Annotated in this window: 49 protein-coding genes and 1 pseudogene (1 of these 50 only partly in view); 34 read left to right on the top strand and 16 right to left on the bottom strand. The window is 62.2% G+C overall.

Annotation, left to right across the window (positions count from 1 at the left end):
* Positions 1-166, top strand: partial view of a hypothetical protein gene (locus JGZ97_RS06175; protein WP_207061739.1) — the final stretch only. 443 nt of this gene lie to the left of the window's left edge; 166 of the gene's 609 nt are visible here — the last part of the coding sequence; the start codon falls outside the window, past its left edge; the stop codon is at positions 164-166.
* Between the two features lie 110 nt (positions 167-276).
* Here the strand turns inward: JGZ97_RS06175 and dapD are convergent, their stop codons facing one another.
* The 5 genes and pseudogenes from dapD to map all read right to left on the bottom strand — a co-directional run.
* The gene (dapD, locus tag JGZ97_RS06180; RefSeq protein ID WP_207061740.1) at positions 277-1,314 is read right to left on the bottom strand and encodes a 2,3,4,5-tetrahydropyridine-2,6-dicarboxylate N-succinyltransferase; all 1,038 of its coding nucleotides are present in this window, start codon (positions 1,312-1,314) and stop codon (positions 277-279) included.
* Positions 1,315-1,342: 28 nt separating this feature from the next.
* The gene (locus JGZ97_RS06185) at positions 1,343-1,693 is read right to left on the bottom strand and encodes an ArsC family reductase (protein ID WP_207061741.1); all 351 of its coding nucleotides are present in this window, start codon (positions 1,691-1,693) and stop codon (positions 1,343-1,345) included.
* A gap of 15 nt (positions 1,694-1,708) precedes the next feature.
* Positions 1,709-2,914: a succinyldiaminopimelate transaminase gene (gene dapC / locus JGZ97_RS06190; RefSeq protein WP_207061742.1), complete on the bottom strand. Its 1,206-nt coding sequence runs from the start codon at positions 2,912-2,914 to the stop codon at positions 1,709-1,711.
* Between the two features lie 107 nt (positions 2,915-3,021).
* Positions 3,022-5,721, bottom strand: coding sequence for a [protein-PII] uridylyltransferase (locus JGZ97_RS06195; protein WP_207061743.1), 2,700 nt, complete (start codon positions 5,719-5,721; stop codon positions 3,022-3,024).
* 32 nt (positions 5,722-5,753) lie between these two features.
* Positions 5,754-6,536, bottom strand: a pseudogene (gene map / locus JGZ97_RS06200) (type I methionyl aminopeptidase); the annotation flags it as partial.
* 302 nt (positions 6,537-6,838) lie between these two features.
* On the opposite strand from map, the gene rpsB reads away from it, so the two are divergent.
* The 26 genes from rpsB (at position 6,839) to rpoS (ending at position 34,695) form a co-directional block, all read left to right on the top strand.
* Complete coding sequence (rpsB, locus tag JGZ97_RS06205; protein WP_207061745.1) at positions 6,839-7,582, top strand: 30S ribosomal protein S2; 744 nt, start codon at positions 6,839-6,841, stop codon at positions 7,580-7,582.
* A 95-nt stretch (positions 7,583-7,677) separates the two neighbouring features.
* Positions 7,678-8,538, top strand: a complete 861-nt coding sequence (gene tsf / locus JGZ97_RS06210) for a translation elongation factor Ts (RefSeq protein WP_207061746.1) — start codon at positions 7,678-7,680, stop codon at positions 8,536-8,538.
* Positions 8,539-8,628: 90 nt separating this feature from the next.
* Positions 8,629-9,381, top strand: a complete 753-nt coding sequence (gene pyrH, locus JGZ97_RS06215) for a UMP kinase (RefSeq protein WP_370584018.1) — start codon at positions 8,629-8,631, stop codon at positions 9,379-9,381.
* Positions 9,374-9,931: a ribosome recycling factor gene (gene frr, locus JGZ97_RS06220; protein WP_207061747.1), complete on the top strand. Its 558-nt coding sequence runs from the start codon at positions 9,374-9,376 to the stop codon at positions 9,929-9,931. Before pyrH ends, frr begins: the two co-directional genes overlap by 8 nt.
* 21 nt (positions 9,932-9,952) lie before the next feature.
* Positions 9,953-10,705 carry a polyprenyl diphosphate synthase gene (gene uppS / locus JGZ97_RS06225; protein ID WP_207061748.1) on the top strand — a complete coding sequence of 251 codons (753 nt, stop codon included), beginning with the start codon at positions 9,953-9,955 and terminating at the stop codon, positions 10,703-10,705.
* Positions 10,698-11,525: a phosphatidate cytidylyltransferase gene (locus JGZ97_RS06230; protein ID WP_207061749.1), complete on the top strand. Its 828-nt coding sequence runs from the start codon at positions 10,698-10,700 to the stop codon at positions 11,523-11,525. Before uppS ends, JGZ97_RS06230 begins: the two co-directional genes overlap by 8 nt.
* A gap of 19 nt (positions 11,526-11,544) precedes the next feature.
* Positions 11,545-12,897 carry a sigma E protease regulator RseP gene (gene rseP, locus JGZ97_RS06235; protein WP_207061750.1) on the top strand — a complete coding sequence of 451 codons (1,353 nt, stop codon included), beginning with the start codon at positions 11,545-11,547 and terminating at the stop codon, positions 12,895-12,897.
* 57 nt (positions 12,898-12,954) lie between these two features.
* Positions 12,955-15,264: an outer membrane protein assembly factor BamA gene (gene bamA, locus JGZ97_RS06240; RefSeq protein ID WP_207061751.1), complete on the top strand. Its 2,310-nt coding sequence runs from the start codon at positions 12,955-12,957 to the stop codon at positions 15,262-15,264.
* 37 nt (positions 15,265-15,301) lie between these two features.
* Positions 15,302-15,796 (top strand): OmpH family outer membrane protein, encoded by a 495-nt coding sequence (locus JGZ97_RS06245; protein WP_207061752.1) that lies wholly within the window; start codon positions 15,302-15,304, stop codon positions 15,794-15,796.
* Between the two features lie 3 nt (positions 15,797-15,799).
* Entirely contained in the window at positions 15,800-16,834 is a 1,035-nt protein-coding gene (lpxD, locus tag JGZ97_RS06250; protein WP_207061753.1) for a UDP-3-O-(3-hydroxymyristoyl)glucosamine N-acyltransferase, read from the top strand.
* Positions 16,835-16,840: 6 nt separating this feature from the next.
* Positions 16,841-17,278, top strand: coding sequence for a 3-hydroxyacyl-ACP dehydratase FabZ (gene fabZ / locus JGZ97_RS06255; protein WP_207061754.1), 438 nt, complete (start codon positions 16,841-16,843; stop codon positions 17,276-17,278).
* 2 nt (positions 17,279-17,280) lie between these two features.
* Entirely contained in the window at positions 17,281-18,051 is a 771-nt protein-coding gene (lpxA, locus tag JGZ97_RS06260; protein WP_207061755.1) for an acyl-ACP--UDP-N-acetylglucosamine O-acyltransferase, read from the top strand.
* A gap of 4 nt (positions 18,052-18,055) precedes the next feature.
* Positions 18,056-19,195, top strand: a complete 1,140-nt coding sequence (gene lpxB / locus JGZ97_RS06265) for a lipid-A-disaccharide synthase (protein ID WP_207061756.1) — start codon at positions 18,056-18,058, stop codon at positions 19,193-19,195.
* Positions 19,195-19,800 carry a ribonuclease HII gene (rnhB, locus tag JGZ97_RS06270; protein WP_207061757.1) on the top strand — a complete coding sequence of 202 codons (606 nt, stop codon included), beginning with the start codon at positions 19,195-19,197 and terminating at the stop codon, positions 19,798-19,800. The genes lpxB and rnhB overlap by 1 nt, the downstream gene beginning before the upstream one ends.
* A gap of 99 nt (positions 19,801-19,899) precedes the next feature.
* The gene (gene dnaE, locus JGZ97_RS06275) at positions 19,900-23,397 is read left to right on the top strand and encodes a DNA polymerase III subunit alpha (RefSeq protein WP_207061758.1); all 3,498 of its coding nucleotides are present in this window, start codon (positions 19,900-19,902) and stop codon (positions 23,395-23,397) included.
* Positions 23,398-23,506: 109 nt separating this feature from the next.
* A complete protein-coding gene (gene accA, locus JGZ97_RS06280) occupies positions 23,507-24,457 on the top strand; it encodes an acetyl-CoA carboxylase carboxyl transferase subunit alpha (RefSeq protein ID WP_207061759.1) in 951 nt (316 codons plus the stop codon).
* 39 nt (positions 24,458-24,496) lie between these two features.
* Complete coding sequence (tilS, locus tag JGZ97_RS06285) at positions 24,497-25,819, top strand: tRNA lysidine(34) synthetase TilS (protein WP_207061760.1); 1,323 nt, start codon at positions 24,497-24,499, stop codon at positions 25,817-25,819.
* 106 nt (positions 25,820-25,925) lie between these two features.
* Complete coding sequence (locus JGZ97_RS06290; protein ID WP_207061761.1) at positions 25,926-27,551, top strand: CTP synthase; 1,626 nt, start codon at positions 25,926-25,928, stop codon at positions 27,549-27,551.
* Positions 27,552-27,659: 108 nt separating this feature from the next.
* The gene (gene eno, locus JGZ97_RS06295) at positions 27,660-28,955 is read left to right on the top strand and encodes a phosphopyruvate hydratase (RefSeq protein WP_207061762.1); all 1,296 of its coding nucleotides are present in this window, start codon (positions 27,660-27,662) and stop codon (positions 28,953-28,955) included.
* Positions 28,956-29,019: 64 nt separating this feature from the next.
* Positions 29,020-29,298 carry a cell division protein FtsB gene (gene ftsB, locus JGZ97_RS06300; RefSeq protein ID WP_207061763.1) on the top strand — a complete coding sequence of 93 codons (279 nt, stop codon included), beginning with the start codon at positions 29,020-29,022 and terminating at the stop codon, positions 29,296-29,298.
* 5 nt (positions 29,299-29,303) lie between these two features.
* A complete protein-coding gene (truD, locus tag JGZ97_RS06305; protein WP_207061764.1) occupies positions 29,304-30,344 on the top strand; it encodes a tRNA pseudouridine(13) synthase TruD in 1,041 nt (346 codons plus the stop codon).
* 7 nt (positions 30,345-30,351) lie between these two features.
* Entirely contained in the window at positions 30,352-31,101 is a 750-nt protein-coding gene (gene surE / locus JGZ97_RS06310) for a 5'/3'-nucleotidase SurE (RefSeq protein ID WP_207061765.1), read from the top strand.
* 14 nt (positions 31,102-31,115) lie between these two features.
* On the top strand, positions 31,116-31,772 hold the full coding sequence (locus JGZ97_RS06315) for a protein-L-isoaspartate(D-aspartate) O-methyltransferase (protein WP_370584021.1): 657 nt from the start codon (positions 31,116-31,118) through the stop codon (positions 31,770-31,772).
* Between the two features lie 15 nt (positions 31,773-31,787).
* The gene (locus tag JGZ97_RS06320) at positions 31,788-32,717 is read left to right on the top strand and encodes a DUF368 domain-containing protein (protein WP_207061766.1); all 930 of its coding nucleotides are present in this window, start codon (positions 31,788-31,790) and stop codon (positions 32,715-32,717) included.
* Between the two features lie 221 nt (positions 32,718-32,938).
* Entirely contained in the window at positions 32,939-33,616 is a 678-nt protein-coding gene (locus tag JGZ97_RS06325; RefSeq protein WP_370584019.1) for a peptidoglycan DD-metalloendopeptidase family protein, read from the top strand.
* Between the two features lie 179 nt (positions 33,617-33,795).
* Positions 33,796-34,695 (top strand): RNA polymerase sigma factor RpoS, encoded by a 900-nt coding sequence (gene rpoS / locus JGZ97_RS06330; RefSeq protein WP_255537717.1) that lies wholly within the window; start codon positions 33,796-33,798, stop codon positions 34,693-34,695.
* Between the two features lie 57 nt (positions 34,696-34,752).
* Here rpoS and fdxA read toward each other — a convergent pair whose 3' ends face one another.
* Together fdxA and mutS are read right to left on the bottom strand one after the other, a co-directional pair.
* Positions 34,753-35,076, bottom strand: a complete 324-nt coding sequence (gene fdxA / locus JGZ97_RS06335) for a ferredoxin FdxA (RefSeq protein WP_207061769.1) — start codon at positions 35,074-35,076, stop codon at positions 34,753-34,755.
* Between the two features lie 76 nt (positions 35,077-35,152).
* Positions 35,153-37,687: a DNA mismatch repair protein MutS gene (gene mutS, locus JGZ97_RS06340; protein WP_370584020.1), complete on the bottom strand. Its 2,535-nt coding sequence runs from the start codon at positions 37,685-37,687 to the stop codon at positions 35,153-35,155.
* A gap of 262 nt (positions 37,688-37,949) precedes the next feature.
* Between mutS and JGZ97_RS06345 the strand changes: the two genes are divergently transcribed.
* From JGZ97_RS06345 to JGZ97_RS06365, 5 genes are all read left to right on the top strand, one after another.
* The gene (locus JGZ97_RS06345) at positions 37,950-39,269 is read left to right on the top strand and encodes a site-specific integrase (protein WP_207061771.1); all 1,320 of its coding nucleotides are present in this window, start codon (positions 37,950-37,952) and stop codon (positions 39,267-39,269) included.
* Positions 39,270-39,280: 11 nt separating this feature from the next.
* Entirely contained in the window at positions 39,281-39,856 is a 576-nt protein-coding gene (locus JGZ97_RS06350) for a hypothetical protein (protein WP_207061772.1), read from the top strand.
* 108 nt (positions 39,857-39,964) lie between these two features.
* A complete protein-coding gene (locus tag JGZ97_RS06355; RefSeq protein ID WP_207061773.1) occupies positions 39,965-40,162 on the top strand; it encodes a helix-turn-helix domain-containing protein in 198 nt (65 codons plus the stop codon).
* Positions 40,163-40,505: 343 nt separating this feature from the next.
* Complete coding sequence (locus JGZ97_RS06360) at positions 40,506-43,121, top strand: helicase RepA family protein (RefSeq protein WP_207061774.1); 2,616 nt, start codon at positions 40,506-40,508, stop codon at positions 43,119-43,121.
* 1,298 nt (positions 43,122-44,419) lie between these two features.
* Positions 44,420-44,665, top strand: a complete 246-nt coding sequence (locus JGZ97_RS06365) for a hypothetical protein (protein WP_207061775.1) — start codon at positions 44,420-44,422, stop codon at positions 44,663-44,665.
* A 3-nt stretch (positions 44,666-44,668) separates the two neighbouring features.
* Here JGZ97_RS06365 and JGZ97_RS06370 read toward each other — a convergent pair whose 3' ends face one another.
* The 8 genes from JGZ97_RS06370 to JGZ97_RS06405 form a co-directional block, all read right to left on the bottom strand.
* On the bottom strand, positions 44,669-45,205 hold the full coding sequence (locus JGZ97_RS06370; RefSeq protein WP_207061776.1) for a hypothetical protein: 537 nt from the start codon (positions 45,203-45,205) through the stop codon (positions 44,669-44,671).
* A 129-nt stretch (positions 45,206-45,334) separates the two neighbouring features.
* Positions 45,335-45,691 carry a hypothetical protein gene (locus JGZ97_RS06375; protein ID WP_207061777.1) on the bottom strand — a complete coding sequence of 119 codons (357 nt, stop codon included), beginning with the start codon at positions 45,689-45,691 and terminating at the stop codon, positions 45,335-45,337.
* Between the two features lie 47 nt (positions 45,692-45,738).
* A complete protein-coding gene (locus tag JGZ97_RS06380) occupies positions 45,739-48,915 on the bottom strand; it encodes a type I restriction endonuclease subunit R (protein WP_207061778.1) in 3,177 nt (1,058 codons plus the stop codon).
* A gap of 9 nt (positions 48,916-48,924) precedes the next feature.
* Complete coding sequence (locus JGZ97_RS06385) at positions 48,925-49,557, bottom strand: hypothetical protein (protein WP_207061779.1); 633 nt, start codon at positions 49,555-49,557, stop codon at positions 48,925-48,927.
* A gap of 22 nt (positions 49,558-49,579) precedes the next feature.
* Entirely contained in the window at positions 49,580-50,422 is an 843-nt protein-coding gene (locus JGZ97_RS06390; protein ID WP_207061780.1) for a hypothetical protein, read from the bottom strand.
* A 108-nt stretch (positions 50,423-50,530) separates the two neighbouring features.
* Complete coding sequence (locus JGZ97_RS06395; RefSeq protein WP_207061781.1) at positions 50,531-51,457, bottom strand: GIY-YIG nuclease family protein; 927 nt, start codon at positions 51,455-51,457, stop codon at positions 50,531-50,533.
* Positions 51,454-52,851, bottom strand: a complete 1,398-nt coding sequence (locus JGZ97_RS06400; RefSeq protein ID WP_207061782.1) for a restriction endonuclease subunit S — start codon at positions 52,849-52,851, stop codon at positions 51,454-51,456. Before JGZ97_RS06400 ends, JGZ97_RS06395 begins: the two co-directional genes overlap by 4 nt.
* Positions 52,851-54,869 carry a class I SAM-dependent DNA methyltransferase gene (locus JGZ97_RS06405; protein ID WP_242521566.1) on the bottom strand — a complete coding sequence of 673 codons (2,019 nt, stop codon included), beginning with the start codon at positions 54,867-54,869 and terminating at the stop codon, positions 52,851-52,853. Before JGZ97_RS06405 ends, JGZ97_RS06400 begins: the two co-directional genes overlap by 1 nt.
* A gap of 153 nt (positions 54,870-55,022) precedes the next feature.
* On the opposite strand from JGZ97_RS06405, the gene JGZ97_RS06410 reads away from it, so the two are divergent.
* Entirely contained in the window at positions 55,023-55,193 is a 171-nt protein-coding gene (locus JGZ97_RS06410) for a hypothetical protein (protein ID WP_207061783.1), read from the top strand.
* A gap of 721 nt (positions 55,194-55,914) precedes the next feature.
* Here the strand turns inward: JGZ97_RS06410 and JGZ97_RS06415 are convergent.
* Positions 55,915-56,826 (bottom strand): LysR family transcriptional regulator, encoded by a 912-nt coding sequence (locus tag JGZ97_RS06415; RefSeq protein ID WP_207061784.1) that lies wholly within the window; start codon positions 56,824-56,826, stop codon positions 55,915-55,917.
* Positions 56,827-56,930: 104 nt separating this feature from the next.
* On the opposite strand from JGZ97_RS06415, the gene JGZ97_RS06420 reads away from it, so the two are divergent.
* Positions 56,931-57,533, top strand: a complete 603-nt coding sequence (locus JGZ97_RS06420; RefSeq protein WP_207061785.1) for a short chain dehydrogenase — start codon at positions 56,931-56,933, stop codon at positions 57,531-57,533.
* Positions 57,534-57,671: the final 138 nt, after the last annotated feature.

The following is a 57,671-nucleotide window of genomic DNA, read 5'->3' on the forward strand; positions in this document are numbered from 1 at the left end:
CGATTTTCTTGGTTACCTGCTGGTGGAGCTGGAGCTGCGACCACCCCGCGCTGAACACCTGAGCTTTGTGGTGCGGCTGCATCATCGCTCGGGGCTATTCGGAACCTTCGACGGGGTTCATGGCGCCTCCAATGCCCTGGGGGCGGGTTTGAAGTACCGTTTCTAAAAGCCGCTACCTTAGCGTTATCTGCACTCGCGCTCCTGGCTCGTCTACTTTCCGCTTGAGCACAAAAAAGCCCGCCAAAGGGCGGGCTGATTGAAACGGGAAGGTGCGCCTTAGTTATGGGCGTGCAGCTCCTCGTTGAGCTCGATGGCAGACTTGTTAGTTTTCACCTCGATGCGCCCGGTCTGGGAATTGCGCCGGAACAGCAGGTCCGCCTTGCCAGCCAGCTCGCCGGCCTTGAGGGTCTCTACCGCGTTGTTCTGATCGTCCAGCAGAGTGACCTTGGAGCCGGCGGTAAGGTAAAGTCCGGCTTCAATGGTGCAGCGATCCCCCAGGGGAATCCCGAGCCCGGCATTGGCGCCCAGCAGGCAGCCTTCGCCGACGCTGATGACCACGTTGTTGCCTCCGGACAGGGTGCCCATGGTGGAGCAGCCGCCGCCCAGGTCAGAGCCTTCGCCCACCACTACGCCGGCGGAGATACGCCCTTCCACCATGCTGGTGCCCAGGGTGCCGGCGTTAAAGTTGACGAAGCCCTCGTGCATGATGGTGGTCCCCTCGCCCAGGTGGGCGCCCAGGCGCACGCGGCTGGTGTCACCGATGCGGATCCCGGCGGGAACCACGTAGTTGCTCATCTTGGGGAACTTGTCCACGGACTGCACGTCCAGCAGCTCGCCGCGGGCGCGGGCTTCCAGCTGGCGGCGCGGTAGGTCCTCGAGGGCCACGGCGCCCTGGTTGGTCCAGGCCACGTTGGGCAGCAGGCCAAACATGCCGGTGAGGTTGGTGCCGTGGGGCTTGACCATGCGGTGGGAGATCAGCTGCAGCTTCAGGTACACCTCGGGGGTGCTGCGGGGCTGGTCATCATCCTGAAGAATACAGAGTACCACCGGCTGGCTGCTGTCCGCCAGGGTTTCGGCAATCGCCTGCTGCTCCTCGGCGTGCACCGCCGCGAAGGCCTGGGCGACCCGGGCCACCTGCTCCGGGGTGAGTTCCAGGGCCTGGTTGCCGCCGCTGTAGTCCACCGCGTTCTTGAGCTCCTTAACTAGGTTGGCGCAGGGTTCAAACAGGGGCTTGGCGTAGAAGACCTCCAGCCAGTCGCCCTTGGAGGACTGGGTGCCGACGCCGAGGCCGAGACAGAAAAAGTTGCCGCTCATTGGAAATTCTCCGGTGTAATCGCGTTGATCAATGGTTGTTAAAGTAGCTTTGGTAGTCGGCTTCTTTGAAGCCCAGCTTGCGAACGCTGCCCAGGTCCAGGAGGGGGCGCTTGATCATCGCCGGCTGCTCCAGCATCAGGTTAAGTGCCTGCTCTCGGTCGATGTGTTCGCGGGTGGCCGCTGGCAGCTGGCGCCAGGTCGTGCCGCGGCGGTTCAGGAGCGCCTCCCAACCCAGTTCTTCGCCCCAGGCGTTGAGCTGCTCAAGGCTCAGGCCGTCCTTTCGATAATCGTGAAAGCGGTAGTCGATGCCCTGGGCTTCGAGCCAGCGTCGGGCTTTTTTAATGGTATCGCAGTTGGGAATGCCGTAGAGGGTGACCATGGTTGCTTCAGCCTTCTAGAGGGTGTTTATAAAACGGACGATACGCTCGGCGGCTTCGATGCAGCGCTCGGGCTCGGCGACAAGGGCCATACGCACCCGCCCCGCGCCGGGGTTGATGCCGTCGGCACCATTGCGTGACAGGTAGGAGCCCGGCAGGACGGTGATGTGCTCGCGGGCAAAGAGGGCGCGGGCAAATTCGGTTTCATCCCCCGGGACCTTCGGCCAGAGGTAAAAACCGGCATCGGGTCGCGCCACATCCAGGACGCCGTCCAGGCGCTTCAGTACGGCGTCGAACTTCGTGCGGTAACGGTCGCGGTTCTCCCGCACATGGGCTTCGTCATTCCAGGCGGCGATGCTGGCGTGCTGGGTCTGCAGCGGCATGGCGCAGCCGTGATAGGTGCGGTACAGCAAAAAGCGCTCCACCAGCGTGGCGTCGCCGGCGACAAACCCTGAGCGCAGTCCCGGTAGGTTGGAGCGTTTGGAGAGGCTGTGGAAGACTAGGCAGCGGCGGTAGTCGTCCCGCCCCAGGGCCGCGCAGGCCTGCAGCAGGCCTACCGGGGGCTGGCTCTCGTCGAAGTAGATCTCTGAATAGCATTCGTCGGCGGCGATGACGAAGTCATGGGCGTCCGCCAGCGCGATCAGCTTCTGCAGGGTCGCAAGCGGCAGCACCACGCCGGTAGGGTTGCCGGGTGAGCAGATGAAGAGTAGCTGGCAGCGCTCCCATACCTCGGCGGGCACCGCGTCGAAGTCGGGCTGAAAACCGAGCGCAGGCTGGCTGTTGATAAAGTAGGGCTCGGCGCCGGCCAGGTAGGCGGCGCCTTCGTAGATCTGGTAGAAGGGGTTGGGGCACACCACCAGTGGCGCCGGGGAGGCGCTGCGGTCGATCACCGCCTGGGTAATGGCAAAGAGCGCCTCGCGGGTACCGTTGCAGGGGAGTACCTGGGATTCGGGATCAAGGCTGGTTGCCGGCAGCTGAAAGCGTCGCTCGGCCCAGGCGGCGATCGCCTCGCGCAATGCCGGTAACCCCTTGGTGGTCGGGTAGCCGCTGAGGCCGTCGAGCCGTTCGGTGAGGATCTGGCCCACGAAGGCCGGTGCCGGGTGCTTCGGCTCGCCGATAGAAAGGGCAATCGGCGCCAGCTCGCGGGGCGGTTCGATGCCGGCTTTCAGGCGGCTCAACCGTTCGAAGGGGTAAGGTTGCAGCTTGTCGAGATCGGGGTTCATGGCTGTCCTGTATCTGTTGCCGGGCAAGGCGCCGGTGAGCCGCGACGATTATAAAGAGGGCGGCGGGGCGGTGACAAATGTCCACCGCAGCCCGCTGGAGTGCGGCCTCAGGCACTCTCCATCAGCTGCCGGTCCAGGGCCTCGCAGATGCCCTCCTGCAGACGCTTGGCCAGTGCCGGGTCGGTGATGGGGTTGCCCTCGTGGTCGGTGATGAAGAACACGTCTTCCACCCGTTCGCCCACGTTGACGATTTTCGCGTTGTTGAGGTGGATCCTGCATTCGAGCATCACCTGGCCGATGCGCGCCAGCAGGCCGGGTCGGTCGGAGGTGTTGACCTCCATGGCGGTGACCTGGCGCTCGGGGTCGGTGCTGAGAATCACCTCGGTGGGCATGGCGAACAGTTTCAGTTGGCGCGGCACCCGGCGCTGGACGATATCGCTGTAGTCATCCGGGTCGTCCAGCTCTTCCACCAGGGTGTTCTGGATCCGCTCGATATAGGCCGGATCATCCCCGATGGGCTGGTTCTCCTCGTCCAGCACGATAAAGGTGTTGTAGCTGAACCCGTCGTTGTTGGTGATGATGCGCGCATCCTGGATGCTCAGGTTGAGCTGGTCGAGGGCGGCGGCGGAGGCCGCGAAGAGTCCCTCGTGATCGCGCATGTAGATGAAGATCTGGGTGGCGCCCTCGTAGAGGCGGGTGCTGGTGCCCTTGACCAGCACCAGGGGCTTGTCGGTCTCGTGGTGGCTGAGGATGGCGGCGGTATGCCAAGCGATATCCACGGCCTCGTGACGCAGGAAATAATCCTCGCCCAGGTTGGCCCACAGGCACTCGGCGCTGTAATCGCTGATCCCCTCGTGGCGCAGCATGTCCAGGGCTTCCTTCTGTACCTGCTCGATCAGGTCTTCTTTGTTGATGGGGCTCTCCAGCCCGCGGCGCAGCACCCGCTTGGTCTCCCGGTAGAGCTGGCGCATCAGCGAGGCGCGCCAGTTGTTCCAGAGGGTGTTGTTGGTGGCGCAGATATCGGCCACGGTCAGCGCGTAGAGGTAGTCCAGGTGGATGCTGTCGCGCACCTTCATGGCGAAGTCGTAGATCACGTCCGGATCGGTGATGTCCTTGCGCTGCGCGGTCATGGACATCAGCAGGTGGTTGCGCACCAGCCAGCTGACCAGGTGGGTGTCCCACTTGCCCAGGTGATGCCGGCGGCAGAAATCCTTGACGTCCTCGGCGCCGAGTTCGGAGTGGTCCCCGCCGCGACCCTTGGCGATGTCGTGGTAAAGGCCGGCGATGTAGAGCAGGGCGACCTTGGGGATCTGGCGCACGATGCGGTTGGCGATGGGAAACTTGTCCTGCTGGTCGCGATGACGGAAGCGCCGCATGTTGAGGATGACCTTGAGGGTATGCGCGTCCACGGTATAGATGTGGAAGAGGTCATGCTGCATCTGGCCCACGATGCGGCCGAATTCCGGTAGGTAGCGGCCGAGAATGCCGTAGCGGTTCATGCGCCTGAGCTCGGTGGTGACCCCCTCGGGCGAGCGCAGCAGCTCCATAAACAGGGTGGTGTTGCGCAGGTCGTTGCGGAACTCGTCGTCGATCAGGTGGCGGTATTCGCGGATCAGGCGCATGGTGGAGGCCCGCACTCCCTGCAGGCGCGGGTTTTGGGCCAGCAGCACGAAGATCTCCATCAGCGCGAAGGGGGTCTTCTCAAAAACGTCATCGCTGACTACTTCGATATGATCGTTGCGGACCTGAAAGCGCTTGTTCAGGGGTTCCGGCTCGCCACCGTCGTTGTCCTCAAGGATCGCTTCTTCGAAGTGCTGCAGCAGCATGTCGTTGAATTCGGCTAGGGCGATGGCGATGCGGTAGTACTTGCTCATGAACTGCTCGACCGCCAGAGCGCCTTCCTTGTCCTCGTAGCCGAAGAAGGCGGCGAGGGTGCGCTGGTGATCAAACAGCAGGCGGTTTTCGCAGCGGTCGGTGAGCATGTGCAGGGCATAGCGCACCGTCCACAGGTAGAGCTCGCCTTTGTTCAGGGCTTCAAGCTCGCTCTCGGTGAGAAAACCGTAGGCCACCAGGTCGCGCACGTAGGTGGCGCCGAAGTGGCGCTTGGCCACCCAGCCCACGGTCTGCAGGTCGCGCAGTCCGCCGGGGGAGTCCTTGATATTGGGCTCAAGGTTGTACTCGGTGTCGTTGGTGCGGTGGTGGCGCTCGCGCTGTTCGGCCACCTTGGCCTTGTAGAACTCCTTGCTGGACCAGGCGCTGTCGGCGGTCACCGTTTCGTACATGGTCAGTCGCAGGCGCTCTTCGCCCACCAGGGTGCGGGACTCGATCAGGTTGGTGGCGATGGTGATGTCTTTACGCGCCTCTTCGTAGCACTGGGCGATGGTGCGCACGCTTGATCCCACATCCAGGCTGATGTCCCAGAGGAAGGTGATGAACCCCTCGATGCTTTCCCGGTACTGCTCCGGGTCATCCTCTTTCAACAGGATCAGCAGGTCGATATCGGAGTGGGGGTGCAGCTCCCCGCGACCGTACCCGCCCACGGCCACCAGGCTCACCGCATCCCCCTCGGGCCACGCGTATTGCGCCCAGGCCCGCTGCAGCAGCTGGTCCAGCATCCAGGCGCGACCGTAGATCAGGTCCCGAATGTCGGCGCCGGCGCGAAAGCGGCGGTCCAGCTCTTCCTGGCCCTGACTCAGGGCCTGCTTGAACAGGGGCAGAAAGGCCTCGGAACGGGTCAGCACCTCGTCAAAGGCTTCGGCGTCAAACAGCCCCTTGTCGGCGGGGTATTGCGAGAGAATGTGAGTCATGGGCTCTCCGGTGGCTCAGGACTTGCGGTGGCTTACAGCTTGCCCTGTTCCTCTTGGCGCAGGGTCAGGACTTCGTAGCCCGTTTCGGTCACCAGCAAGGTATGCTCCCACTGTGCCGATAGCCGCTTGTCCCGGGTCTCCACGGTCCAGCCGTCACGCTTAGACAGCTTGGTCTCGCGGCGCCCGGCGTTGATCATGGGTTCGATGGTAAAGCACATGCCGGCCTTGAGTTCGACCCCGGTATCGGGCTTGCCGTAATGCAGCACCTGGGGCTCTTCGTGAAACTCCTTGCCGATCCCGTGGCCGCAGTATTCTCGCACCACTGAGTAGTGGTTGCCCTCGGAAAACTGCTGAATGGCGTGGCCGATATCCCCCAGTCGAGCGCCGGGTTTGACCATGCGGATCCCCAGGTAGAGCGCTTCCTGGGCAACCTCCACCAGCCGCGTGGCGTGGGGGGCTGTCTTGCCGACGCAGAACATCTTGCTGGTGTCGCCGTGGTAGCCGTCCTTGATCACGGTGATATCAACGTTGATGATGTCGCCGCTCTTCAGTTTCTTGTCGTTGGGGATTCCGTGGCATACCACGTGGTTGACGGAGGTGCAGATCGACTTGGGAAAACCGTGGTAGTTGAGGGGGGCCGGAACCGCCAGCTGCTCTTTGACGATGTAGTCATGGCAGACCTGGTTCAGCTCGTTGGTGGTGACCCCGGGTTGCACATAGGGCTCGATCATTTCCAGCACCTCGGCGGCGAGGCGTCCGGCGGTGCGCATTTTTTCAATTTCTTCAGGGGTCTTGATGGTTATGGTCATGGTCTTGGCACAAAGTGTTTGGCTGGGATCAGCGCGAAGTCAGGCGGGTGGATTTGTTGAAAAGAATCATTTTTACACGCATCGCCCTAAGTTGAAAGCAACCGACCCGGCCCACGCCGGCCCGGGCTGGGTCTATCCTTTATTCGGGATCGGCTTTGTGGTATAAAGTCGCGCTGCCGAATCAGGGGGCCTGATTTAGGCGGTTTAACCCTTTAACGTCGCACATATACCGTCACATCGACTCTGGGTGCTCTTCGGAGTGAGCGATGGGGTGTATGGAGGCCTAACCCAAAACTACAGGAAATATGATGTCCAAAGTTACTATGCGTGAGCTGCTCAAAGCCGGCGCTCACTTCGGTCACCAGACCCGTTACTGGAACCCGAAAATGGGTAAGTACATTTTCGGCGCCCGCAACAAGATTCATATCATCAACCTGGAGCACACTGTTCCGGCGATGAACGATGCCCTGGGTGTGATCCAGCGTCTGGCCGGCAGCAAGAACAAGATCCTGTTCGTGGGCACCAAGCGTGCCGCCAGCAAAGTGATCAAGCAGGAAGCCGAGCGTGCCGGCATGCCTTACGTCAACCACCGCTGGCTGGGCGGCATGCTGACCAACTATAAGACCATTCGCGCTTCCATCAAGCGTTACCGCGACCTGGAGCAGCAGTCCACCGACGGAACTTTTGATCAGCTGACCAAGAAAGAAGTGCTGATGAACACCCGCGAGATGGCCAAGCTGGAGCGGTCCATCGGCGGTATCAAGGACATGGGCGGTCTGCCCGACGCGCTGTTCGTGGTCGACGTTGATCACGAGCGTATTGCCGTTAACGAAGCCAACAAGCTGGGCATCCCCGTCATCGGCGTGGTTGATACCAACAGCAACCCCGACGGCATCGACTACGTCATCCCCGGTAACGACGACGCCCTGCGCGCCATCCAGATCTACGTCAAGGCTGTTGCCGACGCCTGCCTGGAAGCTTCCAGCGCGGTCGCCGAAGAAGGTGGCTTTGTCGAGGTTGATGAAGCGGCCGAACAGCAGGCAGCCCAGTAAAACCGCGGACGCGGCCTGTTAACAGGCTTCGGTAAGGGGAGCGCGGCTCCCCTTTTTTGAATTCTGCAAATCTGATTTTATCGAGAGGAACCATCATGGCAGCCAAGATCTCTGCTTCTATGGTTAAAGAGCTGCGCGAGCGTACCGGCTTGGGCATGCTGGAGTGTAAAAAAGCCCTGGGCGAAGCCGAAGGCGACATCGAGCTGGCCATCGAAAACCTGCGCAAGTCCAGCGGCATGAAAGCGGCCAAGAAAGCCGGTCGCACTGCAGCCGACGGCGTGGTGGCGGTCAAGGTCGCCGACGACAACAGCTACGGCGTGTTGGTTGAAGTCAACTCCGAGACTGACTTCGTCGCCCGCGACGATAACTTCCTGAAGTTCGTCGACAGCGTGGTGGAGGCTGCGTTTGCCGCCAAGCAGACCGACGTCGCCGCCCTGATGGCCGGTGAGCTGGAAAGCGCCCGCGAGGCCCTGGTACAGAAAATCGGTGAAAACATCGGCGTGCGTCGCATCGCTGTGCTGGAAGGTGCCAACATCGGTGCTTACGTTCACAGCAACAACAAGATCGCCGTTCTGACGGCGCTGACCGGCGGTGATAACGAAGTGGCCCGCGACGTCTCCATGCACGTGGCTGCGGTCAACCCCCGTGTCGCCAAGCCCGAGGATATGCCCGAAGAGGTGCTGACCAAGGAGAAGGAAATCATCCTGGCCCAGCCCGATATGGCCGGCAAGCCTGCCGAAATCGCCGAGAAGATGATCGGTGGTCGAATCAAGAAGTTCCTGGCGGAAAACTCCCTGGTGGAGCAGCCTTTCGTCAAGAACCCCGAGGTGAAGGTCGGGCAGCTGGTGAAGGATGCCGGCGCCGATCTGCAGGCGTTCATCCGCTTTGAAGTGGGTGAAGGCATCGAGGTCGAGAAAGTAGACTTCGCCGACGAGGTGGCGGCGGCGCTGAAATAAGCGCTGCGTCCTGCACGGGCCCTGCGGGGCTCGTGTAACGTCAAATTCGAATGCTAAACTGTCAACCTGTTTTGGCCGGGGATTCTGTCTGTGAGTGAGAAGACCAAAGCCCGTTATAAACGCATCCTGCTCAAGCTGAGCGGCGAAGCGCTGATGGGAGATGAGAATTTCGGTATTGATCCTAAGGTGCTTGACCGCATGGCGCTGGAGATCGGCCAGCTGGTCGGTATCGGGGTCCAGGTGGGCATGGTGATCGGCGGCGGCAACCTGTTTCGCGGCGAGGCGCTGAGCCGGGCCGGGATGGACCGGGTCACCGGTGATCACATGGGCATGCTGGCCACGGTGATGAATGCGCTGGCCATGCGCGACGCCCTGGAGCGCAACAATATTGCGACCCGGGTCATGTCGGCCATTTCGATGGAGGGGGTGGTGGATAACTACGATCGCCGCCATGCTATCCGCGCCCTCAACCAGGGGGACGTGGTGATTTTCTCTGCCGGTACCGGCAACCCGTTTTTTACCACCGACTCGGCCGCCTGTTTGCGCGGGATCGAGGTCGAGGTGGACGTGGTGCTCAAGGCGACCAAGGTGGACGGCGTATACTCTGCCGACCCGGTCAAGGATCCCAGCGCCACCAAGTATGACCGGCTCAGTTACGATGACGTACTGGAGCAGCAGCTCGGGGTTATGGACCTCACCGCCATGTGTCTGACCCGCGACCATGCCATGCCGGTACGAGTATTCAACATGAACAAGCCCGGCGCCCTGGTGACGGTGGTGCGGGGCGGTGAGGAAGGTACGCTGATCGATAACGGCGCGCCGCTAGGAGAACAGGGTGATTAACGATATCAAGCAAGATGCCGAAGAACGGATGCAGAAGAGCGTTCAGGCGGCAGTCGAGAACTTCAAGAAGATTCGTACCGGACGCGCGCACCCCAGTATTCTGGATGCGGTCAGGGTCTCCTACTACGGCTCCGATGTGCCGATCAGCCAGGTCGCTAACATCAACGTCGAGGACGCCCGTACCCTGTCGGTAGTGCCCTGGGAGCGGCCGATGGTCCCCGAGGTGGAAAAGGCGATCATGAAATCGGACCTGGGGTTGAACCCCTCCACCGCCGGCAACGTTATCCGCGTGCCGATGCCCGCGCTGACGGAAGAGACGCGCAAGGGCTACATCAAGCAGGCGCGTTCAGAGGCGGAAAATGCCCGGGTGGCCGTGCGCAATATTCGCCGTGATGCCAATAACGACATCAAGGAGCTCCTGAAAGAGAAGGAGATTACCGAGGATGACCAGCGTCGGGGCGAAGATGCCATTCAAAAACTGACCGACAAGTATATCGCCGATATCGAGGCGCACCTCCAGACCAAGGAAACGGACCTGATGGAGATCTGACCCGGATCTCGTCAGCTATTTATGACGGAGCTCAAGGACTTTTCCCGGCTTCCACGCCACGTGGCCATCATCATGGATGGCAACAACCGCTGGGCCAAGGCGCGCAACCTGCCCAGCGTCGCCGGCCACAAGGCGGGGGTGGAAGCAGTGCGCGCAGTCGTCGACGGCTGCGCCCGCTACGGCGTCGAAGCGTTGACCCTCTTTGCCTTCAGCAGTGAGAACTGGCGGCGTCCCCCGGGCGAAGTGTCAGGGCTGATGGAGCTGTTCATGTTGGCGCTCAAGCGTGAGGTCAAAAAGCTCCATAAAAACAATATACGCCTGAGGCTGATCGGTGAACGCAGCCGGTTCAGCGAAAGCTTGCAGGGCAAGATTGCCGAGGCCGAGGCCCTGACTCGCGGCAACACCGGCCTCACCCTCAACATCGCAGCCAACTACGGCGGCCAGTGGGATATTGCCCAGGCCGCTGAAACCCTCGCCCGCCGGGTTCAGGCCGGGCAGTTGCGACCGGAAGAGATCACTCCCGAGGCGCTCGAGGCTGAGCTTTCCACCGCCGGCCAGCCCCTGCCGGACCTCTGTATCCGTACCGGGGGTGAGCAGCGGATCAGCAACTTCCTGTTGTGGCAGTTTGCCTACGCCGAGCTTTATTTCTCCCCGGTATACTGGCCCGACTTCGATCGTGGCGAGCTGGAAAAGGCGTTTGCTGCCTTCAGTGGGCGGCAGCGCCGTTTCGGCAAGACCAGCGAGCAGATCGAGGCTGAGGAGACACATGCTTAAAACCCGCTTAATCACGGCGGGCTTGATCGCACCGCTCTTTCTGGCCGGGGTGTTCCTGTTGCCGCAGGCCGGCTTTCAACTCTTTATCGCGCTGATCGTCGCGCTGGGAAGCTGGGAGTGGGCCAACCTGGCCGGCGTGCGCAGTCTGCCGGGGAGGGCTCTCTTTGTACTACTGATCCAGCTGCTGCTGCTGCCCCTGGTGCTCTGGGGCGACCTGTTGACACCGGGTGTTCTCCTGCTTGCCGGACTGTTCTGGCTGCTGGCCCTCTACTGGGTGCGAACGTACCCGGATACCAGTGGCAATTGGAGCGGCGTGGCGGCGCGACTGGTGATGGGAGGGCTGGTGCTGGTGCCCACCTGGGGCGCGCTGGTGGCGCTCAAGGGAACCCCGTCGGCCCACCCGCTGATCCTGCTGCTGTTGCTGCTGGTCTGGGGGGCGGATGTCGGGGCCTACTTTGCCGGGCGGCAGTGGGGGCAGAGAAAAATGGCGCCGCGGGTCAGTCCCGGAAAGACCCTCGCGGGTCTCTATGGGGGGCTCACATCCAGCTTGCTAATAGCCCTTCTGTGGGGGCTTTACTGGCAGCTTTCGGTGGCGACACTGGCGGCTGTGATGGGGGTCTGTCTGGTGACCGCACTGGCCTCCGTGCTGGGGGACCTTCTGGAGAGCATGCTCAAGCGCCACCGTGGCATCAAAGACAGCGGCCGGGTTCTGCCCGGGCATGGCGGTATCATGGATCGCATCGATAGCCTCACGGCGGCCGCCCCTCTCTTCGCCTTGGGAACCTGGCTCTGCGGGCTGGAGTCTGTTGTAACGGCATAACCACGGGACACCGCGCATCATGGGTTTTCTGCAGACGGTAGTGGCGGCCATTGTCACCCTGGGCATTCTGGTCACCATTCACGAATACGGGCACTTCTGGGTTGCCCGCCGCTTCGGGGTCAAAGTCCTACGTTTTTCCATCGGCTTCGGTAAAGGGTTGTATCGCTGGTACGACCGCCGGGGCACCGAGTACGTGATCGCCGCCATCCCCCTGGGGGGGTATGTGAAAATGCTCGACGAGCGGGAAGCGCCGGTGGCGCCCGCCGAGCAGGATCAGGCTTTTAACCGCAAGTCGGTCGGGCAGCGGATCGCGATCGTCGCTGCGGGTCCTGTGGTGAACCTTCTGTTTGCCGCTTTTGCTTATTGGTTGCTGTTTGTCTCGGGTGTCACCACGGTGACGCCGGTGGTCGGGGCGGTGCAACCCCAGTCGCCCGCGGCCGCGGCCGGACTGCGGGTAGGGGAGGAGGTCGTTGAGGTTGACGGTCACGCCACGCGCAGCTGGGAAGAGGTGAGTCTGCGCCTGGCGGCGCGCATTGGCGAGAGCGGCGAGCTGCGCCTGCGCACCCGGGAGGTCGAAGGCGGCGGTGAGCAGCGCTACCGGCTGATGTTGAACGAATGGCAGGTGGACGAGGAGCAGGGGCCGCTGGCCAGCCTCGGCATCATCCCCTGGCGCCCCGCTCTGGAGCCGCGCATCGGCCAGGTCGCCGAGCAGGGGCGGGCCGCCGCCGCCGGTCTGCAACCGGGAGATCTGGTACGTAGCATCAACGCAGAACCGGTAACCGACTGGGTTGAGTTGGTGAAGCGGGTTCAGGCGCACCCCGAGGCGTCTCTGACGCTGGTCCTGGAGCGCCAGGGGGAACCGCTGGAGCTGGTGGTGACGCCGGCGGCCCGCACGGACGAGAGCGGGCGCCGCTATGGCTACATCGGTGCCGGTGTCGCACCGGTGGAGTGGCCCGCAGCGATGCAGCGCGAGATCCGTTACGGACTCTTTGAGGCGGTTCCGGCGGCAGTTGCCAAAAGCTATCAGATGATCACCCTGATCCTTGAGTCGATTGGCAAAATGATCCAAGGGGCCATCTCGGTAAAAAACTTGAGTGGCCCTATCACGATTGCTAAAGTGGCGGGGGCTTCGGCGGAGTCGGGGCTGGAGAGCTTTCTTAATTTCCTGGCCTACCTCAGTATCAGTCTGGGGGTCCTGAACTTGCTGCCCATTCCCATGCTGGATGGCGGGCATCTGCTCTATTACCTGATTGAGGCTGCGCGAGGACGACCGGTTTCCGAGCGGGTGCAGATACTGGGCCTGAAAATTGGTATGGCGCTGCTGCTGTCACTGATGTTGATGGCGCTCTATAACGACCTGGCGCGCCTCTAGGAGCGGGGGCGCCGCTCCGGCTTTGCATTCACTGTTAATTTTGAGTCTGTAACCTGAATGAGACGTAGACTGGCCCTGCTCTGGATTCTCCTGTTGCTTCCCTTGGCTGCACTGGCCGACAGCTTCAAAGTAAACGATATCCGCATCGACGGTTTGCAGCGGATCGATCTGGGCACCGTTTTTGCCGCCTTTCCCGTGGATGTGGGCGAAACCGTGGATGAGTTTCGCCTCAGCAAGGCGGCGCGGGCGCTTTTTGCCACCGGTTATTTCAACGATATCCGCCTCGCCCGGGACGGTAACGTCCTTATCGTCAAGGTTCAGGAGCGTCCTGCTCTCAGTAAGATCGAGATAGAAGGCAACGACGTTATCGAAACCGATAAGCTTCTGGACGGGCTGAAGAATCTGGGTCTGGCAGAGGGTGAGGTGTTTCAGCGCGCCACCCTGGAGCGGATCCGCCTGGAGCTGCTGCGCCTGTATGCCGGCCAGGGCCGTTACGGCGCCCAGGTGGACGCCGAGATCGAGTCCCTGCCGGAGAACCGGGTCGGCTTGACCATCCGCATCCGCGAAGGTGAGCCGGCGGCAATCCAGCACATCAATATCGTCGGTAACACCGCCTTTGATGATGAGACCCTCGCTGGCCTCTTCACCTTGAAAACCCCCAGCTTCTGGTCTTTCTTCGGCGATGACAGCAAGTACTCCCGGGAGAAGCTCAGTGGCGATCTGGAACGGCTGCGGTCCTACTACCTGGATCGTGGCTATATCAACTTCGCCATCGATTCTACCCAGGTCTCCCTGACCCCCGATCGCAAGCACGTGTATATCACCATCAATGTCAGTGAAGGGGAGCGTTTCCGGTTTGCCGGCTTTGAACTGGCCGGTGATCTGGTTCTGCCCCGCGAGGAGCTGCAGTCCCAGGTCGAACTGGAGTCGGGAGCGATCTTCTCGCGGCGAGCTATGGTGGCCTCCGCCACGCAGCTCACCCGAAGACTCGGTAACGAAGGATACCTGCAGGCCAACGTCAACCCGGTGCCGGATGTGGACGAGGCCCAGCGTACGGTGGCTATCACGTTCTTTATCAACCCGGGACGGCGTATTTACGTACGGAGGATCAACTTCCGCGGCAACACCAACAGTGCCGACGAGGTCTTGCGCCGTGAGATGCGCCAGATGGAGGCGGCCTGGGCCTCTACCGAACTGATGGAAACTTCCAAGCGGCGCCTGGAACGGCTGGGCTACTTTGCCTCGGTTAACCTGGAGACCTCTGCAGTGCCGGGCACCGAGGACCAGATCGATCTTGAGTACAGCGTCGAGGAGCAGCTCTCAGGCCACCTGTCGGCCAGTATCGGTTTCTCCCAGGAGAGCGGTTTGCTGTTGGGTGCCAATGTCTCGCAGAAGAATTTCCTCGGTACCGGCAAGCAGGTGTCCGTCGCCGTCAACAACAGCCGTACCGATACCGAGTACAGCTTCAGTTTTACCGACCCCTACCACACCGTCGATGGAGTCAGTCGCGGCTTCGATCTGTACTACCGCAAGCAGGACTTCGAAGAGGGCGATACCAGCGATTACAGCACCGATACCTACGGCGGCGGAATGAGCTTTGGCTATCCCATCGACGAGCACCAGCGGCTGCGTTTCGGCTGGGGGCTCAGTCATCTCTCCGTCAGCCTGGGTAACGATATTCCCCAGGAGATCAGCGACTTCGTCGATGCCGAAGGTGATGAGTACAACCAGTTGAACCTCACCGCGTCCTGGAGCGACAACCATCTCAACAAGGGATTGATGGCTACCGACGGCTACTCCCAGTCTCTCAGCCTGGAGCTGGGGGCGCCCGGCAGCGACCTTAACTTCTGGAAGCTGCGTTACCGCGGCCAGCGCTATTTTCCCCTGACCGGCGACTGGGTGCTGAGTCTCAGGACCGAGCTGGGCTACGCTGATAGCATGGGGAATACCTCCGAGCTGCCTTTCTTTGAACATTTCTACGCCGGTGGCTTCAACTCGGTGCGGGGCTTTAAGAGCAACTCCCTGGGGCCGCGGGCGAATAACCTCGGGCGCGATCCGTTGGGCGGCAATGCCCTGGTCGAGGGGAGCATGGAGCTGATCTTTCCTTTCCCCTTTGTCGAAGATCCCGGCGGCCTGCGCTCGCTGCTCTATCTCGACGTGGGGAGCGTATTTGATACCAGTTGCCTGTCCAGCAACCCTAACTGCGATAGCGGGATCGCGCTGGATGAGATGAGTGCGTCGGTGGGGGTGGGGGTTTCCTGGCTCACCTTCGTCGGACCGCTCTCGTTCTCCTACGCAGTGCCGGTGATTGAGCAGGACGACGACGAGACCGAGGCTTTCCAGTTTGCGCTGGGCCGAAGCTTCTAAGCTGTAGTCTTTCACACAAGGGATAAGGAGAGAACCGATGAAAGCGATCAAGAACACTGTGCTGGCGCTGTGCCTGCTGCCTGTCGCGGCCTGGGGGGAAACCATCGCCGTGCTGGATATCGAGAGCGCGATCCGCGCCTCCAAGCCCGCGGACGAGTTCCGCCAGCAGCTGAACGAGGAGTTCAGCACCGAGCAGGCACAACTGCGGCAGCTGCAGGAGCAGGGTAACGCCCTGCAGGAAAAGGCCCAGAAGGAGGCGGACTTTCTCAGCGAGGAGGAGCGCCAGCGGCTGATGGGGGATATTCAGGCCAAGTACCAGGAGTTCCAGCAGCTGAGCAACCGGCTCAAGCAGCGCTCCCAGCAGCGCGAGCAGGCGTTTCTGGAGCAGCTGCGGCCCCAGGTGGAGGCGATTCTGCAGAAGATGGTCGATGACCAGGATATCGACGTTATTCTCAACAAAAAAGCGCTGGTTTACGCCAAGCCGGACCTGGACCTGACCCAGGCGGTGGTCGATAAACTGAACCAGCAGTAGGTCATGACGCAGGCTTATTCGCTGGGCGAGATTGCGGCGTTTCTGGGGGCGACCCTGGCGGGGGATGGGGAGCGCCGGGTGTCCGGGTTGCAAACCCTTGCCGCTGCGCAGCCCGATCAGGTCAGCTTTCTCGCCAATCCCAAATACCGCCGGGAGCTGGCCTCGACGCAGGCTGCGGCGGTGATCCTTCATCCTTCGCAAGTTGATGCTTGTCCGGTGCCGACGCTGGCCCTTGACAATCCCTACCTCGGTTATGCGCGGCTCTCCGCCTGGTTTGACCCGCGACCGCAGGCGGTACCCGGAATTCACGCTACGGCGGTTGTTCACGAGCGGGCGCAGGTGGATGCGAGCGCTTCGGTAGGCCCCGGCGCGGTTATCGAGGCGGATGTCCGGGTGGCGGCGGGGGCCTCTATTGGTCCTCACTGCGTGCTTGGCGCAGGCTCGGTCATCGGTCGTGATACGCGGCTGGCGGCGCGCGTGACCCTCTATCATGGCGTGAGGATCGGCGCACGCTGTGTCATTCACAGCGGTGCCGTGATCGGCGCCGACGGTTTCGGCTTTGCCAACGACCAAGGCCACTGGCACAAAATCGCCCAAATTGGCGGTGTGGTCATCGGCGATGACGTGGAGGTCGGGGCCGGTACCACCATCGACCGAGGCGCGCTGGAAGACACCGTCATTGGCGACGGGGTCAAACTGGATAACCAAATTCAGGTGGCTCACAATTGTCGGATAGGGGAAAACAGCGCGATTGCCGGTTGTGCTGGCTTGGCCGGAAGCTCTAAAATAGGCCGGCGCTGCACCATCGGTGGCGGAGCCGGCATTGCCGGGCACCTGGAACTGGCCGATGACGTGCATGTCAGCGCCATGACGCTAGTGACCAAATCGCTGCAAAAGCCGGGTGTTTACTCCTCCGGCACTGGCCTCTCCCCGCATCAGCAGTGGAAGAAGAACGTCGTGCGCTTCCGTCAGCTCGATCAGCTGGCGGCCCGAGTCGCCGCATTGGAAAAGTCGGCGAATGACAAGAGTAAGGGTTAAAGTTTAATGATGGATGTAAAGGAAATACGGGAATACCTGCCGCACCGCTACCCCTTCCTGCTGGTGGACCGAGTCACCGAACTGAATATCGGTAAATCGATTGTCGCCTATAAAAACGTGACGGTGAACGAACCGTTTTTTAACGGCCATTTTCCGGACCACCCGGTGATGCCCGGGGTGCTGATTATCGAAGCCATGGCGCAGGCGGCCGGCGTGCTCGGCTTTAAAACCATGGATAAGAAGCCCGAAGACGGCTCCATTTATTACTTTGTCGGCTCTGACAAGCTGCGGTTCAAGCGCCCGGTAGTGCCCGGTGATCGCCTGCAGTTGGAGGCCGAAATCGTCTCCGAGAAGCGCGGGATCTGGAAATTTGAATGCAAGGCCACCGTGGACGGTGAGCTGGCAAGCTCGGCAACCATCCTCTGCGCCGACAGGAAGGTCTGATCTTGATCGACAGTCGAGCCATAATCGATCCCGGCGCCAAGATCGCCGATGACGTGGAAATCGGCCCCTGGACGCTGATCGGACCTGATGTTGAAATCGGGGCCGGCACCCGTATTGCTTCCCATGTCGTGGTCAAGGGGCCCTGCCGGATCGGGCGCAATAACCGAATTTTTCAGTTCGCGACCATCGGCGAAGAGTGCCAGGACAAGAAGTACCGGGGCGAGCCCACGGTGCTCGAGATCGGCGACGACAACATTATCCGCGAGGGCTGCACACTGCACCGGGGTACCGTGCAGGACCAGGGGCTGACCCGGGTGGGTAGCCATAACCTGCTGATGGCCTACGTGCACGTGGCCCACGACTGTTTGGTGGGTGATCACACGGTGCTGGCCAACAACGTCGCCCTGGCCGGGCACGTTCAGGTGGGAGACCACGCCATTTTGGGCGGCTTTACCGCCGTGCATCAGTTCTGCCATATCGGCGCCCATGTTATGTGCGGTGCCGGTTCCGTGGTGCTGCAGGATATTCCCAGCTTTGTGCTCGCCAATGGCAACACCGCCAAGCCCCACGGTATCAATGCCGAGGGGCTGCGCCGGCGCGGTTTTTCCAGTGATGCGGTGCGTGCCATCAAGCGCGCTTACCGGTTGATTTACCGGCAGGGGTTGAAGCTGGACGAAGCCCGTCAGAAAGTGGCCGAGCTGGCAAAGCAGCACCCCGAACTCCTCACCCTGACCGACTTCCTGGCCCATTCCAGCCGCGGCATTATCCGCTGAGTTCATGCGCATCGGTATCGTTGCCGGTGAGGCGTCCGGCGATATCTTAGGAGCCGGGCTGATGCGCGCGCTGCGCGTCCAAGTGCCGGATGCGCGCTTTGAGGGTATCGGCGGGCCGCTCATGCTCGCCGAGGGCTTCGACAGTCGCTTTCCCATGGAGCGCCTCTCGGTGATGGGGCTGGTGGAGGTGTTGGGCCGCCTGCCTGAGCTGCTGGGCATCCGCCGGCGCCTGCGTCGCCACTGGCTGGCCAATCCGCCGGATCTTTTCATCGGCATCGACGCCCCCGATTTCAACCTGAGCCTCGAGCGCCAATTGCGCCTCGCGGGGATTCCCACCGCCCATTACGTCAGCCCCTCGGTCTGGGCCTGGCGCGAAAAACGGGTGATCAAGATCGCCAAGGCGGTGGACCTGATGCTGTGTCTGCTTCCCTTCGAACCGCCTTTTTACGCCAACGCCGGCGTGGAGGCCCGCTTCGTGGGGCACCCCCTGGCCGATGCGCTTCCGCTTGAGCCGGATCCCGCCTCGGCGCTGAATGCCCTGGGACTGGCGCCGGGCGTGACCCGGGTGGCGCTCCTGCCCGGCAGCCGGGGGGGGGAGGTGGAGCGACTGGCGCCTTTGTTTATCGAGGCGGCGAGACTCTGTCACACCGTGCGCCCCGAGCTGGAGTTTTTGCTGCCAGCGGCCAATGCAAGCCGCCGGCAGCAGTTGCAGCCCCTGGTCGATGCAGCGGGGTTGCCGATTCGGCTGGTCGACGGTCATTCCCGCGACTGTATGCTGGCCAGCGACGCGGTGCTGCTGGCATCCGGAACGGCTGCCCTGGAGGGTATGCTACTCAAACGGCCGATGGTGGTGGCCTACAAGCTGGCCCCGCTCAGTTATCGGATTATCTCCCGCATGGTGAAGGTGCCCTACGTCTCCCTGCCCAACCTGCTGGCCGATGAGATGCTGATCCCGGAGTTGATCCAGAATGACGCCACCCCGGAGCGGCTTAGTCAGGCGCTGCTTGAGCAGCTGCAGCCGGCACGGCAGGCCGAGCTGCAGGGGCGTTTTGAAGCGCTGCACCGCCAGCTTCGATGTGACGCCAGTGCTCAGAGTGCGGCCCAGGTGCTGGCCTTGGTGAAACGCCGGCAAGAGGAGGCCTGATGCAGACGGAAGCCCTCTGCTTCTACCAGGGAGATCTGCTGGCCGGCGTTGACGAGGTGGGTCGAGGCCCGCTGTTCGGGGCCGTGGTGACTGCGGCTGTGATTCTTGATCCGGCTCGGCCGATCGAAGGCTTGGCGGATTCAAAGCGGCTTAGCGAGGCGGCCCGAGAGGCGCTGGCCGAGCAGATCAAGGAAAAAGCGTTGGCCTGGAGTCTGGGGCGTGCCGAGGTGGAGGAGATCGACCGGATCAACATACTCCAGGCGACCCTCGTTGCCATGCAGCGGGCCGTTGCCGGCCTGGCGGTGGCGCCAGAATATGTGTTGGTGGACGGCAACCGGTGTCCGCAGCTCCCCTGTCCCGCCGAGCCCGTGGTCAAGGGAGACGGGCGGGTTCCGGCAATCAGCGCCGCCTCCATTCTCGCCAAGGTAGCCCGCGACCGGGAAGTGATCGCCCTGGATAGACAGTATCCCGGCTACGGTCTGGCTCAGCACAAGGGTTACGGTACCGCCAAGCATCTGGAGGCGTTGCGACGCCTGGGTCCCACGCCGCAGCATCGGCGCTCGTTCGCACCGGTGCGAGCCCTTCTCAGTCCAGAGCCAAAGTAGCAACACGCCCTTTTTAGGGGGCTTTTAAGAAGTCAGCGGCCTCTCGGGCGGGTATAATTTCCGGCTTCTGTTTTTGTTTCTCAACCGCCGAGCCTGATCATGACCGCTGCTTCCTTTGTTCATCTTCGCGTCCACTCCGAATATTCGCTGGTCGACGGTCTGGTGCGGGTCAAACCGCTGGTCAAGGCGGCGGCCGAGGCGGGCATGCCGGCGGTGGCGCTCACCGACCAGGCCAATTTCTATGCCCTGATCAAATTCTACGGTGCCGCCATGGGGGCGGGCGTTAAACCCATTTGCGGTACTGACCTCTGGGTGGAAAACCGCGCCAACCCTCAGGAGCCGCCCACCCGCATGACCCTGCTGGTGAGCAGCGGTCGCGGTTACCGCAACCTGACCGAGCTGATTGCCCGCGCCTACCAGGAAGGGCAGGGAATCCTGGCGGAGAAAGCGCTGGTCAAGCCCGAGTGGATTCGGGAGAAGGCGGACGGCCTGATCGCCCTCTCGGGAGCCAAGGAGGGGGAGATCGGCGAGGCGCTGCTGGCTGAGAAGCCTGAGCTTGCGCGGTCGCTGCTGGACGAGTGGATGGCGGTCTTTCCCGGGCGCTTCTACCTGGAGCTGCAGCGCACCGGTCGCCCCAATGACGAGGAGTGCCTGCATGCCTCCCTGGCGCTGGCGGCACAGACCGGTTGTCCGGTGGTGGCCACCAACGACGTGATGTTCATGCGTCCGGAGGAGTTTGAAGCCCACGAGGCGCGGGTCTGTATCAACCAGGGCCGGGTGCTGGACGACCCCCGGCGTCCCCGGGATTACAGCGAGCAGCAGTGCTTCCGCTCCGCCGAGGAGATGGTGGCGCTGTTCAGCGACATTCCCGAGGCCATCGAGAACACCCTGGAGATCGCCAAGCGCTGCAATATCGAGGTGGAGATGGGCAAGTACTACCTGCCCAACTACCCTATCCCGGAAGGGATGACCATGGACGAGTTCTTTATCGATATCTCCCGGCGTGGGCTCGATGAGCGCCTGGAGACGATTCTCGACAAGAACGACCCCGAATACGCTGCCAAGCGTAAGGTCTATGACGACCGCCTCGACTTCGAGCTCAAGATCATCATCGAGATGGGCTTTCCCGGCTATTTCCTGATCGTGATGGACTTCATCCAGTGGGCCAAGGATAACGGTGTGCCGGTGGGGCCGGGACGGGGCTCGGGGGCGGGCTCCCTGGTGGCGTACGCGCAGAAGATCACCGACCTGGATCCCCTGGAATACGACCTGCTGTTCGAGCGCTTTCTCAACCCCGAGCGGGTCTCCATGCCCGACTTCGATATCGACTTCTGCATGGAGAACCGGGATAAGGTGATCGACTACGTGGCCGAGACCTACGGCCGCGACGCGGTTTCCCAGATCATCACCTTCGGCACCATGGCGGCCAAGGCGGTGGTGCGCGACGTGGCCCGGGTGCAGGGCAAGCCCTTCGGTTTGGCCGATAAGCTCTCCAAGCTGATCCCCTTCGAAGTGGGCATGACCCTCTCCAAGGCGCTGGAGCAGGAGCCGGCCCTGGTGGAGTTCCTGGACACCAGCGAGGAGGCCCAGGAGATCTGGGAGATGGCGGTGCAGCTCGAGGGGGTGACCCGGGGCGTGGGCAAGCACGCAGGCGGGGTGGTGATCGCCCCGACGCGGCTCACCGACTTCGCGCCGCTCTTTTGCGACGAGGAGGGGAGCGGGCTGGTGACCCAGTTCGACAAGAACGACGTCGAGGCCGCGGGCCTGGTGAAGTTCGACTTCCTGGGGCTGCGGACCCTGACCATTATCGACTGGGCCCTGGACACCATTCACCGGCAGCAGAAGAAGGCCGGTGAGGCGCTGCTGGACATCGCCCAGATCGAGCTGGAAGACCCCAGGGTCTACGAGATGCTGAAGAAGGGCGATACCACGGCGGTGTTCCAGCTCGAATCCAGCGGCATGAAAGACCTGATGAAGCGACTGCTCCCCAGCCGCTTTGAGGACATCGTGGCCCTGGTGGCGCTGTTCCGCCCCGGCCCTCTGGGCTCGGGCATGGTGGACGACTTCATCAACCGTAAGCACGGCCGTGCCGAGCTGGCCTACCCCCACCCAGATTACCAGTACATGCCCCTGCAGCCGGTGCTGGAGCCCACCTACGGGGTGGTGCTCTACCAGGAGCAGGTCATGCAGATCGCCCAGGTGATGGCCGGCTACACTCTGGGGGGCGCCGACATGCTGCGCCGGGCCATGGGTAAGAAAAAGCCCGAGGAGATGGCCAAGCAGCGGGCCATCTTCCTGGAAGGGTGCAAGGGCAACGATATCGACCCAAGCCTGGCGGGGAATATCTTCGACCTGGTGGAGAAGTTCGCCGGCTACGGTTTCAACAAGTCGCACTCCGCCGCCTACGCCCTGGTCTCCTACCAGACCGCCTGGCTCAAGGTCTATCATCCTGCCTCCTTTATGGCGGCGGTGATGTCCTCGGACATGCAGAACACCGACAAGGTGGTGATCTTTATCGAGGAGTGCCGCACCATGGGGCTGCCGCTGGTGCTGCCCGACGTTAACAGCGGCGAGTACATGTTTACCGTCAACGACGCCGGCGAGATCGTCTACGGCCTCGGCGCCGTCAAGGGGGTCGGCGAGGGGCCCATCGAGGCCATCGTTCGAGCCCGCGCCGAAGGTGGTCCCTTCACCGATATCTTCGACTTCTGCAAGCGGGTCGGAGGCAAGAACATCAACAAGCGGGTGCTTGAAGCCCTGGTGCGCTGCGGCGCCCTGGACAAGATCGGCCCCAGCCGCGGCGTGCTGTTTGCCGCCATCCCCGATGCAGTCAAGGCGGCCGATCAGAACGCCCGTAACCAGGACAGCGGCATGTTCGACCTGTTCGGCGAAGTGTCGGTGGCGGATGTGGCGGTGGGGAATGTCTATGACACCTACACCGGCATCGTGGAGTGGACCGACAAGGAGCGCCTCGGGGGAGAGAAAGACACCCTCGGACTTTATGTCACCGGCCACCCCATCGACGAATACGAGCATGAACTGCGCCGCTTCGTGCCCAACCGCCTGGTGGATCTCAAGCCCGCCCGGGGACAGCAGCAGAAGATGGCGGGGCTGGTGATCGACCTGCGCCTGCGCAAGACCAAGCGCGGCGACACCCTGGCCATCGTGACGCTGGACGACCGCAGCGCCCGGCTCGAGGTGACCCTGTTTGGCGAACTGTATGACCAGTATCGGGATTTGATCGTCAAAGACCAGGTGCTGGTCCTGGAAGGGGAGGTCTCGTTTGACGAGTATTCCCAGCAGATGAAGGTGCGCGGCAGCCGGGTGCTGGATATCGCCAGCGCCCGCCAGCAATACGCCCGCTACCTGCAGGTGGGCATCGAGCAGGGCGGCGGCCGTCTGGTGGAGCAGCTGCAAGGGTGGCTGCAGGAGCACCGCAGCCAGGGGGTGAACGTCCGCCTTCACTACCGCCGGGATGACGCCGAGGGCTGCCTGATGCTGGGCGAGCAGTGGCAGGTGCGGGTCTGTGACGAGTTGCTGCTGAAGCTGCGCCGCCTTTACGGCGATGAGCAGGTGCAGCTTGTCTACCCGTCCTAGGGGCGTCGCGTCATTGGCATCCCCCCGGTACACGGGTTAAACTCTGGCATATTTTTTGGCCTGCCCCTTGCTCTGTTAGGCAGGCGAACCGTTCTGGGACCCGAGACACATGAACCCCAATTATCTGGATTTTGAACAACCCATCGCCGAGCTGGAAGCCAAGATCGAAGAGCTGCGCTTGGTTGGTGAGGACAGCGAAATCAATATCAGTGACGAGATCGAGCGTCTGCAGCAGAAGAATGTGGCGCTGACCGAGCAGGTTTTCAGCGATCTCAGTGCCTGGCAGGTGGCGCAGGTTGCTCGCCACCCCCAGCGTCCGTATACCCTCGACTACGTCAAGCACATGATCGAGGATTTTGACGAGCTGCACGGGGACCGTCACTTCGCGGACGATGCCGCCATCGTGGGCGGTATTGGTCGCCTGGAAGGGCAGCCGGTGATGGTAATCGGTCACCAGAAGGGCCGTGAAGTGAAGGAAAAGGTGCGCCGCAACTTTGGCATGCCGCGCCCGGAGGGGTATCGCAAGGCGCTGCGCCTGATGGAGATGGCCGAGCGCTTCAAGATGCCCATCATCACCTTTATCGACACGCCCGGCGCCTACCCCGGCATCGACGCCGAGGAGCGCGGCCAGAGCGAGGCCATTGCCTACAACCTGGCGGTGATGTCGCGTTTGAAGACGCCGATCATCTCCACCGTGGTGGGTGAGGGCGGCTCCGGCGGGGCGCTGGCGATCGGCGTCTGCGATCAGTTGCTGATGCTGCAGTACGGCACCTACTCGGTGATCTCGCCCGAGGGCTGTGCGTCCATTCTCTGGAAAAGCGCTGAGCGTGCCTCCGACGCGGCCAAGGCCATGGGCATCACCTCCGGGCGGCTGCACGAGCTGGGCCTGGTCGACAAAGTCGTTCCCGAACCTCTGGGCGGCGCCCACCGGGACGTGCCGCTGATGGCGGCAAGTCTGAAGCAGCAACTGATCGAGACCCTGGATCAGCTGCAGGCGCTCTCCATGGACGAGCTCCTGCAAAAACGCTACGACCGGCTGATGTCCTACGGCATTGCCTGATCTGTGGCCCCGGCGCTTCGTCGGGGCTTCTCTCCTCTCATGATTCCCACCGTCGCCGACCTTCAGCAGCAGCTGCAAGGGCTCGGTGATCTGTCCGGCGTCTGGGTCGCCTACAGCGGCGGCCTCGACTCCCAGGTGCTGCTGCACCTGGCGGCGGGCGCCTGCGCGGCGCGCCGGCTGCCGCTCAGGGCTCTTCATATCCACCACGGTCTTCACCCCGCGGCCGATTGCTGGCAGGCCCACTGCGAAGCGCAGTGCCGGGTGCTGGGCGTTCCTTTGACCACGGTGCGGGTGGAGGTGGCGGCGCAGGGCAGTACGGAGGCCCAGGCCCGCGAGGCACGTTATCGTGCGTTCGAGGAGCGGTTGGGAGACGGCGAGCTCCTGTTGATGGCCCACCACGCCGACGATCAGTTGGAGACCTTGCTGCTGCGCCTGCTGCGTGGTGCCGGCGTGCGCGGGCTGGCAGCGATGCCGGCCCAGCGTTCCCTGGGTGACGGCCGGCTGCTGCGGCCGTTGCTCGCCTGGACGCGGCAGCAGCTGGAAACCTACGCCCGGCAGCACCGGCTGTGCTGGGTGGAAGATCCCAGCAATCGAGAGACCGACTATGACCGCAACTACCTGCGCCAGGAGGTGGTGCCGCAGTTACGCGCCCGCTGGCCGGCGGTGGCGACGCTGGCGAGTCGCAGCGCCGCGCTTTGTGCAGAGAGCGAGGCGCTGCTGCAGGCGCTGGCCGAGGAGGATCTGGCCTGTGCTCAAGCCCCCTTGGGCGGACTTTGCCTGGCAGGAATCCTCTCCCTGAGCCGGGGGCGGCAGAAGCTGCTCCTGCGCAGCTGGATTGAGCAGCAGGGGGTTCGCCTGCCAACGGCCGCGCTGCTGGCGCGGATTCTCGACGAGGTGGTGCCGGCCCGGCCCGATGCCGAGCCGCTGTTGCAATGGGATGGGATAGAGCTGCGCCGCTACCAGGGTGCGCTCTACCTCAAGTCCCCCTGGCCGGCCCCTCCGGATACGCCCCGGGCCTGGCAGCCAGAGCGTGCGCTGGAAACCCCGGCAGGCACGCTTCGGGCCGAGCCTACCCTGGCGGGTGGCTTCGGCTGGCCCCCGGGGGCGACCCTGGCGGTAGCTTATCGGCGCGGGGGAGAGCGGCTGCGCCTGCCTGGCCGCGAGGGAAGCCGGGCGCTGAAGAAGTTGCTGCAGGCGGCGGCGGTGCCGCCCTGGCTGCGGGACTGGCTGCCGCTGATCTATGTCGACGGGACCCTGGCCGCGGTGGCCGACCTCTGGATCTGCGAGGGCTTTCAGGCCGGGCCCGGGACCCCGTCCGTGCGGCTGCAGTGGCAGCCGCGACCGATTCTGGCGACGGGGTGATTGTTGATTGTCGTTGCCGAGCCAATCTGCTACTCTGTAGCCCCATCTCGGGGTGCTCGCACCTCCCCCAAATAGCTACTGTTTTTCGCATCTGCGCAGGTTCCGAATGACGCATTTTATCTTCGTCACGGGCGGTGTTGTGTCCTCATTGGGCAAAGGCATCGCTTCCGCCTCTTTGGCTGCCATTCTTGAAGCCCGTGGCCTGAAGGTCACCATGCTCAAGCTCGACCCTTACATCAACGTGGATCCGGGCACCATGAGCCCGTTCCAGCACGGCGAGGTGTTCGTCACCGAAGATGGCGCCGAGACTGACCTGGACCTGGGCCACTACGAGCGCTTTATCCGTACCACTATGACCCGCCGCAACAACTTCACCACCGGGCGGGTCTACGAGGAGGTGCTGCGCAAGGAGCGTCGTGGTGACTACCTCGGCGGTACTGTGCAGGTGATCCCTCACATTACTGACGAAATCAAGCGCCGGGTGATCGACGGCGCCGGTGACGCCGATATCGCCCTGGTGGAAATCGGCGGCACGGTAGGCGACATCGAGTCCCTGCCGTTTATGGAGGCCGTGCGCCAGCTGCGGGCCGAACTGGGCTCTTCCCGCGCCCTGTTCATGCACCTGGTGCTGGTGCCTTACATCGCCACTGCCGGCGAGACCAAGACCAAGCCCGCACAGCACTCGGTGAAGGAGCTGCGTTCCATCGGTATTCAGCCTGATATCCTGGTGTGCCGCTCCGACCACGAGATCGACGCATCGCACCGTCGCAAGCTGTCCCTGTTCACCAACGTGGAGGAGCGGGCGGTCATTCCGCTGCAGGACGCCAGCACCATCTACCGGATTCCGCGCATGCTGCACGAGCAGGGGCTGGACGAGATCATCGTCGACAAGTTCCGCCTCGAGTGCCAGAGCGCCGACCTTTCCGAGTGGGATGCGGTGGTGGATGCCAAGCTCAACCCCCACAAGGAAGTCACCATCGCCATGGTGGGTAAGTACATGGAGCTGCTGGATGCCTACAAGTCGCTGATCGAGGCGATGACCCATGCCGGCATCAAGAATCGCACCAAGGTCAACCTGCGCTACATCGACTCCGAGGATATCGAGCGCCACGGCACCGAGCGCCTGGCCGACGTGGACGCCATCCTGGTGCCCGGCGGCTTCGGTGAGCGCGGTGTCGAGGGTAAGATCGAAACCGTCCGTTATGCCCGTGAGAACAAGGTGCCTTACCTGGGTATCTGCCTCGGGATGCAGGTGGCGGTGATCGAATACGCCCGCAACGTGGCGGGTCTTGAGGGCGCCAACAGCACCGAATTCGGCAATGACTGCGCGCATCCGGTGGTGGGGCTGATCACCGAGTGGACCACCAGTGATGGCGATGTCGAGGTGCGGGACGAAGACACCGACCTGGGCGGCACTATGCGTCTGGGCGGGCAGGAGTGCCGCCTGACCCCGGACTCCACGGCGCACGGTTGCTACGGCCAAGATGTGATCGTGGAGCGGCACCGCCACCGTTACGAGGTCAACAACAACTACCTGGAGCCGCTCGAAGCCGCAGGCCTGCGTATCGCCGGGCGCTCTATCGACGGCGCCCTGGTGGAAGTGGTGGAGGCTCCCGACCATCCCTGGTTCGTGGCCTGCCAGTTTCACCCGGAATTTACCTCCACCCCCCGGGACGGTCACGGCCTGTTCTCCGGGTTCGTCAAGGCGGCACTGGAAAACGCCGGCAAGTAAAAAGAGATTTTGTGCAGACAGCCGGCTTGCCGGCTGTCACTGTCTTTGGTCCTCGGCACAAAGACCAGAACTGGATTTCAATGCTTTAAACTGGAGTGAATAGGCGACATGGCTGAAATTATCGATATCAAGGCACGGGAAGTGCTGGATTCTCGCGGCAACCCCACCGTAGAGGCGGACGTGACCCTCGCATCCGGTGCGTTCGGTACCGCCTGTGCCCCTTCGGGCGCGTCCACCGGTTCCCGGGAAGCCCTGGAACTGCGTGATGGCGACAAGAGCCGCTACCTGGGCAAGGGCGTGCTGAAGGCGGTCAACGCCGTCAACACCCAGATCCGCGAGGCACTGCTGGGTAAGGATGCGTTGGACCAGCGCGCGATCGACAAGGCCATGATCGACCTGGACGGTACCGATAACAAGGGTAACCTAGGCGCCAACGCCATTCTGGCGGTCTCTCTGGCGGTGGCGAAGGCGGCGGCGGCGGAAAAGAACATGCCGCTCTACGCCCACATTGCCGAGATCAATGGCAACCCCGGCGATTTCACCATGCCGGTGCCGATGATGAACATCCTCAACGGCGGCGAGCACGCCGACAACAACGTCGATATTCAGGAGTTCATGGTGCAGCCGGTTTCGGCGCCGAACTTTGCCGAGGCGCTGCGCATGGGTGCGGAGATTTTCCACAGCCTGAAGAAAGTGCTGTCAGCCCGTGGCCTCAACACCGCCGTTGGTGACGAAGGTGGTTTCGCCCCCAACCTGGCTTCCAACGAAGAAGCCCTGGTGGTGATCAAGGAAGCCATCGACCAAGCCGGCTACACCCTGGGCAAGGACATCACCCTGGCTTTGGACTGCGCCTCATCCGAGTTCTACAAGAACGGCAAGTACGACCTGTCAGGGGAAGGCAAGCAGTTCGACGCCGAAGGATTCGCCGATTACCTGGCCGAGCTGAGCGCCAAGTACCCCATCGTCTCCATCGAAGACGGCATGGACGAAAGCGATTGGGACGGCTGGGCCATCCTGACCAAGAAGATCGGCGACAAGGTTCAGCTGGTGGGTGACGATCTGTTCGTGACCAACACCAAGATCCTGTCCCGCGGGATTGAGCAGGGCATCGGCAACTCCATCCTGATCAAGTTCAACCAGATCGGCTCCCTGTCCGAGACCCTGGACGCGATCAAGATGGCCCAGGACGCCGGCTTCACCGCGGTGATCTCCCATCGTTCCGGCGAGACCGAGGACACCACCATCGCCGACCTGGCGGTGGCCACCAAGGCGGGCCAGATCAAGACCGGCTCCCTGTGCCGCTCTGACCGCGTCGCCAAGTACAACCGCTTGCTGCGCATCGAAGGTGAGCTCGAGGGCAAGGCGCCCTACAACGGCCTCTCTGAAATCAAGGGCCAGGGCTGAGCTTAGGGAGGGGGAGCCAAGGCTCCCCCTCTTTATCTGGGCTCTGTTTTTTGAGGTCTGAATCGTGACCAAATGGCTCTTCGCGTTGCTGTTGCTGCTTTTGCTGGGGCTGCAGTACCGGCTCTGGTTGGGGGAGGGCAATCTGCCGTCAGTGTGGGCGCTGCAGGCGGATATCGAGGCCCTCAAGGCCGAGAACGCCAAACTCCAGGCCCGTAACAGCGCGCTCGAGGCCGAGGTGGCGGACCTGAAAAAGGGCACCTCGGCGATTGAAGAGCGGGCGCGCAGCGAGCTGGGTATGGTGGGACGCGGCGAGACCTTTTTTCTCCTGCCCGAAAAGAAGTGATACTCTTGCCAACATCGTATTCTCTGGATTTTCCCCGTTACCATGGCGCGCCCCCGAGCCGGGGCGCCATCCGTACCCGCCCGGAGGACTTCCGGGTGGACGAATTTCTCAGCTACGAGCCTGATGGAGAGGGCGAGCACCTCTGGCTACAGGTGGAAAAGCGGGGTAACAACACCCAGTGGGTGGCCCGCCAACTCGCCAAACGCGCCGGTATCAATCCGACGGATGTCAGTTATGCTGGCCTCAAGGACCGCCACGCCCTCACCACCCAGTGGTTCAGCCTCTGGCTGCCCGGCAAGGCCGCGCCCGATCTTGACCACCTTGGCGAGGGGATCAAGGTGCTGCGTGCCGTGCGGCACGGGCGCAAACTCAAGCGCGGTGGTCATCAGAGCAACCGCTTTACTTTGCGCATTCGTGACCTGGAAGTGACCGGCGATCTGGAGGCCCGCCTGCTGGCGATCCGTGACCGGGGCGTGCCTAACTATTTCGGCGAACAGCGCTTCGGTCTGGACGGGGGCAATCTGCAGCAGGCCGACCAGCTGCTGGCCGGCAACCTGCGGATTCGTGACCGCCATCGGCGCAGCCTGATTATCTCATCGGCCCGTTCCTATCTCTTCAACAGCGTGGTGGCTGCGCGCATCGAGGGTGGTGTGCTGGACCGTTACCTGGAGGGCGACAAGCTGATGCTGGCCGGCTCTTCCGACCTGCTAAAAGCCGATAGCGAGGAGGACTTCCAGGCCGGTATCGACGCTTGGCGTTACCACCCCACCGCGCCTTTGATGGGGCGCGGGCGTGCCCTGGTGGAAGCGGAGTCGCTGGCCATGGAAGCTGATATACTGGCTCGGTTTGTACCCTGGTGTGAGGGCCTTGAGCGGCTGGGCCAGGTGCGTGAACGGCGCTCGGTCCGGTTTCGTCCCCGCGCCTTTAATTGGTTGACGCCCGAGCCGGGCGTCCTGGAATTGAGTTTCGAGCTGCCGCCGGGCACCTATGCCACCAGCGTGCTGCGCGAGTGTTGCCTGTATCGCGACGCTTCACAGTCGATCTGATAAATTGATGCGCCTATTAATATCCAACGATGACGGGGTTCATGCCCCGGGAATCCATGCTCTGGCCCGCGCGCTGGCGGAAGTGGCCGAGATCCAGGTTATCGCCCCGGACCGCAACCGCAGCGGGGCCAGCAATTCGCTCACCCTGGATCGCCCCCTAGAAGCACACCGCCTCGATAACGGCTTTGTCTGCGTCAACGGAACCCCCACCGACTGTGTTCACCTGGGGATTTCCGGGCTGTTCGAGTCTCGTCCCGACATGGTGGTTTCGGGTATTAACGCCGGCGCCAACCTAGGCGATGATGTGCTTTACTCGGGTACCGTGGCCGCGGCAATGGAGGGGCGTTATCTGAAGATGCCGGCGCTGGCGCTCTCCATGGTGGGTAGCAATATTCGCCATTACCAGAGCGGCGCGGCCATCGCATGCCAGCTGTTGAGCCGGATTAGCGCCGTCAATCTGGCTCCGCGCACGGTACTCAACATCAACGTGCCGGACCTGCCCCTGGAGGAGATTAAGGGGGTGCATATTACTCGCCTGGGGCACCGCAACCTGGGCGCCGAACCGGTGAAAACAGTCTGCCCCCGTGGACAGGAGCGCTACTGGATCGCGGCGGTGGGTAATGCCATGGACGACGGCCCCGGCACCGATTTTTACGCGGTGGCCAACGGCTACGTCTCTATCACGCCGCTGCAGGCGGACATGACCCAGTATTCCGGATTCGACAACCTCGGTGAATGGCTCGAGGGGATGGCATGAACACGATCGACAAGATCGATATCCAGGGTATCGGCATGACCTCCCGGCGTACCCGTGAACGCCTGGTTACGCGCCTGTACGAGGCGGGGATCAAAGACCCCCAGGTGCTCGAGGTGATCCGCCAGCTGCCCCGTCACCTGTTTGTGGACGAGGCGCTCGCTCACCGCGCCTACGAAGATACCGCCCTGCCCATCGGCTTCAACCAGACCATCTCCCAGCCCTACACGGTGGCCCGCATGACCGAGGCGCTGCTGGCTGCCGGGCCGCGTAAGCGGGTGCTGGAGATCGGCACGGGCTCGGGCTACCAGACCGCGGTGTTGGCCTGCCTGGTGGCGCAGACTTACAGCGTTGAGCGTATCCTGCCGCTGCAGGAGCGAGCCCGTACCCGGCTGCAGCAGCTCAATTTGCGCAACGTGCACTTCAAGCACGCCGACGGCGGCTTTGGCTGGGCCGAGAAGGGGCCCTTTGACGGCATTATCTGCGCTGCCGCCCCCGAGGAGATTCCCGAAGAGCTGCTGCAGCAGCTCGCCGTCGGCGGGCGGCTGATTATTCCGGTCGGTGGGGCGAGCCAGGAGCTGCGCCAGGTGGATCGGATTGACGAGGGGCAATACCGTCAGCAGGCACTGGAAGGGGCGCGTTTCGTGCCGCTGCTCAGTGGTTCTATTCGGTGAAACGGAGCAGTATCGATGCGGCAGTGGCGTGACTGGTTTTACCTGTTTCTGAGGGGCGTCGGCATGGGGGCCGCGGATGCGGTGCCCGGGGTTTCCGGCGGCACGGTGGCCTTTATCACCGGTATTTACGAAGAGCTGGTCGACTCCATCCGCAGTATCACCCCGGCGGCCTTTGCTACCTTGCTGCGTGAGGGGCCGGTGGCCTTCTGGCGGCGAATCAACGGCTCTTTTCTGCTGGTCTTGATCAGCGGCATCCTGATCAGCCTGATGAGCTTGGCCCGGGTGGCGGTGTACCTGCTGGAAAATCACCCCGCCATGCTCTGGGCGTTCTTTTTCGGCCTTATTCTCGCCTCCGCTGTCTGGATGGTGCGGCAGGTGCCTGAATGGGGTCGGGGCACCCTGGCGGGGCTCGGGCTCGGGGCCGCGTTTGCCTTCGCGCTCACCCAGATGACGCCGGTAGAGGCGCCGATCACCGCGCTCAGCGTGTTTCTGGCCGGCGCCGTCGCTATTTGCGCCATGATTCTGCCCGGGATATCCGGTAGTTTCATTCTTCTGCTGATCGGCATGTACGGCCCGATCATGGGCGCTATCAAGGGTTTTCAGCTGGACCTGATCGGGCTTTTTTTGGGCGGCTGCGTGGTGGGGCTACTGAGCTTTTCCCATCTGCTTGCCTGGACCTTCAAGCGCTACCATAGCCTGACCCTGGCGGTATTGACCGGTTTCATGCTGGGCTCGCTGGGCAAGGTCTGGCCCTGGAAATACACCACCGCCTATCGGATCGACAGTCACGGGGAGCAAGTGCCCCTGCTGCAGGAGAACGTGCTGCCGGCCAGTTACCATGCCCTGACCGGCGAAGAGCCGCTGCTGGGGTTGGCCCTGGTGCTGATGTTGGCCGGGGGCGCCTTGGTGTATATTCTGGAAAATCGACTCAACGCACGTGTATAGGGGGAGTCGGCCGGCGTCCGGTGGTTTTGTACCGGCCCGGCTTCGCAATGGGAGTAGAGCGCAAGAAGACAGGCGGGGCCCTACGCGCGGCCCTGTTTTCATTGCTGAGTGGTCTGCTGCTGGCAGGATGTAGCAGCAACCCAGGCGCTCCAGTAAGTGAGCGCTCGCACTCGCCGCTACCCCCCAAAACAATCCAGAGTCGTCCCGGGGGAACGTACCGGGTGGAGGCCGGCGATACCCTCTATTCCATTGCCTGGCGGTACGGCCTCGACTTTCGCGCCCTGGCCCGCGCTAATGGTATCCCGGCGAGTTACCGTATCTACCCCGGTCAGCGACTGACCCTCTCCGAGGCTCCCAAACGGCGCGCCAGCACCGAAAAGAAAGCCGCCCAGTCTTCCCGGCAGGCGCCTCGATCGGCGGCCAAAGCCCCTGTGGCCAAGAAGGCAGCGCCGGCCCCTGCGCAAGCACCGAAACAAGCCGTCACTTCCCGTTCAAGCTCTCGCTCCAGCGCCCCGGCAGCCGGTCCCCTGGAGTGGAAATGGCCCGCCAAGGGGCCTGTCGTCGGTCGATTTCGCACCCAGGGAAAAATTAATAAAGGCGTCAATATCGCCGGAAACCCAGGCGAGCCGGTGTTTGCAGCGGCGCCGGGGGAGGTTGTGTACTCAGGAAGTGGTTTACTGGGCTACGGAAATCTGATTATCATAAATCACAACGAGCGGTTTTTGAGCGCTTACGCGCACAACAGCCGCTTGCTTGCCAAGGAGAGGGACCGGGTAAAAACCGGTGAGAAAATAGCTGAAATAGGTAACACGGGGGCTTCTCAGCCCATGTTACATTTCGAAATTCGCAAGGACGGAAAACCGGTTGACCCACTTCGCTACCTGCCAAAACGAAAATAAAAAGTGGCAGTCCCTAGCGGTAGCCGGGCTCGGTGTTGCGCCGGAAAGGGAGGTAGACCCATATGGAATCGCTCAATGTTGCTGAACCCCTGTCGACAGTAAATGCGACGCGGGGTGGTAGGAACAAAGGAATGTCGGGCAGTCGCCCCACACGTGCTAAGCGAAAGAGCAAGGTGGCCATGAGCAACGACGATGCAGTGATGAGCCGGGCGCGCAGCGAGGTCCACGAGGACCTGCTCAATGCACGGCACTTGGATGCAACCCAGCTGTACCTTAACGAGATAGGATTCTCTCCACTCCTCTCCGCCGAAGAAGAAGTTTATTTCTCCCGGCGCGCCCTCAAGGGTGACGAAGCCTCCCGCAAACGGATGATCGAGAGCAACCTGCGGCTGGTGGTGAAAATCGCCCGGCGCTATATCAACCGCGGACTGACCCTGCTGGACCTGATCGAAGAGGGCAACCTGGGGCTGATCCGGGCCGTGGAGAAGTTCGACCCCGAGCGGGGCTTTCGCTTTTCAACCTATGCCACCTGGTGGATTCGCCAGACCATCGAGCGGGCCATCATGAACCAGACCCGCACCATCCGTCTTCCCATCCACGTGGTCAAGGAGCTGAACGTCTACCTTCGTGCCGCGCGGGAGCTGGCGCAGCAGCTGGACCACGAGCCCACGTGCGAGGAGATCGCCCAGAAGCTCGATAAACCGGTGGAAAACGTCAAGCGGATGCTGGGGTTGAACGAGCGGGTGAGTTCGGTCGATATTCCCGTCGGGCAGGACTCGGACAAGTCCCTTCTGGAAACCATTCCCGATACCGAGGCCGCGGATCCCGAAGCCTGGCTGCAGAACACCAATCTGATCGGCCGCTTGGATGACTGGCTCTCGACCCTGCCGGAAAAGCACAGCGAAGTGCTGGCGCGGCGCTTTGGCCTGCGCGGCCACGAGATGAGCACACTGGAAGAGGTGGGCCGGGAAATCGGTCTGACCCGCGAACGGGTGCGGCAGATCCAGGTTGAAGCCCTGCGCCGCCTGCGCGAGATTGTCGAGAACAACGGGCTGACCGGGCCGGATCTGCTGGAGTAAGGCGCTGGCTCACCCAGATCAATAAATCCTAGATCACCGAATCAAAGCTGCTGCGGCTTAGCGCTCCAGCAGCTTTTTTTTGTCCGGCTTGCCGTTCCAGGTCTCGGCACCCTCGGGGGCCTGCTTCATCTCCGAGATGTTTGGCCAGATCTCGGCCAGTTCGGCGTTGAGGGCGATGAACTCTTTCTGGTCCGCGGGCACACCGCCCTCTTCGAAAATCGCCTCGGCCGGGCACTCCGGCTCGCAGAGCGCGCAGTCGATGCACTCCTCCGGGTGGATCACCAGCATGTTGGGGCCTTCGTAAAAACAGTCTACCGGGCACACATCCACGCAGTCGGTGTATTTGCACTTGATGCAGTTCTCGGTAACCACAAAGGTCATCGCCGCTCTCCTTCTGTTGGGGACCGCCTTAGGCGGTGCCCAACAGTATAGACAGCGGGCGATGAATGACGCGGATTTAGAACGTCCCCGCTTTCAGCCGGTAAAGGGCCTCAAGCGCCTGGCGGGGGGTCAGGTTGTCCGGGTCGAGTTCATCCAGGGCGCGCTCCAGCGGACTGGGCTGTTGGTTGAACATATCGCCCTGCAATGGCGCGGTGCCATCGGTCGCCACCGGGCGGGGAGGGGCTGCGCCCTCAAGCTGGCTCAGCTTTTCCCGGGCTTCGGCGATCACGTTACCTGGCACACCGGCCAGTTGGGCGACCTGCAGACCGTAGCTCTGGCTGGCCGGCCCCTCGTGCACGCTGTGCAGGAAGATGATGTGGTCCTTGTGCTCGGTGGCGGTCAGGTGCACGTTGGCCACGCTTTCGACCTCCTCGGGCAGGGCCGTGAGTTCGAAGTAGTGGGTGGCGAACAGGGTGAAGGCGCGGCCTTCGGCCGCCAGGTAGCGGGCGCATGACCAGGCCAGTGAGAGACCGTCGAAGGTGCTGGTGCCCCGACCCACCTCATCCATCAGCACAAGGCTGCGTTCGGTGGCGTTGTGGAGAATGTTGGCGGTTTCGGTCATCTCCACCATGAAGGTGGAGCGTCCGCCGGCGAGATCGTCCGAAGAACCCATGCGGGTGAAGATACGGTCCACCAGACCGATGCGGGCGCTTTGCGCGGGTACGTAGCCGCCAATGTGGGCCAGCAGCACGATCAGGGCGGTCTGGCGCATGTAGGTGGACTTACCCCCCATGTTGGGGCCGGTGATGATCAGCATGCGGCGCTGGTTGTCGAGGATGAGGTCGTTGGCCACGAAGGGGTCTTCGGAGACCTGCTCGACCACCGGGTGACGCCCGCCTTCGATGAACAGGCCCGGCTCCTCTACCACCTGGGGCGCGCAGTAATTCAGCTCATCGGCACTGCAGGCCAGGCCGTTAAGCACGTCGAGCTCGGCCAGGGCGGCGCTGCACTCCTGCAAGGGGGCAAGCGTTGCCGCCAAGGTTTCGAGCAGCGCTTCGTAGAGGGCCTTTTCCCGGGCCAGGGCCCGGCTTTTGGCACTCAATGCCTTGTCCTCGAACTCCTTGAGCTCGGGGGTGATAAAGCGCTCGGCATTCTTGAGGGTCTGGCGGCGGATGTACTCCGTGGGTGCCCCGGACGACTGGGCGCGGCTGATCTCGATGTAATAGCCGTGTACCCGGTTGAAGCCTACCTTGAGGCTGGGAATGCCGGTGCGTTCGCGCTCCCGGCGCTCCAGGTCCACCAGGTAGTCGCCGGCATTTTCGCTCAGGGCGCGCAGCTCATCCAGCTCCGAATCGTAGCCGCTGGCGATCACGCCGCCGTCACGGATTACCACCGGCGGGCTGTCGATAATGGCTCGGGCCAGTAGCGTCTGCAGGTCAGGGAACTCGCTGATCCGCGCGGCCAGCTGCGCGGCCAGGGGCGAATCCAGCGGCGCCAGGGCCTGCTGAATGGCGGGCAGCGCGGCTAGGGCGCGCTTGAGCCGCTCCAGATCCCGGGGACGGGCCGAGCGCAGTGCCACCCGGGCCAGGATGCGCTCCATATCCCCGATCTGCTTGAGTTCCGGGGTCAGCGTTTCGTAATGGTAATTCTCGATCAGGCACTCGATGCAGAATTGCCGCTGGCTGATGGTCGCGAGGTCACGCAGGGGGCGGTTCAGCCAGCGCCGCAACAGGCGCCCGCCCATCGGGGTGGTGGTGGCGTCGATCACCGAGACCAGGGTGTTTTCCGCACCGCCCATCAGGTTCTGGTCCAGCTCCAGGTTACGGCGGGTGGCAGCGTCCAGCACCACGCTGTCTTCCCGGGTTTCCACCTGGATGGCACGGATATGGGGCAGGTCGGTGCGCTGGGTCTCCTTGGCGTATTGCAGCAGGCAGCCGGCGGCACGCAGCGCCACCGGCAGGTGGTCGCAGCCGAAGCCGCTAAGGTCCCGGGTCTGGAATTGTTGGTTGAGCAGGCGCAGTGCTGTATCCAGCTCGAAGTGCCAGGGGGGCTGGCGACGCAAGCCGGGCAGGGGCGGTAGCACGGCTTCCAGGGCGTCGTCCTCGTTATACAGCAGCTCGGCGGGCCGCAGGCGGGCCAGTTCGGCCAGCAGCCCCTCCTCACCCTGGGTCTGGCAGACCACGAAGCGCCCGGCGCTGATATCCAGGCTGGCGATGCCGAAACGCTCCTCCTCGCAGGTCACGGCTACCAGCAGGTTGTCCCGCTTCTCTTCGAGCAAGGCTTCGTCGGTCAGGGTGCCCGGCGTCACCACCCGCACCACCTTGCGCTCAACCGGCCCTTTGCTGGTGGCGGGATCGCCGATCTGCTCGGCGATGGCGACCGACTGCCCGGCGCGGACAATCTTGGCTACGTAACCGTCCGCCGAGTGGTAGGGAATCCCGGCCATGGGGATCGGTTGGCCCCCGGAGTGACCACGGGCGGTGAGGGAGATATCCAGCAGCTCGGATGCGCGCTTGGCATCGTCGTAGAAGAGCTCGTAGAAGTCGCCCATGCGGTAGAAAACCAGCTCGTTGGGGTGCTCGGCCTTGATGCGGAAGTATTGCTGCATCATTGGTGTGTGCTTACTCTCGCCTGCCCCGCTTTTTGCGGCGTTTTTTCGTGATTTTTGCATTAATTTTCCGGGCTTTGCCTGTGTGCTCATCGTCTGCGTACGTTAATCTTTAAAAGCGCACATAAGTGTAAATCAAGAAAACTGGTGTAGCTTGTTGTGTAGGGTGTTACCGTAACGCGTGGAGTGTGCCAAAAAACCTACACTAAAAAGCCTCGAGGAGCGGCACCCGTCGAGGCTCGACCATGCGATGCTGGAGGGACCCATGGCCGGCGACAATTCTAACCGATCCGCCCGCCCTTTGTCTGATGCTGCCGTGCGGCGAATGAAGGCGGGGGCGACCCTGGCGGATGCGGGAGACCACCGTGGCCTTCGAGTAACCAGGGGCAAGCGGGGCGGGACGACGTTCTATTACCGGTATCGCAGCCCCGTTGCCGATCCGGGCGGCCAGCGCCCGATCCGCCAGTACCGCATCGGCCATTACCCCGAGATGTCCCTAGCGGAGGCCAGGGCGTGTCATACGGCGCTCAAAGCCAAACGGGACTCCGGGCTGTGCCCGGCGGCCGAAGCCCGCCGAGAGGCGGCGACAGCGCGGGAGAGCGCCGACGACCAGCGTAAGGGCGCGCAGTTGGCCGCCTTTACCGTCGAACACCTGGTGGAGAAATACCTGGCGGAGTACATCGAGGATCGAACCGCCCCTAACGGTCAGCTTCTACGCAGGGGCGCACGGGCGATCAAAGGCCAGCGCGAGGCTCGCCGAACGCTATACGGGGATGCGGTCCGGGGGCTCGGCTCCCGTCCGGCGGTGAGCGTCTCCAGCAAGGAGGTCCTCGAACTGATCCAGTCCATTGTCGACCGGGGCGCCAGTGTCCAGGCCGGTGTTGTCCTGCGCGAACTGACCGCCGCCTTCGACTTCGCCATCGGTGATCCGCTCCCGGAGGACTTCCAGAACCCCTGCTACCAGGCCAAGGGCATACTTCGCCGCAAGAAGCTGAAACTGACCTGTGCGCGGGGCAAGCGGGTGCTGAGCGACCAGGAGCTCTCCCGGCTGCTCGCCTGGTTGCCGGGCAGCCGATACACCCCGACGCAGAAAAACGTCCTGCTCTTCACCCTGATGACGGGCTGTCGTACCGGAGAAGTGTGCGGGGCGCGTTGGAGCGACATCGACCTTGAAAACCGGACCTGGCACCTGCGGGAAACCAAATCGGGCAGCGAGCGCTATGTGCAGCTGGCCGATCAGGCCATCGACTTCCTGGTCCAGCTGCGCCGGGTGACGGGCGACTGCCTGTTCCCCTCCCGCAAGACCGGCCAGCCGCTACAGCAGAAACAGCTGACCGAGCAGGCCTGGCGCATGCGCCGTGACCGCGTTTTCATCGACCTGCCGAAATGGACCCCCCACGACCTGCGCCGGACCGTGCGCACCGGCTTGGCGCGTCTCGGCTGCCCCTCCGAGGTGGCCGAGGCGATCCTGGGCCATGCCCGCTCCGGTATCGAGGGGACCTATGATCTACACCGCTATGAGGCTGAGTGTCGCATCTGGCTGCAGCGGTGGAATGACCATCTTGATGCTTTGCGAGAAAAATAAGGGAGTGCTTTATGCAAACAGAGGATATGCGAACCGAGGAAGAGCTGGCTTACCAGAAGCAGCTTCAAGATGAGGAGGAGTCCTTCGACGTTGCTGCGGAGGAGTATGCCTGGCGGCGCGCGCAGTGGCGCAGCCTGGTCGCGCAGGGCCGGTCAGGGCGAAGCGGAGCACGTCCTTTCTGGAGTTACTTCATTCGCTGGTTAGAGCAAGGCACGCGTCTTGAAAAGCTGGCAGCAAAACGGCTTAAGGCGGCTCTAGACGCCCCCGCGGCGGAGGTCTCCGATGCCCTGGGCATCACCCGTGAGGCCGCCCCTCAGCGCAGGGGGTACCCGACGCAGCAGCGATTATTCATCGACTGGTATTGCGAAACTCTCTTGGAGAGGGGCTTGCCGCCTGATACCAAACTGCCCAAATCGGAACGTGATGCTTGGTTGAGTCAACAGCCGCTAGAGATCCAGGACCGGCTTTCGGAGAGTACCCTGTTGAAATGGGCGGCGCTGGCGAGGGAGGAGGCCGCTGACCCAGATTCAATGTTCTATCTTCTTCGCGACTTCGAATGCTATGAAGATGACGATTGCCCCGCCTAGCGCACTTTAGCCATCAGTGCAAGTAATGGTCAAATTTCGCCGTTACTCGTGGCGCTTTTTACCCCCGATTAGAGTCTCTTCCGTCCACTAACGGAAACGGAGAGACCCATGTCCAAACCGAATATCCACCCAGATTATAAAATCGCCGAAGTGGCCGAACAGCTCTCGGCGAGTGTACCCACCATCTACAAGCTGATCCACGACGGGACCCTATCGACCTACAAGCTGGGGCGGGGCACCCGCGTCACCCGCGAGTCCGTAGCGGCATTGCGGTTGGGAGGGATTCAGCGCAACGGTACGAGTTAGTCATGCTGCCCCCGGCTGTTTTCGAGCTTTTTTTAAAAGCAGGTGCGCGCGTCCAAGCCAAAGAGAAAGCGCTCGGTATGCCCGAAGGGGGTGCAGTAATGCGAATCCCCGGCCGCCCACACAGCGACCGGGACTACGCCACGGCAGAGCAACTGGCTAAGGCTGCGAGTAGCAGTCAGCCCAATTTAGCACGGGACGAACCGGCCCCCAGGGACCAAATCCCCATCTCAATCGGGGGCCGGTCAACGTGTCCCAACGACCCTATCCCTTTTCTACAAGCCGTGCCCTGCTCGGCGGGGGGCCTCATTGCGCCCAAAAAAGGGGCCTTTTAGAGAATTAAACAATGATCAACAGAAAACAGAATTTGTCTGCCGGCGGCGAAGCGCCGACAGTCACCCTCGACCTTGACGCGCTGGGCCTCGCTGAGGCCGAGAGCATGGACCTCAATCCCGTCGTCAGCCCCCGCAAGACCAGAGACGAGTGCCTGAGTGCAAACTACGCCGGGACCGTGGACCTGCACCAAATCACGACCCCCGAGGGCGTCATCGCCTTCACAGAGCTCTGCTCGAAAGGGGGCGTGCCCGTCACCAAGGAGCTGGATGCGCAGGGGCAGACGGTCAAGAAGGCCGCCACGCCCCGCCTCTGGTCCATGCGCCAGGTCCACGTCCAGTCGATCCAGGCGCTCGGGGATCACCTCCAGCAGATGGCCCCGGACCCCTCCAAGGCCATCGTGCTGGGCGAGCCCACCGAAGCCGTCACCGGGGGCAGCAACAATGTGCGCAAGGCATCACCCGCCTCGCCGGGCAGGGGGGGCTATGCCGACACCTGGTATGAGCCCACGCTGCGCGGCTCGGGAACCCGTCTGCTGGTGCTCGACATCGACGCCGACGGTTGCTCCCTGGGCGTCGAGGTCACCTCTGGCACAGCGCCGGCAGTGGTGAAGGCCCTCGAAGGGGCGATCGCCACCCATTACCCGGATCTCGAAGACGTCGACCTGTTTTACAGCTTTACTGCCAGCCAGAAGCCGGACGGCAGCAACATCCGCCTGCGGGTGTTCGCGGTCCTGGACCGGCTCTACACCTGGAAGGAGCTGAGGCGCTGGGCCGCGGCCACCTCGCTTCCGCCGGATCTCTCCGTGTTCTCGTCACAGCAGCTCATCTACGTTGCCGCGCCGATCCGTCCGCCGGGCCAGCCAGACCCCATCGCAAACCGGATGGGCCTTATCGAGGGGCTCTTAGATACCGCCACCCTGAAGATTCCGGATGAACCCCAGGCGGGTGAACCCAAGTCCGATGAGCCCAGGTCGGCGGCACTTGGCGGCGGTGGGGCTTACTTGCCCGGGATGATCCCGATCGAGAAAGAGTTCTGCCGCCGGGTCGATCTTGCGTCGCTGTTGCTGATGAAGGGCTACGCGCCGGGGCCGGAGGCGGATACTTACTGCCATCCGGGCAGCCAGAGCGGGCAGGCGGGGCTGACGGTCTACAACGATCGGGCCGTGCCCACCTGCTACTCCTTCAACCAGACCGATCCCCTCAGAAGCGCCCACCGCCTGGACGCCTTCAACGTCTACGAGCGCCTCTGGCACGACGGCGATCACCAGGCGGCCAGGCGCGCCGTCGGCAAGGCCATGACCACCCCCGAGGGGCTCAGTGCCCTCGTCCACAATGCCCGTATCAGCGATGTGGCCGCTTTCGAGAGCTTCGAACGGGACGCGGTTCCGGACCAGGCCGCCAATGATCCCGGCCTGGAGATCGAGGAGGGCGCCAACCCCTACCAGGCCAAACCGGTCCCCTTGGGGTTCGACTTTACCCGGATTACCGCCCGCCCGTGGATACTGGGCCGTGAATTGATGCGAGGCCAGCTGCATGTGCTGACGAGTCCGGGGGGCACCGGCAAATCGGCCCTGGCCTTGACCATCGCGGTGGCCGTTGCCACCAACCGCCCCCTCACCGGTGTAACGGTCCTGGAATCCGGCGCCGTCTGGGTGATCAACAACGAGGATGATCAGGATGAGCTTTATCGCCGCCTGGGCGGGATTCTCAAGTTTCACGATATTTCCGTCGAGAGCCTGCAGGGACGGCTCTTCGTAAACTCGGGCTACGGGGCGCCTTTCATCTTCGCGAAAAAGAACCAAGAGGGGGCTATTGGGCCCGGCCAGACGGTCGAGCTCATCGTCGAGGAGATTCGGGAAAAGGACATCAAGCTGCTCATCGTCGACCCCCTGGTCAGCACCCACGAGTGCGAGGAAAACTCCAACGAAGCCATGAACCGCGTCGCCGACCAGTTCAAATACATCGCCAAAAAGACCGGCTGTGGGGTTCAGCTCGTCCACCATAACCGTAAAGTGAATGCCGGTGGCGACTCCGAGGCCAGTGCGGGAGACGCCGAGTCCGGGCGGGGCGCCTCGGCTCTGAAGGACGCCTCGCGCTCGATGCGCACCCTGGCACGAATGAATGAAAATACGGCCAAGAAGTGGGGCATACCGGCCGACGAACGGCCCCGGTACATTCGGGACGACAGCGCGAAATCCAACTATGCCCTGCCGGACGGCGCGGCCCGCTGGTACAGGCTGGAAACGGTAGAGCTGGGCAACGGCGACAGCGTCGGTGTGCCGGTGCCGTTTGATCCTTCCAAGCTGGTGGAAAGGGCCGAGATGAAGAAAGTCGCGGAGCAGGAGGAAAAGCTGGCGCAGGCTCGAAAGGACGTCCTGACTTACATGGGGGAGGCGAGCAGTCTGTCCCGTGGCGAACTGGTCGAGCGTCTGAAGCCGCTTTGGGATCTGGAGCAGAGGGCGGCCGAAGACCGGATCAAGGCGTGTATTCCCGAGGGGCGTGACCATGCGGTACTCGTCGCCGGTGACTTTGGTGGCCCCTACCGACTCTGGATCGAGAAGAAGGGGGCGCACAAAACAGCCCCCCAATATATTCGCCAAGAGCGGGTGGCGGATGAACCCTGTTAGGCAAACCGAGCCACCCTGCGAAGCCCGAAGTTCCATGACAGGCAGTGAAGCGGGGCTGGGGCCTGCCCTGCGCAGGCTTCGCTGTTTGCGCAGCTGTCGAAGTCTCCTGCGACCTCCTGTTCTCGGGGCTTCGGGCTCCGCAGGCTTCGCACCCCTATAAGGGGCATGCCGCCGCCTGCGAGGGCGGCTGGCACAGCCCCTGTCTTCCCGTTTTTAAGTTTCAAGTTCCGGATTGGCCTCCAGGAGGAGGCCCCCGCCCAGCGTCGGTTTGTCCGGCGGATGCCTCGTCACCATGGCCGGTTTCGGGGTGAATAGGTGAGCGCTTTTTCATGGTGCAGTTTTGCAGGTTGGTTCAACAAGAAAGCCCCGGTCGCTGGATAGCGTACCGGGGCTTTTTTTACCCACTAACTCAGATTATGGAAGAGCGGGGTTTCCTATTGCTCAAGCCGGAGTAAGGCAGCTCGTGGAGCCCTTGGGGTTGGGCCAAAGAACCCAGGTGGGCTTCCGTGACAGACATTAATCTGTACATAAATTTGAGCCCCGAGCAGTACGCCAAGGAATGGCATCAATGTGAGCATTAGATCCATATGACCTCCAGAAGAGGGTTTTCGGGAGGGCTCGGCCGACACTATCCTTGGACCAAAATTGGTTGATTCGTTAGAACCACATCACTAAACTGAATTTGCTAGATACAGAAAGTGGCGTTTTGGTGACGGCCTTGCCCGGAACTAATTCCGCTCCTTGGAAGGGCCTGAAAGGGCCCTTTTTCTTTGCCCCTTCAAAGCTGGGTTTTATATTAACTGCTGCTCGGGTGCATACAACATCTAGTATTTGGCACAGGTTCGACAGTTTTTTGACCGCCCCTTGGTGCTTTTTTAAACGCCGCTGAAAGTCACGGTTAGATAGGGGTAAGTGGTTACCAACAAGCTCTCTTGGTTAAAACCAAAAAGAATATAAAAGTTTTTTTAAGAAGCCATAAAGTATAGAAAGCATGTTTGCGCTAACCACTAGGTGTAGGGGTAAAGGCGTCGCCAAACCACAATAAATGGTTGATTTAAAGTAGGGTAAACCTGTTCATAAGATCGGCAGAGTGCGCCGAAGGCAGGAGGTCAGGCAAGCGTCGGCCTGAAATAGAAGAGATCCAGCCCCGCCTGCGGATAGCTCAAGAGTGGTTCGAGTACCTAGCCGAGGAACTCCTGAAAGTTACCTCCAGAAGCTGTTTTTGAAGCACGCCAGCGCCCCTGTTGCCATTCAAATATTGTTACAATGTAACAATATGGCCGATCGGAGGACGCCCCATGACCCCTGAACAATACCGAGCAACCCGCCTCTGGTTCGGCTGCAGCGTCGCCGAGTGGACCCAACTGCTCGGCATCTCACGCTCCCTGCACGGCAAGCTGACCGGCGGGTTCGTTGACGTATCCAGGCAAACCGAGCAGCTCATCCGAGCCCTGCTGGCGCACCGGCAGACGCAGATGAAACTGGCGGAGTTGGAGGAACAGGTCGAGCGGGCCGGTGTGCGTGAGCAGCTCTGCCGTTTTTAGCCTCTAGAGTGTTGCTTTGCCCAGCATAAAAATAATACAAATAACCGCTATAGCGATTGTCGCTATGGGCCAAAAGCCTCCTGTCTTCCCGGCTCGTTGTGCCTCCCATTGCCGCACTTCTTCTTGGCGGCGTTGCTCCTCTTTTCTTCGCCTCCGCTCTTCGGCTACGACCCGCCGTCGCTCTGCCGCTTCCCTCTCGGCCTGAGCCTCGGCGGCGGCGACCTGCTCGGCGATCACGGCTTCGTCCATGAGTGCCTGTATCCGGTACTCGATATACAAGGCCTGTGCCCTTTCGGTATTGCCGCCTGCCTTGGCCAAGGCCTTAACCCAGAGCCCTTCCCGCCGCTCGCCCCGTGACAGCTCCGAGGCAACCTGCTCGTAAAGCTCCTCTTCGGCCAGCCGGGAGCTGATGGAAACAAAATCGGGTTGTGCCTTCATGACATCCTTGTCCTCCTGGGCGACGAGCTCGCCGTGGTATGTATTTGAAAGGGTAGCTAAAAAAACACAACACCAAGCATTATCAGCGGCAACAAAATCCACAGAAAGTCGCCGGCAAGCTCCTTTCCGATTCCCCCTTGGCCCTGTTTCTGCTTTTCTCGGGCTGCGCCTTCATGACATCCTTGTCTCCCGGGGCTCGAATATTACAGCCCCACATGTGTTTGTGATTATTTAGTAAATCAAACTTGCGATAATTAAGAGAGGTAGGATGAGCCAAGCGGAAACGCCAAGCACCTCCGCCACAACCTGCCCGGCACCGTCGCCTTTGGGCGGTTTTTCAGCGGTCTTCTTTTTTGTCTGCTCTGCTTTTTCTCCGGCAGCAACAAGTATCTCGTCTTTCAACGACTGCACCCGGTACTTAATGTAAAGCGCCTTGGCGCGGTCTTCGATGCCCTCCGAGTTTTCCAGCGCCTTCAGCCAGAGCCCCGTCCGTTTTTCCCCCTGTGCTAGCTCCTCGGCCACAAAATCATAGAGCTGCTCCTCGCTCAGCCGCTGCTCGGCGGAGTGCACATCGTTGGCCTTGATCATCTAAAGGTTCCCTCTTTAAAAAGACTCGGGCGGCGCGCCTTGGGATCTCAGGAAGGGGTCGCCCCCAACTGCTCCCGCAACAACGCCAGCATCAACGTCTGGATCTGCCGCGCCACATCGGGCTTGGCCAGGTACTCCATCGCCATGCCCTTCTGGGTGTCCATGCGCTCGATCACGGCGCTGTCCATCGCCTTGGGGAAGTCGCCGTTCATTACCGCCGCGTCGGAGTTGTGACGAATTTGGTCCATCACCGGGCCGTTCTCGCTGAGCTTAGTGGCCATACCCTGTACAAAATCAAGGCGGTCGCCTTCGCTGGTCTCCGCGCCGAACAGGTCGTTCAGGGTGTCCAGAATATGCGAGAGCAGGTCCTTCTCAGTCTCCTTGGGCTTGGCCGAGCCGAGGCCGGTGATGCCGGTCAGGTACTCGCCGTGCTCCTCCTGGAGCTTCAGGTCCTGGGTGCGCTTGTACTTGAGGTTGTAGTGGCTCAGCACCACCGCCGAGAGGTCGATCTCGTCCTCCTCGATCACCTCCTGGCTCAGCAGGGGCAGCAGGTGGCGGCTGTAGACGTTGAGTCGCTCCAGCTCCGGGTCCTCAAAGGGCACCACCTGGGAGACGAACTCGTAAAAGCGGATGTAGCTCTTGAGGTCCTTCTTGAACAGGTCCAGGGAGTTGCGGTTCTCCTCCGCCTCCTTTACGCAGCGCTCGGCGTTGGCCTGCTCCGCCTCGCTGCCGTTCCGCTTGATTTCTTTAAGCTGGGCGCGCGCCTGGCGTAAGTCCTCAACCGCGTGGCGATAGCGGTGGCTGAAGCGGTCCACCGCCGGTTTGATGTAGGCGGTCAATGCCTGGCCGCCCCGTTTGGGGTCGAAGTAGGCATCGGCGAACGCTTCCACCTCGGGCCAGTTGATGATGCTGTTGTCGCGCAGCTTGTGCATCAGGTCATAGACCAGGTTCGGGTCCGAGACCTGGTCCAGCTCGGCGGTCTCGTAGTAGGGCTGGAACTGCTCCAGCACCTCCTCCGGTTCGTTGACGAAGTCCAGCACGTAGGTGGCGTCCTTGCCCGGGTAGGTGCGGTTGAGGCGCGACAGGGTCTGGATACAGTCCACCCCCGTCAGCTTCTTGTCCACGTACATGGCACAGAGCTTGGGCTGGTCGAACCCGGTCTGGAACTTGTTGGCCACCAGCATCACCTGGTAGTCGTCGGTGTCGAACGCCTTGCGCATGTCCCGGCCGTTGAGGCCGGGGTTCATGTTGGTCTCGGTGAAGGGCCCTCCCTCCACACTAGCCCCGCTCTCGGGGTCGTTCACCTCGCCGGAGAAGGCCACCAGCGCCTGGATCTTGTCGTAGCCTTGCTCCCGCACGTACTTGTCGAAGGCCAGCTTGTAGCGCACCGCCGCTGCCCGGCTAGAGGTCACTACCATGGCCTTAGCTTCTCCCGCCAGCAGGTGGGCGATGTTCTCGCGGAAGTGCTCGATGATCACCTGCACCTTCTGGCCGATGTTGTGGGGGTGCAGACGCACCCACTTGGCCAGCTTGGTCTTGGCCTTTTTGCTGTCCACCTCCTGGTCCGCCTCGGCCTGCTTCATGGCCAGGCGGTAGGCCAAGGAGTAGCTGGTGTAGTTCTTCAGCACGTCGAGGATAAAGCCCTCCTCGATGGCCTGGCGCATGGAATAGACGTGGAACGCGCGGGGCGGGTTTTCGTCGCTCAAAGGCAGGGTCGGGTCATCCGGGCGACCGAACAGCTCCAGGGTCTTGGCCTTGGGGGTGGCGGTAAAGGCGAAGTAGCTGATCTTGTCCGAGCCGCCACGCGCGGCCAGGGTGGCGTTCATTACGTCCTCGGCGGAGAGTTCCTGCTCGTCCTCCAGTTGCTCGGCCATCAGCACCTCGCGCAACTGGCGGGCGGTGCTGCCCGTCTGGCTGGAGTGGGCCTCGTCGGCGATCACCGCGAAGGTGCGGTCCTTGAGACCGGTGCTCTCCTGGATCGCCTTCAGCACGTGGGGGAAGGTCTGGATGGTGACGATGATGATCGGCGTGCTGCTGGCTAGGGCCTCGGCCAACTGGCTCGACTTGCTGCCCGCGCCCTCGTCGCGATTGATGCGGCTGATCACCCCCGAGGCGTGGTCGAACTGGGAGATGGTTTCCTGCAACTGGCTGTCGAGCACGGTGCGGTCGGTGATGACGATCACCGAGCTGAAGAACTTATCGCCCGCTCCGTCGCGCAGGCTGGCGGCCTGATGGGCCAGCCAGGCGATGGAGTTGGACTTGCCTGACCCCGCCGAGTGCTGGACCAGGTACTTGCGCCCGGTCCCTTCCGTGCGCACCGCCCCCAGCAGCTTCTGCACCGCCGCCCACTGGTGGTAACGGGGGAAGATCATCGTCTCCTTGCGGTGCAGGCGGCCCAGCTCGTCGAACGTCTCCTTCTGTTCCAGGTGCACGAAGCGATGCAGAATCTTGAGCCAGTTGTCGGGCTGGAACACCTCGGCCCAGAGGTACTCCGTGGCGTAGGCGGCCTCCCCATTCTCCGGCGCAGGCTGGTCGTTACCCGCGCCACCGGCTGCCGTGCCCCGGTTAAAGGGGAGGAAGAAGGTGTCCTTACCCGCCAGCTTGGTGGTCATGGCCACCTCGAACTGGTTGACGGCGAAGTGGACGATGGCGCCGCGCTTGAAGGTCAGCAGCGGCTCGGCCTTGTTCTGGGTCTTGGGCTTGCGATCAAAACGGTACTGGCGCTTGGCGTTCTCCAGGCTCTGCTTGAAGCAGGACTTCAACTCCAGGGTCGCCACCGGCAGGCCGTTAATGAACAGGGTCAGATCGATGCGCCCGTCGAAGCCATGCGGGCTGTAAATCAGCTCCGGCACCACCCGCAACCGGTTGGCCCGGTAGCGCTCGGACAGCTCCGGGTTGAGGTCGCTGTCGGGCTTGAAGGTGGCCACCTTGAGGCGCACCCCACGGTCCTCGATCTGGTTGCGCAGCAGCCAGAGGGTGCCCTTGCGGTCCAGGCTGCGCACGGCAGCGTTGAGCAGGTGATGCTCCGGCTCGGTACCGTAGATCTTGCAGAACTTCTGCCAGGTGTCGCGCTGGGTGGCCTGCACGTAGCCAATTAGGTCCTCGGGGTAGACCGCCCGCTTGCGGTCGTAGCCCTGGGTATGGCCCACCAACCAGCCCTGCGCCTCCAGCGCGGCGATGATGTGGTTCTGGAAAGCCAGCTCTCTGGCCTTGGCGTCGCTCATCGTAGCCCCCTAGTCAAACTCTGCAACTTGTCGACTAGTGAGCAACGCTTTGTACTCAGCGACCACGCCTTGAACGGCGTCGGTCGAGCCCAGTCGCGAAACGGGTACGTCATGACGAAAAACGAAACCGTCCTGCTCCAACTCACAGTGGCCACCATTTTCCTTGGGCCAGTCATTTTGGCTGTAGAGCTTCCACCATCCCCAGTCATCCTGATAGCTCCGCCTCGGTTTATAGGCATAAAGCTCTAGTCGGGTTTCGCACTCTGTCGGATCGCTTGATATATCCATGACATCCCAGTTCACTTTTTTGGTGGTGAACGCATTGGCGAGCCCGCTGTCGGTAACGAGGCGGATAACGAGCATCCACCCTTCGGGCCTGACCAGGGCGCTGTCGAACGGCTCGCTAAGAAAAAAGAAGTTGGCGTCATCCAAGGGGGCGAAGTCCCATGCCCAGCGCCTAAATGGGTTGCTCTTACCCCACGGGGCGGTTCCATGGTGGAGGGGCCCCCAGTAGTGATAGGCGCAGCCGAGCTGGTCGGCGATGCCCTCGATAAGTGGAAGAATCCGCTGGTGATAGGCGACCAGCAGGCGCTGCGCTTTGCGGACATCCGTCATGGCCGCTTCCAGTTCTACTACGTCCATTTACTCCCCTTTTTTCAGATCTCTAATCCCGGTTAGCGCTAGTGGGCCGCCACTTCCGCCAGGCATCGCGCGCCACCCCCTGGAGCTGGCTGATAGGAGGCCAATGGCTAAACCCTAGGCTCGCCGCTCTCAACCCGGCCTCCAGGCCTCTGTTTGGCTGAATCCAGTCAGCCAAACAGCCTGCTCCCCTGATTTCGCCCAGACGATCGCGGCAAAGCTCCTGCAGTTTCAGCTCGCGGTATTGCACGCTGTACAGGTCCAGCGCGGCCAGCATATCCGTTAGGATCGCTATATCCGCTTTAGTCGGCGAGAATTCGGCCCCGAGCAGTCGATCCACAACCACGGCGAGCTCGCGCCAGGCAGTCGCGAAAAACTGCACGGGACCATTGAGCCGGTCGCATTGCTGCAACCGTGCTTCGAGCTCGTCTATCAACCGCTGGTTGTGCTTCTTGTCGCCGCCGACGGCCCAAAAAACAACCACCCCCTCCCAGTACTCCTCGGGAAGAGCTTCTAGCTCTCTGTACCACTGCTCACCGTCCTGGTAGCCGTCTAGTGGGCGCTTAACCTCAACCATGAGGGTGCCCCACTCGAATCGCATCACCACATCAGGCTCGACGCGCTCCTGCAGGCTGGAGCTGAAGCTGGGCCAAAACTCCGTCCGAACAAACTGGCTGAAGTCGACGGCAGCCTCCGGCATCAGCGACCCCAACAGAAGCCTCTGGACCTGCTCCGAGAGGTAGGGTAGGCGGGAGAAGATGGCCGCGGTGATCATATCCTCCCGCTCCTTGTAGAGCTGGCGCAGTGGCACAGACACACCATTGACCTCAACCCGTCCGGCCTTGTTGTTGATAATGGCGTGCAGCATCTCGACAATCCCCACTGGTAACTGCGCTCGATCAGCGACTTGGCTTTTCCAAGTCCTCGGCGGTGCGGATCGCCGGCTCCTGCGCTGAAGGTGTTAGGTACATCCGGGTTACCCCGCGATCTCCGGCGTATCGCTCTCGACCTGCTGGGCCTGCCAGTTGCCGTAGGTCTGGCCGGTTTCCTGAGTCAGCCACTTGGTGCGGCCGTTGGCGGGACGGCCGACCACGACGGCAGCGGCCGCGCTCGGGCTGGAGAAGGCATGGTCCTTGGCGAATACGCGGTGGCCGTTTTCGCCAGCTTTCAGCACCCCGTCCTCTATCAGTTGCTCGAACAGGTCATGGTAGCCGCGCGGTGAGCCGATCCACTTGTCCCGTGCCTGGGAACCCGCCAGTACCACGAACTCCCCGTCGCTCTCCTGGGCTCGGGCGGTGATGTCGTACTTGGGGAACTTGAGCTCGAACAAGGGTGAAGTGGCTTGCGCTGAGTCCGTACTTGAAGGCTGCAACGGGGCGCGTGCGTCGCGCAGGAAGTCGAAGCCCAGTACCGGCAGAATGGTGCGGATCTGCTCGACGAAAAAAGCCATGTCGGCCTGGTCCGCCTCCGGTAGCATCGAGTAATCGTGAGCGGTGCCGTTCTTGAGCCCGCAGCGGCCCGACGCGCTGGCCAGGGCCATCAAGCGGCTCTCCAGGTACTTCACGTGGGCCTTGGTCAGGTTCTGGTCCTTGCTGGTGATCAGGCAGACCCGCTCCCAGAAGTCCTTGCCGCCTTTCTCCTCCGGCTGGTTGTGCTGCTTGAGACGCTTGGCGACGTCATCGGACTCACCGATGTAGACCAGGGGGCGCGCTGTGTTGTCGGGGTCCGTCCCCACCAGGAAGTAGACCCCGGTGCGGGCGCACTCGGGGCGTTTGACCAGTTCGGACAGGCGCGTGCGCGGCCCGGTCAGGGCGTGCCCCGTCCAGTTCATGATCTCCGCCGTCAGCAGGCCGCTGGGGCTGCCGTCCACGAGAAACAGGCGGATACTGCGTCCTTGGGTCATGCGGGCTCCTGGCTGGTTGGGTACTCAGGGAGGGGCTCGGCGACCATGGGCCGGTCGGCCTCTTGTTCTGCTGAGTTTGGTTTCCAGTTACGGACGTCGATCTTGCCAGTAACGGCGGCGGAGATTAGGGCGGTGCGGCGTTCGTGTAGAAGCTCGGCCTTACTTGCGGCGATGGACATTAAGCGATCAAGTCGCTGAGTGATGTCGGTAATGTGCGCCGTTATTTCTTCTCTCTCACCGTGCGGAGGCCACGCCAATGCAAAGTTTTTGATGGTCTCGACGTTCACATGCGGAGAAGTAGAGCCAATCACATCTTGCTGTGCTTGTTTGTAGCAGGATTCTGAGTTCAAAGCCCACATGACGAACTCAGGGGTCTGGGCGGCTCGGAAAAGCATGACGCGTTGCCCAAGACAGATGTCAACACCAGCCGGGACACACGCCGCCATACCATATCGTTCGCCTTCTCGGGAGTAGATGATGTCACCGGTCTCCGGTTTTAGCCTGATATTTCTCTCTTGGAAAACATCCTCGGTTACGCGTCTTGCACCCTCCACATCTAACTTTCCGGGTGATATGTCAGCTGTCCTTATTGCCGGAAAGTCTCCGCTCTGATCGTAGGCTGGTGTGGAGTGCAGGCAGTCAACAATGCTTAAGCACTCATACTTCAGGCGCGTTGTGTGCCAATGCGCCGGCACCTCCCCCAGCCACTCGACGCCGGAGTCCTTCATCGGCGCGTCGGGGTTGAGGCCCTTGGTGACGGCATGGGATATCACCGCCTGGCGCTTCTCCTTGAGCAGCTCGATCAGCCGCCGCTGCTTGGCGATCAGGGTGTCGATGCGGGCGGTTTCCTGGTCGAGGAAGGCGGCGATGGTGCGTTGTTCCTCAACAGGGGGGAGCGGCAAGAATTCTTTCTTCAGGTTATCCATAGGGATACGTAACCGGTGATCCAGAATGCCGTATCCCAAGCGCTTCAACCACTGCTGAAACGTCTTGATCTGGAATATGTACCCCAGGTAAGGGTGTTGCAGTACTTTCCCGTCTCTAGGATGAAGCACCAGATATACAGGGCTTAGAGCTCCAAGGTACTTGGATATTCCGACTGAACCGATGATCACGTTCATGCTGTTCACAACAAGATCGCCGGGATGGACAACCTTGTAACGCTCGATGTCGTCAGACTTCTTGTTACCTATATCCCCTTTCTCGGCGTAAGGGATGACACCAACATCTTTAAGAACTGAGAGAATATTCTCCGTTACTGGCCCCTGGTTCGTTTCACCGCGCTCCTGGAGCAGTGCACCAAGTCGGAGCGTCTGCCAGCCTTCGGGGATCTTTCCAAGCCACTCGACCCCTGAGTCTTTACACTCGCAGTAGATCTGATACTTTCCTGTCATCAGCTATGCACCTCCGCCAGCAGGTCCATGATCTCCCGACTCACCGCGTCCAGGTCGGCGTCGATCTCCTCCAGCGGGCGTGGTGGCTGGTACTGGTAGAAGTGGCGGTTGAAGGGGATCTCATAGCCGACCATCCCCACCTCGCCATCCTTGGGGTCCGTCTTGCTCGCGTCGATCCAGGCATCCGGCACGTGGGGCAGCACTTCGCGGGCGAAGTACTCTTCGATGTCCTCGCCGAGGGGCACATTCTCGTTGTCGCGCAGGTCCGGGTTGGGCTCCGGCTGGCCCTTGCTCTTACACAGTTCGGCCTCCTCGTCCTGCTCACCGATGTGCTTGCAGATCAGCTTGAAGGCCGGGGCGGGCAGCTTCACACCCCCCATCTGCGCCGCGAGCTGTTTCTTGAAGCGGTCGCGGGAGAGCAGCTTCTGCTCGGTGAAGCGGCTGAGGCCATCGAGGATGGCCAGCTTGAGCTCGCCGTCCAGCTTGTCCCAGCCCTTGTCGGCCTGAAGGGCGTCCAGGCGCGCCGGGGCGTGGGGGTGGAAGGCCAGCTTCAATGGCCGCTCCACGGTGATGCGGCGGTAGCCGAAGTCGGTGGTGTCGAACACCTTGGCGATACCGCTGGCCGCCAGCTCCTCGGCGTCATAGCGGCTGTAGAGGCGCACGATCTGCTCCAGGGCAGCATCGTCCAGGTACTTGCGCTTGGAGCCCAGGGACTTGCGCATGGGGCTGTGCAGGCCGGTGGCGTTGATCAGCAGCACCTTACCCTTGCGCTCGCGGGGTTTGTGGTTGGAGAGCACCCAGATATAGGTGGCGATGCCGGTGTTGTAGAACATGTCCGTGGGCAGGGCGACGATGGCGTCCAGCAGGTCCTGCTCCAGGATGTAGCGACGGATCTCGCTCTCGCCGCTGCCCGCGCCCCCGGTGAACAGGGGCGAGCCGTTGAGGATGATGCCGACGCGCGAGCCGGGCGTCTCCGCCGTGGGGCTGCGCATCTTGCTGATCAGGTGCAGCAGGAACAGCAGGGAGCCGTCCGAGACGCGGGGCAGGCCGGGGCCGAAGCGGCCGTTGTAGCCCTGCTGCTGGTGCTCGTCCTTGACCGCCTTCTCCACCTTCTTCCACTCGACGCCGAAGGGCGGGTTGGAGAGGCAGTAGTCGAACTGCTGGCCCCGTAGCTGGTCGCTGGAGAGGGTGTTGCCCAGCTTGATGTTGGAGATCTCCTGGCCCTTGATCAGCATGTCAGCCTTGCAGATGGCGTAGGACTCGGGGTTGAGCTCCTGGCCGAAGGTGGCCAGCCGCGCTTGGTCGTTGAGCTCGTGCAGGTACTCCATGCCACAGGAGAGAAAGCCGCCGGTGCCCGCCGTGGGGTCGTAGATGGAGCGCACCGCCCCCGGCTTCACCAGCGCCTCGTCGTCGGAGGCGAACACCAGGGAGGTGGTGAGGCGCACGATGTCGCGGGGGGTGAAGTGCTCCCCGGCGGTCTCGTTGGAGCTCTCGGCGAAGCGGCGGATCAGGTCCTCGAACACCAAGCCCATGTGGTAGTTGTCCACCGCCTCGGGCGACAGGTCGAAGTGGGCGAACTTCTGCACCACCTTGTAGAGCAGGTCGGCGTCGGCCAGCTTGTCGACGCTGGTCTCGAAGCTGAAGTACTCGAAGATCTCCCGCGCCTCCGGCGAGAAGGCCCGCACGTAGCTGTCCAGATTGTCGAGGATATGGGTCTCGCCCAGCTTGGCCAGGTCCAGCTTGGAAGTGTTGTAGAACGCCTGGTCGGCCGCGTTCAGCAGCAGCTTGTGCCGCGCCTCCTGGGGCATCTCCCGCGTGCTCTCCACCGTGGCCAGCACAGTCGCCTTGGTGGGTGCCAGCACGCACTCCAGGCGACGCAGCACGGTAAAGGGAAGGATGATGCGCCCGTACTGGGACTGCTTGAAATCGCCGCGCAGCAGGTCGGCCACCGACCAGATCAGGCCGGCGAGGGAAGAGGTGTTGGTGTTCATGATGGAGGTCGGGTTCTCTAACAGCATGCGTAAGGCGTCCTTGCAACAGAGCTCACGCCGGGGTCGTAATTTATTGACCCGGCGAGGTTTATATAGATTTAAGGCATCCTAGCGCAGGCCGGGCGCAAAATGAATTGAGGTGGCGCAACGCGCGCGGGGTTAGGGCGTTGCGCCCGGGGAATGACACGCGCCCGCTGGCCGCGCAATCTGCTGTCAGGGTCCCGCTCCGGTCTCGAAAGCGGGGGCTTCGCCGTGGCGCTGCTGAACCTGCAGGAGAAGGCGCGGGCTTATGGCCTGGCGGAGACACCCAGCTTCCGCTTGACCCAGGCCAGGAGCCTGCCCCGCCAGTAGTTGAAGGCGGAGGGTGGCCCGGAACCGTTGAACCGGATGCAGCGCACATTTCTCTGATCCGGGGGCACCATCAGGCGGTGAAGACCTTCGTTATGCTCGAGGTCGTGCGGGTCATCTCTCTTCATCGCATTCCTTCCATCGCGGCACCGCCCCATCGTACCCCGGTTTTTATCCCGGCAAAAAAATCCCCCGGAATTTTTCGCGGGGCGTTTCGGCTCGCGGGAACAAAGACTGCGGCAGGGCGAGGGGTACCAATATGCTCACCTTCGCCCCCTCCTGATTCCGCGCACCGGGCTGCCCAGCGGCGGCGAGGCGAAACGCGGTGCGTTCCAAAAAGGGAACCTACTTTCCCACGCCACGCCATGGGCCCGGCTATCGGACCACCAGGCGGCCATGAAGAGCGGGCGGCGGGTTCGGCTCCCAGGGGAGGGGGGGCAGAGGAAGCGAGAGCTGAAGGGGTAGCAGGATCGTCAGTGTAGGTTGTTGTGTGGCTTTTTCTATGGGCGGGGCTGTAATGCCTATAAAACGGAGTAAGAACCCCTATGCATCATGGGGGTGTGCTGACTGTTGTTGGCTTTGGCCTTTGCCATGAGTACCTGTTCCGACCTGAAAAGTGAGCGCAGCATTTTACGTGAATCCGGGCGTCTTTCGAAGCAGCCCCAGGCTTCGATTGGAGCTGGCGCCCATCCGTTTAGCACAGCGCGCCGTTGCGTCTGGCCTGTTATCCAAGCATCATCAACGCTTGCCTGTCGGCGAACCACTTCCGGGTAAAGTCGATGAATGTGCGGTTTTTCAGGGGCAGGGCGCCCTGGTAGTCGTAGACCAGGTAGATGGGTTGGGGCGGCGGCAGAAAATCCGTTAACACGGCGTCGAGCTTGCCAGCGGCGACATCCTTTTCCGCCAGGTAGCTTGGTAACCGGGCCAGCCCTTGGCCTTGGATTGCGGCCTCCCGAATCAGCGGGTAGTGGTTGACCGACATGCGCCAGCTAATGGGGTGCCTCTGAATATCACCATCGATCAGCATCGGCCAGCGCTGATCGGCATCGACACCATTGTGAAGAATGGCGGTGTGCTTTGCCAGATCATCGGGCGCGCGCGGACGCCCGTGGCGGGCGAAGTAGCTGGGTGATCCGTAGATGGGCGTGCTCAGATCCCCTATGCGGATCGCGACCAGATCCGCTTTCAGTTCCGATGAGATTCGAACGGCCATGTCCAGCCCCTGCACCTTGAGGTCACGAAAGGCGTTGTGCAACTCCAGCTGTACCTGCACCTCGGGATAATGCTGTTGGAACGCGGTGATGACCTCGGTCAGAAACACCTGGCCGAAAGAGACGGGCACCGATAAGCGCAGAATTCCGGTCATGCTGCCCTTGAGGGCATCGACCGCCCGGCCGGCTTCGTCGACCGTGTCGAGCAGTTGGGCGCAGTAATCCAGGTAGGCGCGCCCTGCTTCGGTCAGCTCCAGGCGGCGGGTGGTTCTGAACAGCAGCTGCAGTCCGATGGCGCTCTCCAGCCGTGATACTTGCAGACTGACGTAGGCTTTTGATCGCTGAAGCTGATGGGCCGCGGCGGTAAAACTACCGGCGCGTGCGACCACCGCGAAGGTGGTCATCTCTTCGATCAGGTCTCTCATTGTTTTAAAACGATAACAGTATGTTTTTTCCCAGCCGTCTAATCGGTTAGAAGCGGCCAGATTAACATGACTTCGACATCAAATAAGCATCAGGAGTCTGAGTCATGCGTATTGTTCTTATCGGTGCGTCCGGCACCATCGGCAAGGCGGTAGCCAACGAGCTTGGCGAGCGTCACGAACTGATCACCGCGGGGCGTCATTCCGGCGACCTGCGGATGGATGTAACCGACCCCGCGTCTATCCGGATGGCTTTTGAACAGGCGGGTGCGTTCGACGCGGTGGTCTCCTGTACCGGCCATACCACGTGGAAACCGTTTGTCGAGATGACCGCCGAAGACTACCGGTTCGGAGTGAACGACAAGCTGATGGGGCAGGTGAACCTGGTGTTGATCGGTCGGGAGTACATCAGCGACGGCGGCTCTTTCACCCTCAGCACTGGGGTGACCGACCATGACCCTGTCCCCATGGGGAGTTCTGCCTCCATGGTGGCCAATGCGCTGAGCGGCTTCGTCATGGCGGCGGCGACCGAAATGCCGCGCGGCCAGCGGATCAACGTTGTCAGTCCAGGGGTGATCGAAGAGGCCATGGCCGATTACGGGCCCTTCTTCCGCGGACACTGCCCGGTTCCTGCTGCCCGCGCCGCGCTGGGATACGCTAAGAGCGTCGAAGGGCTGCAGAGTGGCCAGACCTTCCGGATCCTAGGCTAGCATCGCGTCTACAGCAGGCCTACTCAGGCCTGCTGATTCGTTTTATCGCAGCTGCGATAAGCCCACCAGTATGAGACAATTCGCGCGTCAAAGGGCTGCCGGGCTTCTATTCGCCAATGACGCAGCTTCCCCGCCGGC

The sequence above is a fragment of the Motiliproteus sp. SC1-56 genome (assembly GCF_017309075.1).
Taxonomy (GTDB): domain Bacteria; phylum Pseudomonadota; class Gammaproteobacteria; order Pseudomonadales; family Balneatricaceae; genus Motiliproteus.

Bases quoted from the DNA above. Each gene is read 5' to 3' on its own strand.
- JGZ97_RS06405 (WP_242521566.1), bottom strand. From the start codon at position 54,869: ATGCTGTTAGAGAACCCGACCTCCATCATGAACACCAACACCTCTTCC.
- JGZ97_RS06415 (WP_207061784.1), bottom strand. From the start codon at position 56,826: ATGAGAGACCTGATCGAAGAGATGACCACCTTCGCGGTGGTCGCACGC.
- JGZ97_RS06245 (WP_207061752.1), top strand. From the start codon at position 15,302: ATGAAAGCGATCAAGAACACTGTGCTGGCGCTGTGCCTGCTGCCTGTC.
- tsf (WP_207061746.1), top strand. From the start codon at position 7,678: ATGGCAGCCAAGATCTCTGCTTCTATGGTTAAAGAGCTGCGCGAGCGT.
- bamA (WP_207061751.1), top strand. From the start codon at position 12,955: ATGAGACGTAGACTGGCCCTGCTCTGGATTCTCCTGTTGCTTCCCTTG.
- JGZ97_RS06380 (WP_207061778.1), bottom strand. From the start codon at position 48,915: ATGAGCGACGCCAAGGCCAGAGAGCTGGCTTTCCAGAACCACATCATC.
- JGZ97_RS06375 (WP_207061777.1), bottom strand. From the start codon at position 45,691: ATGATCAAGGCCAACGATGTGCACTCCGCCGAGCAGCGGCTGAGCGAG.
- fdxA (WP_207061769.1), bottom strand. From the start codon at position 35,076: ATGACCTTTGTGGTTACCGAGAACTGCATCAAGTGCAAATACACCGAC.
- JGZ97_RS06355 (WP_207061773.1), top strand. From the start codon at position 39,965: ATGTCCAAACCGAATATCCACCCAGATTATAAAATCGCCGAAGTGGCC.
- lpxB (WP_207061756.1), top strand. From the start codon at position 18,056: ATGCGCATCGGTATCGTTGCCGGTGAGGCGTCCGGCGATATCTTAGGA.
- JGZ97_RS06185 (WP_207061741.1), bottom strand. From the start codon at position 1,693: ATGGTCACCCTCTACGGCATTCCCAACTGCGATACCATTAAAAAAGCC.
- JGZ97_RS06390 (WP_207061780.1), bottom strand. From the start codon at position 50,422: ATGCTGCACGCCATTATCAACAACAAGGCCGGACGGGTTGAGGTCAAT.
- uppS (WP_207061748.1), top strand. From the start codon at position 9,953: ATGACGGAGCTCAAGGACTTTTCCCGGCTTCCACGCCACGTGGCCATC.
- JGZ97_RS06410 (WP_207061783.1), top strand. From the start codon at position 55,023: ATGACACGCGCCCGCTGGCCGCGCAATCTGCTGTCAGGGTCCCGCTCC.
- accA (WP_207061759.1), top strand. From the start codon at position 23,507: ATGAACCCCAATTATCTGGATTTTGAACAACCCATCGCCGAGCTGGAA.
- rpoS (WP_255537717.1), top strand. From the start codon at position 33,796: ATGAGCAACGACGATGCAGTGATGAGCCGGGCGCGCAGCGAGGTCCAC.
- dapC (WP_207061742.1), bottom strand. From the start codon at position 2,914: ATGAACCCCGATCTCGACAAGCTGCAACCTTACCCCTTCGAACGGTTG.
- JGZ97_RS06350 (WP_207061772.1), top strand. From the start codon at position 39,281: ATGCAAACAGAGGATATGCGAACCGAGGAAGAGCTGGCTTACCAGAAG.
- eno (WP_207061762.1), top strand. From the start codon at position 27,660: ATGGCTGAAATTATCGATATCAAGGCACGGGAAGTGCTGGATTCTCGC.
- mutS (WP_370584020.1), bottom strand. From the start codon at position 37,687: ATGATGCAGCAATACTTCCGCATCAAGGCCGAGCACCCCAACGAGCTG.
- rnhB (WP_207061757.1), top strand. From the start codon at position 19,195: ATGCAGACGGAAGCCCTCTGCTTCTACCAGGGAGATCTGCTGGCCGGC.
- rpsB (WP_207061745.1), top strand. From the start codon at position 6,839: ATGTCCAAAGTTACTATGCGTGAGCTGCTCAAAGCCGGCGCTCACTTC.
- JGZ97_RS06230 (WP_207061749.1), top strand. From the start codon at position 10,698: ATGCTTAAAACCCGCTTAATCACGGCGGGCTTGATCGCACCGCTCTTT.
- tilS (WP_207061760.1), top strand. From the start codon at position 24,497: ATGATTCCCACCGTCGCCGACCTTCAGCAGCAGCTGCAAGGGCTCGGT.
- surE (WP_207061765.1), top strand. From the start codon at position 30,352: ATGCGCCTATTAATATCCAACGATGACGGGGTTCATGCCCCGGGAATC.
- lpxD (WP_207061753.1), top strand. From the start codon at position 15,800: ATGACGCAGGCTTATTCGCTGGGCGAGATTGCGGCGTTTCTGGGGGCG.
- JGZ97_RS06360 (WP_207061774.1), top strand. From the start codon at position 40,506: ATGATCAACAGAAAACAGAATTTGTCTGCCGGCGGCGAAGCGCCGACA.
- JGZ97_RS06320 (WP_207061766.1), top strand. From the start codon at position 31,788: ATGCGGCAGTGGCGTGACTGGTTTTACCTGTTTCTGAGGGGCGTCGGC.
- JGZ97_RS06385 (WP_207061779.1), bottom strand. From the start codon at position 49,557: ATGGACGTAGTAGAACTGGAAGCGGCCATGACGGATGTCCGCAAAGCG.
- dapD (WP_207061740.1), bottom strand. From the start codon at position 1,314: ATGAGCGGCAACTTTTTCTGTCTCGGCCTCGGCGTCGGCACCCAGTCC.
- rseP (WP_207061750.1), top strand. From the start codon at position 11,545: ATGGGTTTTCTGCAGACGGTAGTGGCGGCCATTGTCACCCTGGGCATT.
- JGZ97_RS06395 (WP_207061781.1), bottom strand. From the start codon at position 51,457: ATGACCCAAGGACGCAGTATCCGCCTGTTTCTCGTGGACGGCAGCCCC.
- dnaE (WP_207061758.1), top strand. From the start codon at position 19,900: ATGACCGCTGCTTCCTTTGTTCATCTTCGCGTCCACTCCGAATATTCG.
- JGZ97_RS06195 (WP_207061743.1), bottom strand. From the start codon at position 5,721: ATGACTCACATTCTCTCGCAATACCCCGCCGACAAGGGGCTGTTTGAC.
- JGZ97_RS06290 (WP_207061761.1), top strand. From the start codon at position 25,926: ATGACGCATTTTATCTTCGTCACGGGCGGTGTTGTGTCCTCATTGGGC.
- JGZ97_RS06365 (WP_207061775.1), top strand. From the start codon at position 44,420: ATGACCCCTGAACAATACCGAGCAACCCGCCTCTGGTTCGGCTGCAGC.
- JGZ97_RS06420 (WP_207061785.1), top strand. From the start codon at position 56,931: ATGCGTATTGTTCTTATCGGTGCGTCCGGCACCATCGGCAAGGCGGTA.
- JGZ97_RS06400 (WP_207061782.1), bottom strand. From the start codon at position 52,851: ATGACAGGAAAGTATCAGATCTACTGCGAGTGTAAAGACTCAGGGGTC.
- fabZ (WP_207061754.1), top strand. From the start codon at position 16,841: ATGATGGATGTAAAGGAAATACGGGAATACCTGCCGCACCGCTACCCC.
- JGZ97_RS06345 (WP_207061771.1), top strand. From the start codon at position 37,950: ATGGCCGGCGACAATTCTAACCGATCCGCCCGCCCTTTGTCTGATGCT.